Genomic DNA, 49786 nt, shown 5'->3' on the forward strand with positions numbered 1-49786 from the left:
TGAGCACCTGTCGACGGAGCTGGCTCAACGCCTGCCCCCCACCCAAATGGTCCGCCAGGCTCAGCACCAGTCGGGGGCTGGCGGGCAGCACCACACGCCCTGCCAAGGCGGAATCCAGCAACAGGGGCCAACCCTCCTGCGCCACGGCCCCGTCATCCCGCAGCAACATCACCCAGGGACTAACGGCCAGCGGCAACACCCGACCCTGCAGCGCCCCCAGCCCTCCCAGCAAAGACTTGGCCTGGCCATCCAACTGACGGAAAAGCGGTTCAGAAGCAATGGGCTGCAGCGTGTCAGGTGAGTGGGCGTCGAGCCACCCATCCCCCATCACCAGCAGATCGGCGCGCGCCCGATCCTGCGGCGTCCAGTCCTGCGGCGATGGAGCAAGCGTCAACCGCCATGGCTTGGGCAGAGCATCAGCCCACGGTTTCGGCAACACTCCAGCCGGTGCCATCAGGGTTGGAGCCTCTGTCGCCTGACGACAGCCCGCCAGCACAACTGACCACGTCGCCCCGATCATCTGGAGCACATGGCGCCGGCTCAGGGGACCCAACCGCTCACTCCAGACGTTCATGGCGTTGACGTTACGGGGCGGTTGAGCAGCTGCTCCAAAGCACGCTCACAATCCCGCACCAGGTCGGAACAAGTGCATCCGCGCAGCTGGGCAAGCAGCAACAGTGCACCGGCCCCCACACCTTCTTTCACGTATCCCCGCTCATAGTCCAGCAACGGCTGATGGGTGCTGCTGTGAAAGCGGACGCCACAGGCCAGGACGGACAGTGAAGTATCCACAAGGCCTGCGGTGGCATCCACAAGCCCCCCCAAAGGGGACTGGCTTGTGGATGCGGCCCCCTCATCAGCGAGCCAACCGGTTGTGCCGATGAGCACTTGAGACGCCAGGCGTTCCCGCTGACTTGCAGGCAAGGCCTGCATCGCAAGAGCCAGAACAGCCAGCATCTGGCAACCCCCACCCAGCAACAGCGGTTGTCCCGCCGACACGGCTCCCACCAACACCCCTGAAGCAAAGGCCTGAAAGGGGTCACCGACAGCGGCAAGAATCTGCTCGGGGGCAGGATGCGCTCCGAGCGATGCTCTTTGCAGACCTCTTGTCACCAGCGCTTGCTTGAGCTGCTGAGGGGGGTGACGTGCACTGCCGCTGATCAGATGGGCGACCTCCACGCCGAGGGCCGTCAGCACCGCTTGAGCGGTTGTGGTCCCTCCAGGAACACATTCCGCGAGCACCAGGGGGCGTTGCAACCGCCTGCCCAAGAGCTCTCCACGTCGCCAAAGGTGCTGCACCCGCGGCAACGGCATCGCCGCTCCGCTCGACAGACACGCCGATGGCCCCTGATCCAGGGCTTCAATCTCCAGGTGGGGGAAATCGGGTCTCTGCGTTAGGCCGAGAGCCGCCACCTGCGGGTTCAACTTCAATCGGCGCACCGCAACATGGCTGAGCAGGGCGGGGGAGACACCAGCGGGCAGCGGCGGCAGAGGCCAACGGCGCTGCCCAGCCGGCCCATGGATCAGGAGCTCCGCATCAGCAAGGGCCGTAAAGCGACGCGAGGCCGCTGTCGAGCCTGCGGCAGAGATTCCCTCATGCTCCGCCGTCTGCGTGGCAGCCAGCACCAGTAACAGATCCACGGATTGATCCCTGGACTTCCAGGGATGGAGGGACTCCTCATGCAGAGGGCTTGCTCCGCGACGTCCCAGCTGCTGACAGCCCTGGGGCAACACGGACGGATCAGAGGGGGTCGAGGGCAACGAGTCCATGCAGCAGCCTCGGAGGCTCCGGAATCGGTGATCGCAGGCGGGGAAAAATCCAGTACGCCAGAGCATGCAGCGAAAGGACGTAGATGACCTCCTGAACCACCACCAAGAGCAGCGCCATCAACTGAACCTGGGTGAGATCGGGGGTGATCGGAAGATGAAGCGCCACGATCACTCGGTCGAGCAGAGCAGAACCTGCACGGGTGATGACGACCCAGAGGTTTTCTCCCACCAGCAACGAGAGCACCACAACTCTGACCAGGAAGCCTGCTGTTCCAAGAACGACTCCGCCCGACCAGCTCAGCCACCAGCTGACACCCCGGCACCAGCTCCAGCCCAGCCACAGTGATAAGAGCCCGTAAGGGAACAGCAGAAGTGGGCCACGCAATGGACCCATCAGCGCTGTGAGCAGCAGCACAGAAAGCAGCAGACCCTCGGCACCGGAGCGGCTGCCACGGCGCAACTGCAGCAGGATCAGTGGAAGAGGCAGGGCCAGGCGGAAGAGAGCACCACCCACCGGGAGGTAGTAAAGAGCCAGCCAAATCAGACCCGTCGCAGCAGCGAGATAAGCCCCCTCAACCAGCCTCAGTGCCTGCTGGCGACTCAACCGGGGGGTTTCTGCGGTCATGGCTCTACCCGCTCAATCCGTTCAACCGCAAAGCCGACATCCGCCTCACGCAGAGCTCGGGTGACGGCCTCAGCAGGCGCCGCGGGATCGGCTCCGGCCAAACGGATGGTGATCCGGTAAGGCGCCTGGGGCAGACGTTGTGATGCGGTTGGCCGAGGTGTTGTCTCCGGTGTTGTCTCCGGCACTGTCTCCTGCGAATCCTGAGAAACAGGGGCAGAGATCGCTGGGGTTGGAGAGTTCGGCTCTGCAGGGGATGCAGCCTCAGGTGCCGATCCAGTGGAACGGTCCCCCGTTGGGCTGGTCTTGGACGCCTGAACTGGCGCAACCTGCATCGGCCTGTCTTCAGGCACCGCAAAGGACCGTTCCAACTGCTCGGCGACCGGTGTCCCTGCACAGGCCTGCAGAAGCCCGACGGGCAGCATCCAAAGCAGACGGGGCATCAGTTTTCAGCTGGCTTGATCACCCGCACCGCACTGGCCCTAAGACGACCAGTCTTTGTGGTGGCGGGGGGTTTTTTAGCCGCAGGCTTTTTGGCTGCTGGCTTCTTTGCCGCTGTTTTTTTGGCGGCGGTTTTGCGCGCGCCCTTTTTCGAGGCCGCCTTGGCGGCGAGCAGTTCTACCGCTTCCTCGAGGGTCACATCATCAGCACCCTTGCCTTCCGGCAGCGAAGCATTCACCTTGCCCTGCTTGACATAAAGGCCATAGGGGCCGTCATAGACCTGAATCGTTTCATCACTACCCTCCGGCTTGCCGAGGTCTTTAAGGGCGGTGCGTCCACCCCGCCCACGTTTGGGCATGGCCAGCAACTCGAGAGCACGGCTCAGTCCCACCCCCAGAACATCGTCATCGCCCTTCAAGGATCGGTAGTCCTTCTCGCCCTTGCCTTTATCCCAAACCACGTAGGGGCCAAAGCGGCCCAGCCCCGCCTGAATGCGCCCACCATCCGGGTGCTCGCCCAGAAGACGCGGCAACCGCAGTAGTCCAAGCGCATCCTCCAAGGTGAGGTCCTCAGGCTTCTGTCCCTTGGGAAGGGACGCGCGTTTGGGCTTGGGATTCTCATCACTCACCTGCCCCCGCTGCACATACGGGCCGTACTGACCGAACAGCAGGTAGACCAGGTCACCCGTTTCCGGATCCTCGCCAATGGATTCGGGGCCGTCAGCCTTCTGTTTGAGGATCAGTTCGGCCTGATCTTCATCCAAATCAGCCGGGGTGATCTCCCGGGGCAAGGTGGCCTTGATCAGCTCCTCCTCACCATCGTCGCTGACGCGTTTGGCCTCCAAATAGGCGCCAAAACGGCCGATGCGCACCACGGAGGACAAACCCTCGAGGTCGATGGTGCGGGATGCACCGGGATCGATGTCCCCTTCCCGCTGCTGAACCTGGGTTTCAAGACCCTCATCACCCTTATAAAAGCCCTCCAGATAGGGAAGCCACTGCACCTTGCCGTGGGAGATCTCATCCAGAGTGTTCTCCATCCGAGCGGTGAAACTGGTGTCGACCAGCTCGGGGAAATGCTCCTCCAGCAACGCCGTCACAGCAAAAGCGGTGAAGCTGGGGGTGAGTGCATTGCCCAGGAGCGTGGCGTAACCACGATCAACGATCGTTCCGATGATCGAGGCGTAGGTCGAGGGCCGGCCGATGCCCTCTTTTTCCAGCATCTTCACGAGGGAAGCCTCGCTAAACCGTGCCGGGGGTTGGGTCTGATGACCCAGCGGCTCAACAGCCTTCGGCTTTGGTGCATCCCCAACGCTCAGCGCCGGCAACAACACTTCCTGACCTTCAAGTGCTGCATCCGGATCATCACTTCCCTCCACGTAGGCACGGAAGAAACCGGGAAAGTCAATGCGCTTGCCGCTGGATCGGAAACTGGCTTCTCCTGAACTGAGATCCACCGACAGCATCGTCAGCCTTGCTTCGGCCATCTGGCTGGCCACGGTGCGCTTCCAGATCAGTTCGTAGACCGCCAGGTCTCTCCCATCGAGGCCGGTTTCGCCGGGGGTGCGGAAGCTTTCGCCTGAGGGACGAATCGCTTCGTGAGCCTCCTGGGCGTTGCGGGCTTTGGTGCTGAATTGCCGCGGCCCCTTGCTCAGATACTCCTTGCCGTAAAGGCTCTCAACACAGCTGCGCGATGCATTGATCGCTTGATCAGACAAATGCACCGAGTCGGTCCGCATGTAAGTGATGAAACCGCGTTCGTAGAGCCCCTGGGCACAGCGCATGGTTTCCCGGGCTGAGAGGCGTAGCTTGCGATTGGCCTCCTGTTGGAGGGTGCTGGTGGTGAAGGGAGGCACCGGCTTGCGCACGGTGGGCTTCTCCTCCACCGCATCCACCGTCCAGGCGTTCGATCGCACGGTTTCAGCCAAGGCCTTGGCCTCGCTCTCACTGAGCAGCCGAACGGCACTGCCCGCCTTCAGCCCACCGGTGCTTTCATCAAAATCATTGCCGGTGGCAATGCGCTGTCCACCCACGTGAGTGAGCTTGGCCTCAAAGGCACTGCCCGACTGCTCGAGCTTGGCCTTGAGGTCCCAGTAACTTCCGCTGCGGAAGGCCCTGCGGGCCCGCTCCCGTTGCACCAGAAGCCGAACCGCAACGGACTGCACACGTCCCGCGGAGAGCCCCCAGGCCACCTTTTTCCAGAGGAGAGGAGAAAGGGTGTAACCCACAAGGCGATCGAGGATGCGCCTGGTCTCCTGGGCGTGGACCAGCTCCATATCGAGATCGCGGGTCTGATCCAGCGCTTTGCCGATGGCTTCCTTGGTGATTTCGTGGAACACCATCCGCTTCACAGGCACCTTTGGAGCCAAAAGCTGCAGCAGGTGCCAGCTAATGCTCTCTCCTTCCCGGTCTTCGTCCGTTGCCAGCAGCAACTGATCAGCACCCTTGAGGGCGTCTTTCAACTCCCGAACCACTTTTTTCTTGTCCTTCGGGACCACATACAGCGGATCAAAATCCGCTTCCGTGTTCACGCCAAGGTTGGCCCACTTCTGCCCTTTGGCAGATGCCGGAATCTCGCTGGCGTTGTTGGGAAGGTCGCGGACATGCCCCATAGAGGCTTCAACTTTGAATCCCTTGGGAAGGAAGCCACGGATGGTCTTGGCCTTCGTGGGGCTTTCAACGATGACGAGGGTGTGCGCCACTAGCGGCAAGTGAACCGTTCCCCTTCTTTATCGCACCAAGCATCTCTCTGCATGTCCGTCTGCGCGTCAAGCGCCGCTACAGTCGCCGCAGCGCAACGGTTCCAGGCTGCCATGCCCGACATGGGTGCATTCCTTCTCGCCACCCAGGCCATGGCCGCCCCTGGTGAGCTGCTGAATCTCTCTCTCAATGCCTCCGCAGTACTGCCTGAAGGCGCAGTGCTGCTGGCGATGATTGCCACCCTCTTGGTGGACCTGGCCGGTGAAAAGGTCGCCACACGTTGGGTACCCCCGATTTGCTATCTCGGCTTGGGCAGCTCCCTTGTCCTGCTGGCCTTGCAGTGGAATGCGCCCCTAGAGCCCTCGTTCCTCGGGGCCTTTCTCGCCGACAACCTTGCGGTGGCCTTCAGGGCTGTCATCGCCCTGTCCACCCTGCTGTCGCTGCTGATCAGCTGGCGCTATGCCGAGAAGAGCGGTACTCCTGTTGGCGAATACGCAGCCATCCTTCTCGCCGCCACACTCGGGGCGATGCTGCTTTGCGGCGCAACAGATCTGGTGAGTGTGTTCATTTCACTGGAGACGCTCTCCGTGGCCAGCTACCTGCTGTCGGGCTACATGAAGCGGGATGCCCGCAGCTCCGAAGCAGCGCTCAAATATTTACTGGTGGGTTCGGCAGCTGCGGCTGTTTTTCTCTATGGCTCCTCGTTGCTGTACGGCCTAAGCGGCAGCACAAGCCTCGACACCATCGGACTCGCCCTGCAGACCAGCACCACTCCTCTCGCCGCCTTGGCATTGGTATTTGTGCTGGCCACAGTTGCCTTCAAGATCGCTGCAGTTCCCTTCCACCAGTGGACTCCAGACGTCTACGAGGGCTCTCCAACCCCTGTGGTGGCTTTCCTGTCCGTGGGCTCCAAAGCTGCGGGTTTTGCTTTAGCTCTCCGCATCCTCGTTGGCTGTTTTGGTGCCTTCGATGGCCAGTGGAAGCTGTTGTTCACAGTGCTGGCCGTTCTGAGCATGACCCTCGGAAACGTGGTGGCTCTGGCACAGACCTCAATGAAGCGAATGTTGGCCTACAGCTCCATCGGCCAGGCCGGCTTCGTGATGATCGGCATGGTCTGCGGCACCGAAGACGGTTTCGCCGCGATGGTTCTGTATATGGCGGCGTACCTGTTTATGAACCTCGGGGCCTTTGCCTGCATCATTCTCTTCTCCATCCGTACGGGCAGTGATCGGATTTCGGATTACGCCGGTCTTTACCAAAAAGATCCCCTCATCACTCTTGGCCTGAGCCTCTGTCTGCTCTCCCTGGGTGGAATCCCACCGATGCTTGGTTTCTTCGGAAAGATCTATCTGTTCTTTGCCGGTTGGGCGAACCACCAATACCTGTTGGTGGTGGTCGGCCTGGTCACTTCTGTGGTCTCGATTTACTACTACATCTCCGTCATCAAGATGATGGTGGTGAAGGAGCCCCAAGAAGCTTCCGATGTCGTCAAGGCCTACCCAGAGGTCAACTGGTCCTTGATGGGCATGCAGCCTCTGCGTGTTGCTCTGATTGGTTGTGTAGCGATCACCGCTGTTGGAGGGATCCTCTCCAACCCCCTCTTCCAGTGGGCCAACACAGCAGTTTCAGGCACACCACTGCTGCAGCAAGCCATCGCTCTGTCCAGCTTGAAAGGCCTTGGCTAAGGGATCACAAGCGGCAGTCGCTGAACTCAATGAAATCAGCAAGATCTATGGATCCGGTGATCTCGAGGTCAAAGCACTTGATCAACTGAATCTCACCGTCCGGGAGGGGGATTACCTGGCGGTTATGGGAGCCAGTGGATCCGGCAAAAGCACGGCGATGAATATTCTTGGCTGTCTCGACCGGCCCACTCGTGGGTCTTACCGGCTGAATGGAGTGGCCGTGGAACAGTTGGACGACGATGCGTTAGCGGACGTCCGTAACCGCTCGCTCGGGTTTGTCTTTCAGCAGTTCCATCTCCTTGGTCATGCCAGCGCCATGGAGAATGTGATGCTGCCGATGATCTACGCGGGAGTTCCGAAGGACGAGCGCATTGAGCGCGCCCAAGCGGCCCTAAGCCGCGTTGGCCTAGCGCAGCGTCTAGAGAACAAGCCCAACCAGCTGTCCGGAGGTCAGCAGCAACGGGTTGCCATCGCCAGGGCCATCATCAATCGCCCCAGCCTTCTGCTGGCGGACGAACCCACTGGCGCCCTTGATTCCAGCACCACCGCCGAGGTGCTGGAGCTGTTTGATGAACTTCACCAGCAGGGCATCACCTTGGTGATGGTCACCCATGAGGACGATGTTGCGGCCAGAGCGCAGCGGATTGCGCAGTTCCAGGATGGTCGGGTGCTCAAGTGATGACCACAATGGGTGCAGTGCTCCAGCAGTAATGGAAGAGACCCCTAAGGCTCTTCGTGTTGCACTCGTTGAGGATGACCCGCGCATTCAGCAACTGATCTGCGCTGAAATCACCGATGAGGGGCACGACTGCTTCAGCTTCGGTTCCGCAGAAGACTTCCTCGACGCAGCAGGCTCCGACAGGTTTGATCTGGTGCTGTTGGACCTCATGCTGCCGGGCATGGACGGCTTGACCTGTCTGAAACAGCTGCAGCTGAAGGCAGCCTCAGGAGCAGCCCGGAGGGTGGTGATCGTGACGGCTCTCAATGATGACGACAAGCGACGCGAGGCTCTCTCCAACGGAGCAGAGGCCTACGTGCTCAAGCCGGATCTGTTCGAACAACTGCCTCAACTGCTCCGGATGCCGTCGATGCCCTGAGCCTGAGAAGCAACCGCACGATCGTGGATGTTCCTTGCGATGAGGGCTGCTGGTGGAGGGTCAGCATTCCTCCACACCCACTGACCAGTTCGCGCGCCAAGGCGAGCCCCAATCCAGGGCCCTCCACCTTGTCGCCATCCCGGTCAGGCTTGCCCCGGGAAAAAGGTGACGACCACCGTTCCAGAGCCTCGGAAGGCACAGGGGCATCAAGGCTCTGACTGGTGAACTCCAGGATGCAGTGGTCCAGCCCGTCGCCCCCAGCAAAGGTGAGCTCAATCGGCATGGATCGATCGCCGTGCTGACAGGCGTTGTCGAGCAACTGATCCAACGCCAGCATCAAGGCCCTTGGATCGGTTTGGACCACCACGTCATCCCCGCATTCCAGAGCCTGCAGCTTGAGATTCGGAGCTAACTCCCGGGAGGCGTCATACCAGCGCTGAAGCAGAGGCCCCAAGGGGTGGTCGCCACAGCAGACCAGATCCGGATCCACCTCCAGGCGCGTTAGCAGCGAGAGATGACCGATCAACTTTTGAATCCTGGCCATTTCCTCTCGAGCCATCGTGAGGCGGGAGCTCACTGCGTTGGAAAGGTTCTTCAACCGAGCCATCCGTTGCAGATTTCCGCTCACGATCGCCAGGGGCGTGCGCAGCTCATGGGTCAGATCGGTCATGAAGCGCTGCTGCTGAACCAGGGCCCGTTCCTCGGGGCTGAGGTCGCGCAACGACAGCAACAGGAACGACGACTGAATCAACTCGACCGGCCGCCAACGCAACAACTGCACCTGTGATCCATCTCCATCCCGAGACAGCACATGACAACGACTCTCTCCAGAGGTTCGCGGCAAAGGCATCTGAGGATCCAACAGCTGAAGAGCTGTTTTGGCGTGAGCATCCAAGGGCCTGAGCTTCAGAACATCAGCCAGGGTTTGATTCACCACCTGAATCGGAACCCCTCCCACGAACAGTTCAGCAGAGGCTTGATTGGCCCAGTGGATCCTGCGATCCACATCGACGATCACCATGGCTTCGCTGGCCGCATCGAAAGCGACCTGCAGCATTCCAAGGGACTGCCGCAGTTGCGCGATCAGTTCACTGTCCCTCGAGGATGACGAAGAGGAGGCTGAGCTGTTCATGCCAGACGGCTCATCTCAGCACGATTCCATCAAAGGTCGCAGCGTTGCTGCAAACGACCAGCTGCCGTCATCGTGTTTCTCAGCCACGATGAAATGTTCACTCTCAATGGCATGCCCATCCGAGCAAAACGTTGCCAGTTTCAACGGGTGATTCAGCACCTTCGACACCTCCGTCAGTTTGAAACGAGCAAACCCAGCGTGATGAGAATCGCGAAAGCTTGGAGGCAGGATCAGACCGAGGGATTGACCGAGTAGAGCTGCTTCGGTCCAGCCGTAAACGGCCTTAAAAGGTTCGTTGATTTCCTGCACGATTCCGGAAGCATCAGCACGAACAAACGGGAGGTCTTCCTGCTCTCGGAGTGCTCGGATTCGATCCTCTGTCCAGGCTCCTGGTGACGACATAGCGAAAAGCAGCCGATTTCAATGTAGGGACAAAATCTTTGAAATTACTTTCTGTGCCTAGAGTGGAATCAGGTTTTGAGGCCGGATGTCACTGGAATCCCAGCCCCGTCTCCGTGTCCTTCTTGTTGACGACGAACACAAACTGACCGATCTGCTTCGTCTGGAGCTTGATGTTGAGGGGTACGACGTTGATGTCGCTTCTGATGGAGCGACCGGCCTGATCCGCAGCCGCTCCGAACCTGCTCCCGACCTGATCATCCTTGATTGGAACTTGCCGGACTTCAGCGGCATCGACATCTGTCAGCGCATCCGAGCCGGGGGAATCACCATCCCAATCCTGATGCTCACGGGGCACGACGAAATCACCGATCGGGTCAAAGCTCTGGATGCCGGGGTTGATGATTACCTGGTCAAGCCCTTTTCCATCGACGAATTGATGGCGCGGCTGCGTGCCATGCACCGCCGCGCTGAAACGTTCTCAGGGCCCGCCAATGGATCCGACGTCAACGAAGTTCTCCAGGTCGCCGACCTCTCCATGAACACCCGGACCCGGGATGTGAAACGTGGAGATCGAGCCATCAAACTGTCCGTGAAGGAATACGACCTGCTCAATTTCCTGATGCGAGGTGCCGGCAGGGTGCTGGAACGTCAGGAGATCATGCATGGGGTCTGGGGAGAAAACTTTTACGGAGACGACAACCTCCTCGATGTCTACATCCGCTATCTGCGTCAAAAAGTCGAACTGGACGATGCTCCAGCCCTGATCCATACCGTCCGCGGCGTTGGATTCATCCTCAGGGAACAATCGAGCTGAGACCTGTGTTTCGCTCAGGTTCCCCTTAGGGCTGCTGCCGTTCAAGGCTTCGCAACACCTGGCCAAGCAGCACCGAGACAGGATCATTTTCGAGACTCATCACAGAGGACAAATCCAAATCCCCTGGATCAACGGCCTGCCAACCAGCCCGCGATGGTGTGCGCAACTCGAAATGCAGATGCGGACCCGTGCTTAGTCCTGTGCTGCCAACGCGTCCAATCACCTCTCCCTGGCGCACCTGCTGACCGGGTCGTACGTAGATCTCCGAGAGGTGGCCATAGAGCGTGCGACGCAATGGATCGGCATGTTCCAGTTCGATGGCGACGCCATAGCCCCCCGCAAGACCACTGGTTAAGACCTGGCCGGAGAGAGCTGCCACGACGGGAGTCCCCTCAGGTGCCGCGAAATCCCGACCGGCATGCATCAGCCAACTCCCCAGGATCGGATGCAGACGCCAGCCAAACCCACTGCTCTTGAAGGCGTCTCCAGCAACAGGGAAGAGCAGTCGGCTATCGCCGTTTCCAGGGCTTGGCAGAGGACGCGGCGTGACCGCAAAGACGGATTCCAACCGGAATCTGCCACCATCGCGGGCGAGAAGCGCTGACACGGGAATACGCAGCGGCTGCTTGGAGGGGATCAAGCGAACACGGGCAGAGGATGGTGCCCCAGGCGAACGCCTAGCCACACCGGAGGCACACTCACGACGCGACAGAGCCCCACTGCGACAGGCGTCTTCGAAACGACTGCGGCCCATGGGAACCGCTGGAGCACCACCACGCTGGAGCATCTTGCGCTCCTGGGGAGTGATCACCCGTTGGCGCTCCAGAGCATCAAGAGACTGGTCAAAACCCTGAGCAGCCGCTGGTGGGATCAGCATCCAGATCGCCGCTAACCAGCTCAGCACTGGATGAGACATCGTCTAGGACAAATCCTATGGACGGCGGCGCAACTCAGGGCCAGCGTCGCCAGTTTTCGGTCCTTGAACCCTGACGCAACCGAAGAGCACCATCGTTTTCAAGACCAGTGATTTGCCAGATCTGACCATCCTGAGGATGAAGGAGCTGATCCGACCAGAGACGGGCCTGAACTCCATCGATGCACCAGGCACCATCGCCTCCAAGGCCGTGACAGTGATCCAAGGCAAGCAGGACCTCCGCTGTCCAACGGATCGGATCCGCAGCCTGCTGCCCTTCAAGCCTCCGCAGGGCAATGCCCTCGCCAGGAACAGAATTCCGCACATTCAGGCCCAGTCCGATGCGCAGCAAACGCAGTTGGGAACCACGCTGCACCACCCCCGGGAGAAGACCGGCCAATTTACGACCCTGAACCAACAGGTCATTGGGCCATTTGATCTGAATCGAAAGGCCCCGCCGCTCAAGCCGTTGCGTCACTGACAGTGCCAGCGCCAAGCCAAGGAGACCGGCTTGACCAGACGAATGACTCCTCCAGGGCAAAGCGGCACTGATCCAGACACCACCTTCAGGGGAAAGCCAGGTTCGACCCAACTGGCCAACTCCCCTGCGCTGGTGGGTGGCGATCACAGCGCGCGGCCCCGTCAACGAGGGCTGATCCCGCAACCAAACCGCCAGCAAGTCCTCTGTACTGCTGCACACAGGCACCCGACGAATGGTCCATGGGCGCGCTGATGCACCTGCGATACGGCGGTAGATCGCCATCAAACGACCACCACCCCGTTGAGGGCGTCGATGCTTGGTCATCCATCGATCAGCCATCCATTGCATCCGCAAGACGCGATGCGGCCTCCACCAGTTCGTTGACGGGCCGTACCAGCGCCATACGCAGCCACTGGCGGCCGCCGGCACCAAAACCCGACCCTGGGGTCAGCGCGACACCGCTGCGCTGGAGCAGTTCCCTGGCGGCATCCTCATCACTCCAGCCCTGACGACGGGCCGCAGCAGGCAAGGGGAACCACAGGTACATCGCCATCTCTGGACAGGGAACCGACCATCCACGTGCCGTGAGGGTCTCCACCACACGATCCCTGCGCTCGCGATAGATCGGATGCAACTGCTGCGGCCAATCAGGGAAGGCTTGCAACGCCTGGATCGCACCCTGCTGCAGAGCCAGGCTCTGATTGAAATCGATAACAGCCTTGGTGCGACGCAATGCGGCAATCACTGGCGCTGCACCAACCGCAAAACCCAGCCTGAACCCTCCTAGGCACCAGCCCTTCGACAGGGAGAAAAATTCAATTCCGGACGTCCTCCAGTTCGGAGCCTGCAACAGGCAGGGAGGCTGCCCATCCAGGGCAAGATCGACATAGGGATTGTCGTGAGCAATCACCACATCGTGCCGGGCACCGGTGGCCATGATTTGGTTGAGGTCTTCCTGATCCCCGACCCTGGCTGAAGGGTTGTGGGGATAGCCCAGCACGAACAACTTGAGCTGATCCCAGAGCGAGGAGGTAAGTCCCGTCAGATCCGGTCGCCAGTCCTGTTCCGGGGAAAGCGGCAAGGCCTTGGTTCTTGCTGCCGCAAGATGTAGCCCACCGGTGTGGGACGGATAACAGGGGTCCAAATGCAGGGCAGCGTCACCTGCATCGAGCACCGCCAGCGGCAGATGGGCGGTTCCTTCCTGGGATCCCACCAGGAACTGAACCTCCTGCTCGGGATCCACGACGACATCGAAGCGATGGCGACACCAGTCCGCGACGGCGGCATGCAGAGGCCTCAGACCGGTCTGAAGGCAATAGGAACCACTGCTGGGATCCATGACCGCTGAGGCCATCGTTTCGAGCAGGGCCGTGGGTGGCCGAAGATCGGACGATCCGATGGAGAGATCCACCAGATCTGGACGCGCAGATGACGACGCCTGGACCCGGTAAGCATGCTTGGCAGCATCAACGCGGGCGAAAACGGCGTTGCCCAGCGACGCGAGCCGCTTAGAGGTTGGCATCCAGGAAGGACTGCAGCTGCGCTTTGGCAATGGCACCTTCATGCCGCGCCACCACCTCACCGTCGCGGTAGAGGATCAGCGTGGGAATCCCTTGCACCTGATAGGCGTCACGGGTCTTCGGATTGGCATCAACTTCGATCTTTCCAACGCTCAGGCGATCGCCATAGGCATCAGCGACCCAATCCATAAGAGGGGCGATCAGTCGACAGGGACCACACCAGGCAGCCCAATAGTCCACAAGGACAGTGCCGGAAGCCTTAAGCACTTCACTTTCAAAACCAGCGTCGGTGAAATCGGCAACAGCTCCAGCCAAGGCACTCAAATGACTGACCCGATCCTATGGAAAACCGGATGACTTTCCCCGGATGGTCAGAGCTTGTCGATGGATCGCTTCAAATCTTCGAGCTCGGCATCCACTTCCTCCACCTGCACTGGCTTCACAGCCTCGGCCGCATCGGCCGCCGGCAGAGCGACCGCTTCAGGACCTCCCTTCAGCTGAGCGCGCAGCGCTTCGAGATCCTCATCAACGCCACCACCGCTTTCCAGGGCTGCGAACTGGCTCTCAAGATCAGATCCAGCCAGCTCAGCCGCGGCCTGACCGGTGGCCTCCATGGCCTCCACCTTTTCCTCCATCCGCTCGAAGGCAGCCATGGCTGAATCGGTGCCGATGTTGCCGACGGCGCTCTGCAGCTGCTGCTGAGCCTTGGCGGCCTGCGCTCGGGCCTTGAGCATGTCTTTTTTGGTCTTGGCCTCAGCGATTTTTCCTTCGAGGGCGACCAGACTTTTCTTGAGGGATTCCACCTGCCCGTCTTGGGCCTGCACCTGGGATGTCAGTGACGTCGCCGTCTCCTGGAAGGTCTTACGACGGGTGAGTGCTTCACGAGCGAGGGATTCCTCTCCCTTTTTAAGAGCCAGCTCTGCACGCTCGTACCAGGTCTTCGATTGGGCAGCAGCCTGTTCAGCCTGGTTGGTCAAACGCTTTTGACTTGCAATCGCGAGAGCAACGGCCTGACGCAACTTGACCAGATCCGCCTGCATGTCGGAGACGGACTGGTCGAGGATCTTGGCCGGGTCCTCCATACCGCTGACAGCAGCGTTGGCATTGGCGCGAACCAGCCTGCTCAGCCGATCAAAGAAACCCATTACTTGGCCTCAGACGCGCTGAGATTAGCGAGGTTCTCGCAACGGTTCTGCCTAGGATCAAGCCATGGCGGTTGCACCTGAATCCCAACGGCGGCGTCTGCCGGGCCTGGAACTGCTCCAATCAGCTGCGCCAGCGCCGGCGGAACCTTTGAAAACCTGTCTGGGCGCGCTTCAGAGGGAGTGGCGCAAAGACGATCATCTGGCCGCGCTGTGGCAGGACTGGCCGCGGGTGGCAGGCGCCCAACTAGCTCCTCACTGCCGCCCCTTATCACTCCAACGTGGAGTGCTCACTGTTGGAGCCAGCCATCCCCAATGGCGCCAGGCTCTCCTCTACAACCGGCCCCAACTGATCAGCGCCCTGCATCAGGCCGGCCATGCGGTGCGTGATCTGCGCATCCAGCAACACCATTCCCTACAAGCCCCTGTCTTGGAGAGTGAAGCCAGCATTTGGGCCCAGCATCCGAGCCGCACCGATGTCCATGGCATGGGGATCTGCCCCGACTGCGGCAGACCGGCACCCAACGGCGAAATGAAGCTCTGGGGGCACTGCGGGTTCTGCCACCGTCAGACGTTGTCTGAGTCATAGAGCTCTACTGCTCAGAAACGCTCAGGACGCGGTTCCCGCCAGTCGGCATCGACCCCATCGGCCTTCAGGGTTTGTGCCCGTTGCTCAAGGCGACTGCGGTCCAGACGCCACACGTCGTAAATCCCAATGCGTCCCAGCCGCTCAGGTTGCAGGTCGCTCCAGTGATCACGTTGTGCCGTCCCGCGATCGATCAGCACCAGCACGGTGCTGGATGCACCTGGGCTGCCGAGGGGGTATCCCCGCCATCCCCGCCGCTGTTCATGGGCCAGGCGATCCGCAATGTTGACCAGGGCGCCATCGGATTGCCCCTCATACAAGATCACCTGTCTTGTGTAGAAGTGCAGCGAAGGCTTCATGGCGCCAACCATGGCCATTGGTTCTCCGCTGCGCTGTTGCGACAGCATTAATGCTGCAGCGTCGCGGACCGGACGCTGACGCAGACGGTCTGCAAGTTCGGCAATCGGCACCAGAGCCGTGAGGTGAAAGCCCAGCAGGCAGGCCTGCATGGCCAGCAACGCCTGACCAGCGGAGCGTCGCTGCAGCAGCAGCAACGTCCCAAGAGTTGCTGCTGCACTGAACCAGATGGCGGCATGCCCCAAAAGACCACTGGCCAACAGATCCACCGACAACGTCGGCATCTCTGGATCGTCGATCAGCGGAACCCAGAGCGATCCCAGCCAAAAGCCACCAGCCAGGACGGCGATCAGAGCCAGGCTGGTGCCCCAGGCCAGCCGTTGCCAACGCGATGAGCCCAGCGTGGCCTGGGCCACCAGGAGGGCCGCCGCAGGGGTGGCGGGCAACCAATAACTCGGCAATTTTGTGGCTGCTGTGGTGAACAGCAGCAGAACCGCCAACAGCCAACAGGCAGCGAATTGCTGCAATGAATCCTCCGGTGCAATCCGCGATCGAGGCACCCGCGCCAGCCCCAACAACAGGTATGGCGTGAAGGGCAGCGCAGCCACGAGCATTACCGGGCCGAAAAACCACCAAGGCTGGAGGTGATCATTCACCACGGACGTGAACCGTTGAAGATTGTGGTAGCCGAAAAAGCTGTCCCAGAAAGGCTGTCCTTCCACCAGCAGCTCTAGGACGTACCAGGGAAGACTGATCAGGGCCGTCAGCAGCAACCCAGGCAACGGTCGCAGCCTCTGCCAGGGTTGAACGAGATCCCGTCGCAACGCTGCGAACATCAGCAGAGCGAGTCCTGAAAGCACAACAGCGACCGGCCCCTTGGCCAGAACCGCGAAACCGAGGATCACCCAAGCCGGCCACCACGCCACCTCTTGAGGGGCGGCAAAACGACGCCACTGCAGCAACAGGCTGAGACCCAGCAGGCCACACAGCAGGGCATCACTCACCGCGGTGCGGCTCCAGACGAGCACCAGGGGCGAGAAGGCAAATGCCAGCGATGCAATCAGAGCTGTACAGCGGGGACGCGCATCACCGGGGAACGGCCAGCGCAGCAAGGTATCGGCGATGCCAAGCATCAGCCCGACCGTGGCCAAGGCGGAAGGAAGTCGTGCCGCCCAACTTCCGAGAGGATCCCAAACTTCACGTCCGGGGAGGGCGTAACCGAACCCCATCAGCCAGTACACCAGGGGCGGTTTATCGAAACGAGGCAAGCCGTTGACCCGAGGCGTCAGCCAGTCGCCGGTGTCGGCCATGGCCCGCCCCGCTGCGGCGAATAATGGCGGTGTTTCATCCACGACGCCGGTGGATCCCAGCCCCCAGAGCGTGATCACGAGTCCCAGGGCCAGAACAAACGCCAGAACCTGGTGTCGCTGTCGTCCTGAAACATTGACCGACAAGGAACTCTCAGCGCCTGGAGGTGATGCTGACATCCGCCATCAGTCCTGTTCGAATCCAGGCTTCAACACGCTGGCTAAAGACCTCGCAGGAGGCATGGGCCTCAGCCCAGCTGCGGCAGGCGGAGCGCTCAATTCTTCCGACATGTCGCAAGGCCTCCGTAAGAGCGTCAACATCGTCGGGAGGAACCAGCCAGCCCGTGCGGCCTGAACAGATCAGTTCCCCCGGTCCGCCGCGGTCATAGGCGACAACCGGAACACCACAGGCCAGGGCCTCCACCACAACATTGCCGTAGGCCTCATTCCATTTCGGTGTGTTGACCAGAGCGCGGCAGCGCCCCAACTCCTGCTGAAGCTCTGTGGTAGATCGAAAACCGCGCCAATCGATCGTGCCTTCAGGAACACTCGCTTGCACCTGCCGGGCGTAGACCTCATCCTCTCGCAACCCCCAAACAAGAAGCTGTTCTCCCAGGGCAGCGGCCGCAGCAGCCGCATCCTCCAGCCCCTTTTCCGGAGCGATGCGCCCCGCCCAGCCCAGGGGGCCATTCGTCTGCGTCTGAAAGGTGTAGTTGGCCAAGTCAAATCCGTTGCCCACAACATTGGCGGGAGCTGGCAGCTGAAAATCAGCGGCCTGGCGTTGCGTATGGAAAGCGAGGCGGTGCGGGTCCCAGTCGGCGACGGCTTCGATCACATCGCGCATCACCGCAGCCACATCCCCCATGCTGATGAGATGAAAGAGCTTGGCGCTGACCCGTTGCGTCAGCCAGATCGGCAGCCAGTCGTAGCCACCGTTGATCACGGCATCGGCTGATTGACCTGCATCGAGGGCGGTCTCCCAAAGAGCAGGCAAAAGACCGTTGCGGGGAATCTCGACCGGTGCAAGCTCTGCGACGTGCTGCCAGCTCGGCTGATTCACACCCTCCACCTCCAGCAACTCAACACCGCTGCAATCGTCGGGAAGTGTTGAGCCTTTGGCGGCCACAACGGTAAGCCTGTGACCACGCCTTACTAGCCCCTGAACCAGCGATCGCAGGGTGAGCTCCACACCACCTCCCTCGCCACTGCCGAGGGCCCCGATAGGCGTGTTGACAACGACGAGATGGAGCGGAGCAGCCGTCATGAAGAGGCGTCCGTGATCGACAGCGGCTCCCAGATTCTTCGCCTTTGACTCACGAAGATCACCGACGCCAGCACCATCACAACACCAATCCACTGGAGCAGATCAAGGCGCTCGCCCAGCAACCAACCTCCGGTAGCCAGCGCGAAAACCGGTGTCAGGAATCCCAGGCTGCTGAAACTGGTGAGATCGCGTTGATTGGCGAACCAGAAGAACAGCCCATAGGCCAAAGCGCTTCCGAGAAGGCTCGCGTAGCCCATACGCGTCCAGTCTGTTGCCGTCCAGGCCAGACCAGCATCAGTTCGCTGCAGGGCATGGACCAAAAGCAGAGGAAGTCCCCCCAGCAACATGTGCCATGCCGTCACGGTGACCGGATCGCTGTGGCGTGAGGCAAAGCGAATCAACACCGTTCCAGCGGCCATGGCGACGGCCGCCAGCAACATCCAGCCCTCGCCGGGCTGAAACAGCTGCTGCACCAATGGCGGGTCAGCCAGCAGCCACCAGTGACCCAGCAGCTCAGCGGGCAAACCGATGCAGACGATGCCTGCCAGACCAATGGCCAGCCCCATCCAGCCGATGGGATTGATCGACTCCGTGAACAGAACGCGAGCCATCAAGGCCACCAGCAGAGGCTGGCAATCAATCAAGACAGAACCGAGACCCGCACCAGTCCCCTCCAACCCCCGCGCCAAAAGCCCTTGAAACAAGGTGGCATCCACCAAGGTGAACAGGACGAACCAAACCATGTCGCGCGAATCGATCGTCAGGCCACGACCGGTGCACTGCCCCCAGAGCAGAAGGGCCAAACCTGCTGGGACCAGTCGCAAGCCAGCGACAAGCCATGGGCCAGCGCTATCGAGCAAAGGAGCCATGGCAGTCATGGCGGTTCCCCAGAGCGCAAAGGGCAGCACCATCAGAAACCAGAGTCGCAGTGACGGCATGAATGGGCGCTTGGGTGCTCTTTTTAAGATCTGGAGTGATGCAGATGCGCAACATGTTCTGGCCCTGGCGGCGCAAATCCCGACGACGAATGGCTCGCATCGTTGTTGACGGCCCCATTACGGGTGCCACCCGGCAGCGGGTGTTGAAAGCTCTGCGGGAGGTGAAGCAGAGGGAATTTCCAGCCTTGCTGCTGCGAATTGACAGCCCAGGCGGCACGGTTGGAGACAGCCAGGAAATTCATGCGGCCCTCCTCCGGCTCAGAGAACAGGGCTGTCGCGTGGTGGCCAGCTTTGGCAACATCTCCGCCTCCGGTGGTGTCTACATCGGCGTCGCAGCGGAGAAGATCGTTGCCAATCCAGGCACGATCACCGGTTCAATCGGTGTGATCCTGCGGGGAAACGACCTCTCCAAGGTGTTCGAACGGATTGGAATTCGCTTCGACACAGTGAAGAGTGGTCCGTTCAAGGACATCCTTTCCCCTGATCGCCCGCTCAGCGATGCGGAACGCGCTCTGCTTCAGGAACTCATCGACAGCAGTTATGGCCAATTTGTGGGCGTTGTGGCGAAGGGGCGAAACCTTGAGGTGGAGACGGTGAAGCGTTTCGCCGATGGACGGGTGTTCAGCGGTGAACAGGCGCAGGCCCTGGGATTGGTTGATGAACTCGGGGACGAAGACCATGCCCGGCGCCTCGCGGCGAAGCTGGCAGAGCTCGACGAGGACGACATCCGTCCCGTCACCCTGGGCAAACAACGCCGAAAACTAAGCGGTCTGCTGCCGGGATCCCAGCTCTTGCATCAACTTCAGCAGCGCCTGTCGCTCGAGTTGATGGGAAGCGGTCAGGTGCTCTGGCTTTACCGCCCATGACCAGCTCTCCCCTCGTTCTGAGAGGCCTGCGTGGGGCCACCACCTGCACGGAGAACAGCACGGACGCCATCAAAGCCGCTGTGAGCGCGTTGATGGACGCCCTGGTGGATCGCAATGGGCTAACCCCAGACCAGTTGGTGTCAGTGACCTTCTCGGTTACGGCCGACCTGGACGCCTGCTTCCCAGCCGCCATCGCCCGGCGACGCCCCGGCTGGGACACGGTGGCCTTGCTCGACTGCCAACAAATGGCCGTCCAAGGAGATCTCCCTCGCTGCATCCGTGTTCTGGCCCACGCCTGGATCCCTCAGGACCAGACACCCATGCACCCCTATCAAGGCGACGCACAGCGGCTACGACCAGATAGATCTGGTCACAACTGACAGATCACCCTCCGGCCCCTGAATTCACCGCCCAGCGATTGGACTCAGGAGAATCCCATTTAACGAGACGTTTCCTATGGCCCGTTCCACTACAAGACGTTTGCTCGCTGGAGCCGGCACTGCAGCGGCCCTGCTGATTGGCTCAACTCTGACCGGCATTTCAGAGCAGACCGCGAGCGCACAGGGCACTCCTGGCCTGATGGAATTCCGCTGGGACACGGACCGCGACTACCGCAAGCTGTACTACTACCAGACCTCCAACATCGAGAGCGACCGCTCTGAATGGTTTCTGACCTTGCGTGAAAAGGACCGCAAGACAGCGATCCTCAAACTCACCGTCACCGTGCCGGACTACTTCGACTCCAAGCTGAAACCCCACCGCATGCGCCTGTGCCGTACCACCGTTGGCGGCATGATGAGCCGGAGCAAGTGCCTCGAAGAGATCCCAGCCGTCATCCAGGTCAACGAAGACCAGACAGCGATTGAAGTCTTCCCCGACACACCGCTGCCTTCAGACGGCGACTACTCGCTTTCCATCAAGTTGTTCAATCCCCAGGGGAAGCGCATGTATCAGTTCAACGCCCTGGTGCAGGCTCCCGGAGATGTGCCGATGTCCGGCTACCGCGGCAGCTGGCTGATTGATGTGGACTGACTGATAAAATCCCAGATTCAGATCGGCCGGTAGCCAGGAGACGTCCATGACTAAGCGCACCCTCGGAGGAACAAGCCGCAAGAGGAAGCGCGTCTCGGGTTTCCGTGTACGCATGCGCTCCCACACCGGCCGTCGCGTGATCCGTACACGTCGCAAACGCGGCCGCGCTCGTCTCGCAGCCTGATCTTTGGGGATGAATCCAGGGGGTTCATCCCGTCTTCGAGCCCACTCAACAGGATTGGTTGATGGTCCTTCCCGCCTCCATGCGATTGCGCGGGCATCGATGCTTCAACCGCTTGCACCGATCCTCAAAGCGCCAACACGGAACCTTGATGGTTCTGCGCGTTGCCGCAGGAGACTCCAATCTGCTTCGTCGAGAGCTGCGGGGCATCCAGGATCAGTCCTGCCGCTGCGCTCTGGTGATCAGCAGCAAGGTGAGCAAGCGCGCCGTCAAGCGAAACCGTCTCAGGCGACTTCTGCACACGCACCTGCGTCGACGTTTCGAACGACGTAGCGATCTGGCAGGGCGCTGGCTTTTGATCAGCCTTCGTCCGGAAGCCGCGGAAGCCGAACCCACACAGTTGCTCGAAGAATGCGACAGTCTTCTGAGAAGCGCCGGACTGGATCCATGACCAGCATTCAGGAAGATGTCCACTACGACGGTGGACCAGCCCGCGGAGACCTGATCTTCAACATTCTGCTCGGCTTCACGCTGATCGGTCTTCCCTTCACCATCGGCGCCGTTGTGCGTGCCCTGTGGCTGCGCTTCCGCATCACCAGTCGCCGGATCTCGGTGACGGGCGGCTGGATGGGAAAAGACAAAACCCAAGTGGTTTATTCCCAGATCACCGAGGTCCGCACCGTTCCCAGAGGCTTTGGCGCCTGGGGAGACATGGTGTTGGTTCTCCAGGATGGCGCCAGGCTCGAAATGCGCTCGATGCCTCGTTTCCGGGAGGTGGAGGCCTACATCCTCGAGCGAATCAGCAGCCGGGCTGCAAATGCCCAGCAGAAATCGACTGAAGGTTTCGCCGCCTGAGTGCAGCTGTTCATGCACACTGGCCTCACAACGTCCCGCCCCCCCGTTTCTTCAACGTGATCGGATACATCTCCGACAACCTGCTGATTCCAATCCTGGACTTCTTCTACGGATTGGTGCCCAGCTATGGCTTGGCCATCGTCGCCCTCACTCTCGTCATTCGGATCGCGCTCTATCCCCTGAGCGCAGGATCGATTCGCAGCGCCCGGCGCATGCGTATCGCTCAGCCCGTGATTCAGAAACGACAGGCTGAAATCAAGAGCCGGTTTGCCAACAACCCTCAGAAGCAGCAAGAGGAACTGGGCAATGTGATGAAGGAGTTCGGCAGCCCCCTGGCGGGATGTCTGCCGCTGTTGGTGCAGATGCCGATCCTGTTCGCTTTGTTTGCAACGCTGCGGGGTTCGCCGTTCGCGGACGTCCCGTACACCTTGAACATGAAGGTGATGCCGGCGGACCAGATCGCTGCGGTTGAACCCAAGCCGTTCAACAGCGCCAGCCATTCGATCTTCATTAGCGAAACCGACCACGTTCCGGTGATTGCCAGCCTGCCCCGGGGCACAAAAATCGGCGTTGGCGACAGTGCCATGGTGAACCTTCACACGAAGGATGGTCGAGCCTTCAGTGACGTTCTCACCGGCGTTGAAAACTCTGGACGCTTCGCCCCGAGGTGGGAAGTGACCAAGGGTGATGACATCGTGAGCGTCAGCGATGACGGCACGATCAAGGCAATCGCCGCCGGCGATGCCACCGTTGAAGCGAAGATTCCAGGCCTGGCAGCCCGCAGCGGCTTCCTGTTCATCAAAGCCCTGGGCCAGGTCGGCTTCTATGCCGATGGTGCGATCAATTGGGATATCGCCATTCTTGTTGCCGGCTTCGGCATCACCTTGTTCATCTCCCAACTGCTGTCGGGCATGGGGATGCCTGCCAACCCCCAGCAGTCCACAGCAAACAAAATCACCCCGGTGATGATCACGGGAATGTTCTTGTTCTTCCCCCTACCGGCCGGCGTTCTGCTCTACATGCTGATTGCCAACGTGTTCCAGGCACTGCAGACCTTCATCCTCAGCAAAGAGGCACTGCCCGACAACCTCCAGAAAATCCTGGACCAACAAATGGCTCAGAAAACGGTGACGGTTTCGGCCACTTCAGGCGGTTCACGGCTGCCGTTTGAACCGAAGGGCAAGTGATCGAGGCACTGGAGCCTGTTCCCCTCCAGGAGCTCCGGGCCTTGGGCACACCGAAGGTCTGGGAGGTTGAGGGAGAGCTCGATCAGCTCCCCTCTCTCACACCAGTGCGAGGCCATGTCTCTGCAGAGCACCGCGGCAACGTCTTGGTGGTTCAGGGGAAACTCAGCACGATCGTGACCCTCTGTTGTGATCGCTGTCTGAACCAGTTCAATCAAAACCTCAGCTGCGCCCCCTCTGAATTGATCTGGCTGGGCGCAGCCCCACCAACGGCCGACCAGCTAGAGCATTCTGGAGAGGTCGCCGAGATGGAAGGTCTGGTGGATGTTCTCGATCCACGCGGCGAATTCGATCCCCAGCAATGGGCGTTCGAGCAGCTCAATCTGATGCTGCCCGTCGTGAATCACTGCGGTGATCACTGTCCAGGACCACCTGGCTTAAACCTGAAGCCCGTGACCTCAGACTCCACATCGAAGGAGGTTGATCCGCGCTGGCAGGCCCTTGAACAGCTCCAACAGCGGCTGGAGCAGCAATGAGCAGTGCAGCCTGGGGACACCAGATCGACCTTCTGGTCCGTGCACGCACGCCACTGATCTGGGTCCGCAGCAACGAGGAAGCACGGGTTGAAAGCCTTTTGGGAGAAGCCGCTCAGCGACTTGCACGCCAGCTGGTCTGCTGGAATTTCATTGATGGCATCAGCGGGCCGGTGAATGCCGATGGCCAGGGAAGTCGTCAACCGATGGCCATGCTGCAGTGGCTCCAGCAACGGGATGTGGGCAGTCCGACCCTGCTGCTCGCCAAGGATTTTCATCGCTTTTGCGATGACCCTGGCGTCGCCCGGATGCTGCGCAATCTCGAAGGATCGCTACGCACAACACCACACACTCTGGTGCTGTGTTGTGGGCAATGGACACCCCCAGGCGATCTCGAAGAAAGCCTCACCCTTCTGGATCTCCCCCTTCCCGACAACGACGACCTGCGCCGACTGATCAGCAGCATCAGCACCAGCAGCGGCAGTCCCCTCCCAGCTCATGTGTTGGATGAACTGGCGCAGGCCTGCAGTGGGCTCAGTGAGATGCGGGTTCGCCAGGTCGCTGCCCGCTCCCTGGCCCGCCGCGGCCAGCTGGGGCCGGACGATCTTCAAGACGTGCTCGAGGAAAAACGCCAGACCATTGCCCGCAGTGAGGTGCTGGAGTTCTGCCGCAGCGACGCGGGCACGGAAGCCATTGGTGGCCTCGAGGGTCTCAAAACCTGGCTGCAACAACGGCACAGGGCATTCTCGGAAGATGCGCGGCGCTTCGGACTGCCTCTCCCCCGTGGGGTGCTGCTTGTTGGCCCCCAGGGAACAGGGAAGTCACTCACCGCCAAGGCGATCGCCTGCAGTTGGTCCATGCCCCTGCTTCGTCTGGATGTGGGGCGTCTGTTCGCAGGTCTGGTGGGGGCCAGCGAGGCACGCACCCGCGAAATGATCCAACGCGCTGAAGCGATGGCGCCCTGCGTGCTCTGGATCGATGAAATCGACAAGGGCTTCGGGGGAGATGGCCGCAGCGATGGCGGCACAACCCAGCGGGTTCTGGCCAACGTGCTCACCTGGATGGCGGAAAAACAGTCACCGGTGTTCGTCGTCGCCACGGCCAACGGCGTCGAGAAACTTCCACCAGAGCTGCTGCGCAAGGGGCGTTTCGATGAGATTTTTATGCTTGATCTGCCCAGCAGCGCTGAACGCAACAGCATCCTTCAGCTGCATCTGGAACAGAGACGACCTGGGCTGAAGCTTCCCCTAGCGACCGTGGTGAGCCGTAGTGATGGGTTCTCTGGAGCCGAGCTGGAGCAAACCGTGATCGAGGCGATGCACCTGGCCTTTGCCGACAACCGTGAATTGACGGAACCGGATCTGATTGGTGCCGCCTCCCAGCTGATCCCTCTCTCACGCACAGCCAGCGAACAGCTGGAGAAGCTGAAACAGTGGGCGGCCGGCGGCCGCGCTCGCCCCGCTTCTGTTGCTGCAGGTAACGAAGCCTGACGCGGCGTAACGAACGTGGCGCTGGATCAAGGCGACAGCCAGCGCTCTCCCTACGGTCCAACAAATTGCCTAACCCCTGTGGAGCGCCACAACGACATCGCCACCCAGCTGTGTGTGGCCTGCCTCGGCGCTGGTGTGATCACCACCATGGCCGTTGCCCAGGGTCAGAGCCCCCTTACCGCCCTTGGCATCACCCTGTTTTCAGGCATCGCAGCGGTGATGGTTGGCCAGGTCCTCTGAAACGGCCTGCCATAGGCTGCCGGCGCTGACCCCCCTGAAACCGTGCTCGATCAGCGCCTTGTGCGTGACAACCCCGAAACGATCGCCCAGCAACTGGGGCGACGAGGCAAGGCGGTTGATCTCACCAAACTGCAGCTGATCGCTCAGCAGCAGCGTGATCTGGAGCAACAACGCAGCAGCCTTCAGGCGGAAGGCAACCAGATCGGCAAAGAGGTCGGCCAGCGGATCAAGGCAGGTGCTGATCCCAAAGGCGAGGACGTCGCCGAACTTCGCCAAAAGGGCAATGCCATCAAGCAGAAGGTGGCGGTTCTTGAGGACGAGGAAAAGCAGCTGTCGAGTGAGCTCAAGCAACAGCTGCTTGGTTTCCCCAACCTGCCGGCCGAAGCCTGCCCTGACGGGCGCAGTGAGGAGGACAACATTGAGGTGCGCCGCTGGGGCAGCCCACGCGTTGAAGACAACCTGGAAGAGCACTGGCAGATCGCTGAACGCCTGCAGCTGCTCGATACCGAACGATCCGTCCGCATCGCTCAGAGCCGGTTCGTCACCTTGCTGGGCCAGGGAGCACGCCTGGAGCGTGGCCTGATCAACTTCATGCTCGACCTCCATGCGAGCAAGGGGTACCGGGAAGTGCTGCCCCCGGTGCTTGTGAACAGCGCCAGCCTCACCGGATCAGGACAACTGCCCAAGTTCGCTGAGGAGAGCTTCCGTTGCGCGGATGACGACCTCTGGCTGACACCGACCGCCGAGGTGCCGGTGACCTCCCTACACAGGGACGAAATCATCCCGGCGGATCAACTGCCGCTGCGCTACGCCGCCTACAGCCCCTGTTTCCGCCGTGAGGCCGGCAGCTACGGCCGCGACACCCGAGGCCTGATTCGCCTTCACCAGTTCAACAAGGTGGAGCTGTACTGGTTTGCACATCCGGATCACTCCGAGGAAGCCCACCAGCAGATCACCGCTGATGCAGAAGCTGTGCTGCAAGCCCTGGAGCTTCCCTATCGAGTCTTAGACCTGTGCACCGCCGACCTTGGCTTCTCAGCGCGCCGGACCTACGACCTCGAGGTCTGGCTCCCTGGGGCGGGTGCCTACCGGGAAATCTCGAGTTGCAGCGTCTGTGGCGATTTCCAGGCGCGACGTTCCTCCATCCGCACCAAAGAAGGCAAGGCAACGAAACTGGTCCACACCCTGAACGGCAGCGGTCTGGCCATTGGCAGAACCATGGCGGCCCTGCTGGAGAACGGCCAACAGGCAGACGGCAGCGTTCTGCTGCCCAAAGCCTTGGTGCCTTACGTCGGCCGCGAGCGACTCCAGCCAGAATGATCCGATCAGAATCCTGACGGGAATATGAACGTATTGGCGGCCCTCCTGGTCCTTGCTCTGCTGATCGTGGTGCATGAAGCAGGACATTTCCTTGCAGCCACACTCCAGGGCATCCGCGTCAGCGGCTTCTCGATCGGCTTCGGTCCTGCACTGCTCAAGAGGCAACGTCGCGGTGTGACCTACGCCCTGCGGCTGTTTCCCCTTGGTGGCTTCGTTGCCTTCCCTGACGACGACGAAGACAGCATGATCCCGGCGGATGATCCGGATCTGCTGCGCAACCGGCCGATCCCCCATCAAGCCCTGGTGGTTGCAGCGGGGGTGATGGCCAATCTGGCGTTGGCTCTTGTGGTGTTACTGGGTCAAGCAGCTTTTGTCGGTGTCCCTGCTGCGCCGGAACCGGGGGTCCTGGTGGTTCAAGTGCAACCCGGTGGGGCCGCCGCCCGCTCCGGCCTCCGTGCCGGCGACCAGATCCTCAGTCTGAACACCAAACCCCTCACTGCAGGTCAACGCGGCGTCGAGGCAATGGTGCGGGATGTGAAAGCAGCACCGCAACAATCCATCCGTGTGGAGCGAAAACGGGGGGACGAGACGACCACCGTTCAACTGATCCCCGACGATCAGCAGGGCATGGGGAAAATCGGTGCCCAACTGCAGGCCAACATCAGCGGAGCGATGCGCCCAGTGCATCATCCCGGGGAACTCCTTCTCACCACCGGCTCGCAGTTCAGCCAACTGCTGCAGCAAACCGTGCGTGGCTACGCCGGTCTGTTCACCAACTTCAGAGCCACCGCAGGCCAGGTGAGTGGTCCGGTGAAGATCGTTGAAATGGGGGCTCAGCTCAGCCAGCAGGGGGGATCGGGGTTGGTGCTCTTCTCAGCACTCATTTCGATCAATCTGGCGGTGCTCAATTCGCTCCCGCTGCCACTGCTCGATGGCTGGCAGATGATGATGCTTGCGATCCAATCCGTTCGCGGTCGTCCTGTTTCGGAACGGATTCAAATGGCCTTTGCACAATCTGGTTTTCTTCTTCTGGTGGGTCTCACCCTTGTGCTGATCGTGCGTGACACCAGTCAGCTGCCCGTGGTTCAGCAATTGATGGGTCGCTGAGGCAGAGAGGGCGCCCGTGTATCGTTGACGATTCAATCGCTCGCTGCCCCCGCTGCATGGCCAAGAAGTCGATGATCGCTCGCGATGTGAAGCGCAAGAAAATGGTTGAGCGCTATGCGGCGAAGCGCGCAGCACTGATGGCAGCGTTTAATGCAGCCGAAGATCCGATGGATCGTTTGGAGATCCACCGCAAGATTCAGGCTCTCCCCCGCAACAGTGCACGCATCCGTGTTCGCAACCGCTGCTGGGCCACAGGCAAGCCCCGCGGTGTTTACAGGGATTTCGGCCTTTGCCGCAACCAGCTTCGTGAGCGCGCCCACAAAGGAGAACTGCCCGGCGTGGTTAAGTCCAGCTGGTGATCCATTCCTCGCCATGGCGTTGCCACGGGGAGGTTTGACCTCCCCTTTCTTGTGAAGAGCAGCCATGAAATGTCAGACTTGGGATTGACAAAAGGACATAAGACGTCGTGCAAGGACAAACCCAGTCGATCTCCTTTGACGGACGTGAGATTCGACTGACCACCGGGCGCTTTGCCCCTCAGGCGGGAGGATCCGTCTTGGTGGAGTGTGGCGACACCGCCGTGCTTGTCACAGCAACCCGTTCCGGGGGCCGTGAGGGCATTGATTTCCTGCCACTGATCTGCGACTACGAAGAGCGCCTCTATGCGGCTGGGCGCATTCCCGGCAGCTACATGCGTCGTGAAAGCCGCCCACCAGAACGGGCCACCCTCACGGCTCGGCTGATTGACCGCCCCATGCGGCCCTTGTTCCCCAGCTGGATGCGTGATGACCTGCAGGTGGTGGCCACTTGCTTGTCTCTCGATGAAAGGGTCCCCGCCGATGTTCTGGCGGTAACGGGCGCTTCCATTGCCACCCTTCTGGCAGGCATCCCTTTCAACGGCCCCATGGCGGCGGTGCGCGTGGGTCTGCTGGGGGACGATTTCGTCCTCAATCCGAGTTACCGGGAAATTGAACGGGGTGATCTGGACCTCGTGGTCGCCGGAACCCCTGACGGCGTGGTAATGGTCGAGGCCGGTGCCAACCAGCTGCCGGAACAGGACGTGATCGAAGCGATTGATTTCGGCTACGAAGCGATCTGCGAACTCATCAAGGCTCAGGAACAACTCCTCAAGGATCTGGGCATCACCCAGGTGAAGCCGGAGCCCCCCGAACAGGACAGCACAGTTCCCGCCTATCTGGCCAAGCAGTGCACCAAAGCCATCAGCGCTGTCCTCAGCAAATTTGATCAGAGCAAGGAGGAACGGGATACAGCCCTTGAGAAAGTGAAGGGCGAGGTTTCAGAAGCCATCGCAGCCCTCAAGGACGACCATGCCGTCCGCCAGGCTCTGGCCAGCAGCTCGAAGTTGCTCGGCAACAGCTTCAAGGCGCTGACCAAGACGTTGATGCGTCAACAGATCCTCAAGGACGGCAAGCGCGTCGATGGACGTGGCCTCGACGAGGTGCGTCAGATCAGTGCCATGGCCGGAGTCCTGCCGCGCCGAGTGCACGGCTCAGGTCTGTTCCAGCGCGGACTGACCCAGGTGCTGTCCACCGCAACGCTGGGCACTCCCAGCGATGCCCAGGAGATGGACGACCTCCATCCCAATACCGAGAAGCTGTATCTGCACCATTACAACTTCCCTCCCTACTCCGTCGGTGAGACCCGGCCGATGCGTTCACCCGGACGTCGTGAAATCGGCCACGGAGCGTTGGCCGAGCGGGCCATTCTTCCGGTTCTCCCTGAGAAGGACACCTTCCCCTATGTGGTGCGTGTGGTTAGCGAAGTGCTCAGCTCGAATGGCTCCACCTCCATGGGTTCTGTTTGCGGCAGCACCCTGTCCCTGATGGATGCTGGTGTGCCGTTGAAAGCCCCCGTGAGTGGCGCTGCCATGGGCCTGATCAAGGAGGGCGATGAGGTGCGGATCCTCACCGACATCCAGGGAATCGAGGATTTCCTCGGCGACATGGACTTCAAGGTGGCCGGAAGCGAAAAGGGCATCACAGCCCTGCAGATGGACATGAAGATCACCGGCCTGCCAGTGAAGACGGTGGCCGAAGCCGTCAATCAGGCGCGCCCGGCGCGACTCCACATCCTCGAGAAAATGCTCGAGGCGATCGACACACCGCGGGACAACCTCTCTCCTCACGCCCCACGCCTGCTCAGCTTCAGGATTGATCCTGAGCTGATCGGCACCGTGATCGGTCCCGGCGGACGCACCATCAAGGGCATCACCGAACGCACGAACACCAAGATCGACATCGAGGACGGCGGCATCGTGACCATCGCGTCCCACGATGGTGCTGCAGCTGAAGAAGCCCAGAAGATCATCGAAGGCCTGACCCGCAAGGTCAACGAAGGCGAGGTGTTCTCCGGGTCGATCACCCGCATCATCCCCATTGGTGCCTTTGTGGAGATCCTTCCTGGCAAGGAAGGCATGATCCACATCTCGCAGCTGTCCGAAGCGCGGGTGGAAAAGGTCGAGGATGTCGTGAAGGTGGGCGACGAAGTCACCGTGCGGGTACGAGAAATCGACAACCGCGGACGCATCAACCTCACCCTGCGCGGTGTGCCCCAGGCCGGTGAGACCTCCGAGGTGGAGCCTCAGCCCACCCCGGTAGCACCGCTCAGCTGATCAGGTCTCAGACCTGAAAGCCGGGATCGATCTCGGCCATGGCCCGCGTCGCACGCTCTCCGAGCTCGGCGTGGGCTTTTCCATGGCTGGCGATCAGACAGCCGGCCTGACGAACATCGCCGGTGTTGTAGGTGAGGTCGGCCTGATCCGAATGGGTGAAGCGACCACCGGCTGCCAGCAGCACCGCTTCCGGAGCCGCCATGTCCCAATCCTTGGGAGCGCTCTTGCCGGATAGGGAGACGTAGAGGTCGGTTTCGCCTCTCAGGATCGTGGCCACCTTGAAGCCAACGCTGCCCACTGCTTTGGAACCGCCGAGATTGAGGGCATCAATCAGCTTCACCAGACGGTCGTCGCGGTGGCTGCGGCTGGCCACCAGGATTAGATCCGAAACCGCGGTTCTGTCGCTGAAGCGAACCGGCGACCGCTCACCTTGACGGTCTTCACACCATGCTCCTTCGCCGACGATGCCGATCCAGAGTTCATCGGCTTCCGGCAGCAGCACCACCCCAAGAACGGGGCGCCGCCCCCGCACCAGAGCCAGATGAACGGCGTATTCGCCTGTGCCCTGCAGGAAATCCTTGGTGCCGTCCAGGGGGTCGAGGATCCAGAGCCACTCTGCAGGCAGTGGTTGGCCTTCAGTGAGCTGCTCCTTAGCAGTCTCCTCACTTAACAGCGTCCAGTCGGCATCCGCAAAGGAGCTGGACAGACCATCCAGCAACCACTTGTTCACGGCCAGGTCAGCCGCAGACACCGGCCCCTCTCCGCCGTCATCAACACTCAAAGCTTTGGGAAAACCGTGAGGGGGTTGCTCACCGCGGGCATAGGCCCGCAAGATGTCGGCTGCTCCCCAGCTGAGGCGACGAAGTTCCGTCAGCAGAGCCTCCTGGTTGACGCCGGAGGGGAGAACGGCAGAGCTGGGCATCATGATCAATGCAGGCGCTCGCCATTGTGATGCAGCGGGATGAACCAAGCGGCGGCAGCCTCTATCTGGTGGGCACCCCCATTGGTCATCTGGGGGATCTATCCCCGCGAGCCCGCGACGTGCTCAAGAACGTCGATGTGATCGCCTGTGAAGACACCCGCCACAGCGGACAGCTGCTGAGCAACCTTGGCGCCAGGGCCCGCAAGGTGTCCTTTCATCAGCACAACACCCGCACACGCGTGCCCCAACTTCTGGATGTTCTGGCTGAAGGGCAAAGCCTCGCCGTGATCAGTGATGCAGGCCTGCCTGGCATCAGCGACCCCGGCGAAGAACTGGTGGCCGCTGCGCACCAGGCCGGCCATCCGGTGATCTGTATTCCAGGCCCCTGCGCAGCCACCACTGCTCTTGTGAGCAGTGGATTGCCCAGCGGACGCTTTTGCTTCGAAGGATTTCTGCCTGCCAAGGGGAAGGAGCGACGGGCCCGCCTCGAAGCCATCAGCAACGAAAGTCGAACCACCGTGCTGTACGAAGCACCACACCGACTGATCACGCTGCTCGAGGAACTTCAGCAACACTGCGGAGGAAGCCGTGCCCTTCAGGTGGCACGAGAACTGACCAAACGCCACGAAGAGCAGGTAGGGCCGACGGTGGAACAAGCCCTGCAGCACTTTCAGCATCACCCCCCGCAGGGTGAATGCACTGTTGTGCTGGGAGGAGCACAACCGGCAGAGCCGGAGGAACCCGACGACAGTGACCTGCTCAAGCAACTGCAGGCGTTGCAGGATGCCGGCGCAACCGCCAGTGACGCGGCACGGCAACTGGCCCAGGCCACAGGTCTGTCAAGACGACGGCTGTATTCCCTCCTGCACCAGGGCACGTCAAACTGAGCCTGTCGACGGTTGTGCTGTGTTGATTCGCCTGCGTCTTCTGCTGATCAGCCTGGGGAGTGGTCTGCTGCTCCTGCTGCTGCTCTGCCTTGGAGCGCAGAACCTTCAGGATCGCCAAGCGCTCAAGCTTGGGGGGCAGCGCTCCGTTCCTCTTCCCACCGGTTTTCTCGTGGGGATAGCGCTGGTGATTGGCGTGATCAGTGGCGGAACAAGCACCGCTGTCTTGCTTCCCGATCAACGCGATCGATTCGATTAGTGGTGTTCAGCTGGATCGCTCAGGCGTCAAGCGCGATCAGCGTTCCATCCAACACCAGCCTTGTGATGCCTCGGGCAAGCAGATAGCTGCTGGTGCGCTGAAAGACAGCGGTATCGGGGACCTTGATCACTCTTTGGCTGCGACCGCACTGGCGTTTGGCCTCTCGAGGACTCGCAAACAGACACAGCCCCTGGCGTGTCTGCTCGGCGTCATCCAGGAAGCCCAACTCTGGAAACTCCTTGAGGGGCCGGGCATCCAGCTCGACCACCTTGTCGACGAGCATGTAGGCGCTGTCAGGGAGCAAATCGACACTGAACGGTTGCGCCTGATTCAGCGGTCGATCACTGAGGTCGCCAACACCGACGAGGGGCACGAGCTCTGTGAAAGTCTCAGTGATGCCGATGTCGTCGTCTTCGTTGAGCTCTTCTTCAGCGTCCTCGCCGAAATCATCAGCGTCATCGAGGGCCAGACTGCTTTCATCACCTGTGAGGGAGTCATCCTCGGGCTCCTTCTGTGGGGATGCAACAGCAGGGGGCTCCGGTTCAGCCTGAATGACGGGATTGACCGGGGGAGAGGCCGTCGATCCCTTGAGGCGAGTGGCTTTCAGCGCGGCATAAGCATCAGCTGGCAGCAGTGACTTCACCGTGCGGCTGACGGTATTGGGGCTGCAGCCGAAGGCCTCAGCCAAAGCAGCTGTTGACTCGCCGGCCTTGTAGCGACCGACCAGATCCTGCTTCTCGCTGTCGCTGAGACGACGCGGCGCCATTGATGCCGACCAACAGCCCATCACCTTAGGAGGCACAAGGCATGGAAATCCAGCCCGCCTGAAGCAGCCTGCCAAAATGAGATCGCTTGCTCCCTTAGCTCAGCTGGATAGAGCAACTGCCTTCTAAGCAGTCGGTCGATGGTTCGAATCCATCAGGGGGCGTCACCAAAAACATAGCCACAGCAGGGGGCCGGTCCCTGAATCCGTGATCCAGTGGAGATCTCCTGCAGAGGAGGGCACCTCTTTCGAGCGGGTGCCCTCCTCACCCCTAATGGGTGATAAAACCCGCTGAATAAATCACTCAATTAGAGGAGTTGATTCCCAGCTGAAATGGAGATGGTGAAGAGATCCAGGAGGCATGACCTCCGCAACACTTCAAACCAATGACCAACAACACCAAAGCCGCCAAGACTTCCTTAGTTAAGTAAGCCGCAACTGGAGTCGTATTCGCACTGGCTCCTTTCGCAGTCGTCACTGGCATTGCTGCAGTCAGTGCCCCTCTGCTGATACATACGGCACACGTTGCACCACTCAGTGCTTCAACTACAGATGTGAAACCCGCTGCTATTGATCAGATAAAACCCTTGTCGGGAAGCCTGAAGTCTTCGAACTGAAAGCTATACAAAACCCTTCGGGGAAAAGCAGGGGGCGTTGTGATTGTCGCTATCCATCTCCCGACAAAACCTCACACACCATTCACCCCGTCAGCGATGGCGGGGTTTTTATATATCCACCGCTCAGGCCAGCCTGTAGTCAGTCACCTCACTTGATTTCATTTGGTCGGCACCAACAACTCAATTTCAACTGCACTGGCTTTGCATAAACGCCATGGTGTTATCGGAGTTTCCCCTCCATCCAATGGTCCCTGCATGACTATTGGGCGCTGAGTGTCAGCGTTTAATCCGTCGCCGACACAGCAAGCAACGGCCTGACTCCTTGCAACGAAGGCGGGGAGTCAGATCAGCTCATCTCTCAAAAACAAGCCTGCTGATCAGAAGCCCCGTCAGTAATGGCGGGGTTTTTATTTGCTTGATCGATCACGGCTCAACCTCGGCACCCCAAGCAGGGTCATTGGCTGACCAGCCCAATGCAGAAGCTCTTTCCAGCGTTGTTCTGCAGCATCGCGGAATAAGAGACAAGTCCCTCACCTTCAACCAAGTCGGTGCCTAGAGCTTGCAGCGCTTCTTTAGATACTGTCCCTGCTGGAGCTGCTTCTGCCTGAGGTTGCAGCCCACCATCGTGTGGCAGTGCTGATCGACGCCATAGGTGAAGTGCTGGAAAGTCATGCAGACCACACCGCCTTTCCAGTTCTGCAGATCTCGCTCATCAACGAAGTCCCACTCCTCCATCACGACCCTGGCCAGCACAGATGCACTAGCCAGGGTGGCGATGGGCGATCAAGTGGCGGAACCAACTGCTCGCAGGCATCCAGGCACGCCACCCCAACATTCGATGGCTCAGGCCATCAAGGCAATGCGCCTTAATGCCGATGACTTTGTGCCCTCAAGGCACAAAACTGAGTGCATCGAAATCGGAGGAGCCCATGACGGCCGAAACTCCACCCCAGCAGATCAAAGAAGCAGACTGACTCTCTGGCCCCTGCTCCAACAGTCTCAAAAATGACCTGGGTTGGTCGTTTGGTTAGGTACACATCAGATACGTCACGCCAATCGACGCTCCACTTGCATCGTCTCAGGTGCCCTCGGAGAAAACGACCCAACACCTAGAGCAAATGGCCCCAGGGCGCCTCTAGCCAGAAGCTTCGACCCTCTCTCTTCAGCAGTGATGGGTTGAACCATGCACAAACGAGCGAGCTAGGCCGTCTCTCCACCGGGAGGGGCGGCCTTCCTCTTTGGACATTAGATCTTGCGCCTGATGACAGGCCGAACAGCAGAGGAAAGTAACAAGCAATACATAATTTGAGAGTATCTGTAACCGCACAAACACGTTCCTCCGGTTACAAAAAGACGGCCATTGGCTCTTCTGTCATGTTCGAAAAGCTTGTTGTTATTCAGCTTGGCGCTCTCCTCTTCGCCAACACTCATGATCACGACACGGAGTGGGTGAAGTGGGGAGGGATCGTCGTTTCTATTGCAACGATCGTTGTGGGCGTAGCGACTTGAGGCCCATCGCCCTAACAATCGACTAACCCTGCATGAGCGAGCTAGGCCGTCTTTCCACCGGGAAGGGCGGCCTTCCTCTTTGAGCCCTCACTCAGACAAACCATCTTTCGCTCGGATATCGACAACCCCAAAAAGCTCGCTCCCACCGACCGGCATATGCCAGTCAGAGCCCCGGGATTTAGGCAACGAGAAAAGTCGCATAATTCTCGCCAGCACTGACGACAGAGGAGCAATCACTGGTCTTCAGGCATGGCTAAACGCTTTTAGCCACCGATTACAGACTGGCGCTTTCGATACCGCTCAGCCGTCAGCCAACCACCGACAAAGGGGCAACTGCCTTCTAAGCAGTCGGTCGATGGTTCGAATCCATCAGGGGGCGTTCAGTTCCAGCCTCAGGTGCCCAACCCATTTCCTTCTGCTAGGTGGGTGCCCAGAGCTTGCATCGCTTCTTGAGGTGTTGGCGGTAGCTGCTTTCCACCAACTGGTTGATTTGTGAGGGCCGTCGCTATACAGCGACTAACTGCCGTCAAATGCTGATGAGCTGGCGTCTGAATGGTCTTGCTCCGTGGAAACCGGTCCGCGCTGTCGTCTTCGCAGACAAGAAGGTCTTCTTCTGGATCAAGGGAAAGCTCGGTCTCTCTGAGTACCAGATGGCTGCGCTGGTCTGGCTGAAAGGTCTGGTGATCGGCGTGCTGTTGGGGACCTGGTTGTTCTGACCAGACCGCGAAGAGATCGATCAGTTCAGTAACAAGTCACGCGCTGAGCCGATCAAGCCCAGGGTTACGACGTCATTGCCCGAGGAACGACATGGTCAATTGACCGGTGGTTCCACCTGAGAGGAATCTCCGGAACGACTAACCAATGGACTCTTCTACCGATGGGATAGGAGCCGTTGCATAGCGACCATCAGCTCATCCCTTCGAGGAGGGGCGAATAGGTCACCAGAGGTGGGAATAGGGAGCCTCCTTTTTCGTGGGTTCCTGACCTCAGTACTCTTTTGGTCGTCATGGCAACCACTAATAGGTATTTCTTACGTCAATGTGTAATCGCTCCCTTTTGGCGAGGGGGTGATGCGTCGTGCAGGGAGAGGGTGGGACCTCTCCTTTTTTTGGCAGTTCGCAAAAGTCGCCCTTACCTCTTAAGGAAGGTGGTTGTGCTGTCTAAAAGTGACTTGGGGACCCGTAGCTGACTGACGCTGTCATCGCGGAAGCAGCAACACCCACGTATTGCCTTCCAGAAAAAAAACGCGACCCTTTAAGGAGTCATTAGTCGCTGCGCGATGTTCATCACTGTTTTTGGCCAGAAAGGTGGTGTTGCCAAGACGTGTAGCAGCGTTCACATAGCAGCAACCTGGAGCCATCAACAAAAACGGGTAGTCCTGGTTGATGCCGACCGCAATAGATCGGCCACTGCTTATGGCGCCAGAGGACTCTTGCCCTGCCCAGTCGTGCCGATTGAAGCGGCAGCCAAAGCCACTCGATTGGCAGAGATTATTGTCACAGATGGACAAGCAAGCAGCAACGAAGAAGAAATGAAAAACTTAGTAGAGGGAGCCGATTTCATTCTGCTGCCCACTACTACGCAGAGCAGATCCATCGAATTAACTGTTGAAATGTCACAGATGCTGAAGCAATACAAGATCCCCTACGCTGCACTACTTGTGAAAGTTGATTCACGCAAAGAAGCTGCAGCAGAAAAAGCCAAAGAATTGCTGCAAGGATTCGACATAAAGGTTCTAGATGCACAAATTCCATTGCTTAGCGCATTTGAACAAGCGGAAACAGAAGGAGTCACCGTTGATCAAGCGATTGACAAGCGTGGGCGAGCAAATCCACGAAGAATGATTGGTTGGGCGGCATACTGCACAGCCTGCAGGGAAATTGAAGATCTATTCGAAGAGCACCGAAAGCTGAATCAAATTCAGTCACCGATTGGATGGGACTTCACACCCATTGAACAGCGTATAGCCGCTTAAATATGGCTGCAAATTGACTGCAAAACCGACTGACCGCCTGGCCAGTAACGCCTTAGGAAAACACTATCAACATGCCACTGGCATGAACCCTGAAGCGTCTTCATGAATTCATCAAAGTCGAGCATTCGCTGCAAAGCTTTTGTTGGCATCACATCGATAGCATCTTCTTAAGGTGATCTTCCACAGCATCCCTCCAGGGGGAGTCAATTCTGTGTCACTTGATGCAAGTCGCATTGTTCAGAGTTTTTAACTTGATAGCCATACCTATCGAATAGTCATGGCCTTTGACGAACTCGACCGGACGACGCGATACATCCGGGATGCCAAGTCTCGTGCCCTCGAAGTGCTCAATGAAACCTGTCCAAAACTCACGGCTCTTGAAAAGGCGATGTGGGTGAAGTTGAAGCGGGGTGAAAGCCCTTGCAAGCAGAGCAATGGCTAATGGTGCGGGCGCTTCAACCCAATTTTTTTTTTGGGGGGGGATAAGGCTGCAGCACATGCGACAGCATTTGGTTGACGTGGATGGGCTACGGGTGAAGCTGGAGTGCATCTGCCAATGGCGAGCCGACAGTGTCTTCATGAGGAGCTGCCCCCCTCCTATGCACTTAAGGGCGTGATGGGTGCCTCTGCGCTGGTTGGCAAGTGGCTGACAAAGCTTTTCCAGGTAAGAACCTGCTCTTAACCCGCACGGGGTTAACGATCTGAGATTCTCTGAGCATGACAAGTACACAGCGAAAGCAAGCTCCCAAATGGTTGGGTTGGGAGTCAGCTCAACGGAAGCGTTACCTCCGTTCTGTTGAGCAGGATCTGGCCACAGAGCTGGGGCCTGATTGGCGCGACAAGATCGCAGATAGCACTGAGAGTTAATTCGTCGGCCACCAGTAGTGAGCTTCGCGGCCTTCGTCAAACAGAAAGAACAGCTCACCGTGATCGACATTTGTGAGCAGTTGGGAGTTCTCCCACTTATGGGTCGGCAGGCATCTCGTTAGTTGCCAGCGATAGCAATGGACTGACTCTCAGCAGATTTTCCGGATACCGAAAACTGCCTGAAAAGTCGCTGCAAATTCCGTCGCTCCCCCCAACGAACTAGGGGCTCATAGCGAGTAACTCTCTTAGGCGACCTCGTCGCACCGGGATCGTGCAAGCGCCCCCCCCCCTGACCAGCACCCGACCAAGGCCAACAGACGGAGGCCAACAGACCGACGCAAGTGTCGATAGCGTCATCCCACGCGGTTGGGCCGGAACGCCACCACGCGAGATCTGAATAACGACCAACGACAAATGAGCCGAAGAGGAATTCACCCCCTACTGATGGGGCTCGACAAACCTGCGCAGCAGGACGAGAAGAGCAGCACCAACACACCTAATCGCGAAACAGCAGAGACATCCGGCCTGGAATCGGCTCAACGCAAGAGATTTCTGCGATCAGAGGAAGAGGAGGCCGACCAGCAGGGCTGATGGCCTGGACGAGTCAGCAGCTGTCCACTTTTGTTGTCACAGTGCCAGCAGCTTTGCCAGCTTGAAGTTGTGAGGAGGATCGCCTCACGGGAGTGGAAACAAGGTGACACTCCTGAAACGCGTTCCGTGGCCCCTGCCTTTGGCGGGGGCTTCTCATTGGAATGTGGTCCTGAATGGAAGATCTAGCTAGGGGTTGAGTACGAGCAGCCGATCTAGATGAACGCTGGATTTCCAGAAGTGACAGAGCAGGACCCTTCGCTGCCGGAGCAGCCAGGGAAGCGACAGGAACGGCTCGCCAAGTTCGTGATGGAGTTGTGGGCGCAACATCGCCACGTTGCAGAAACTCGCCGCCACATCAATAAGAGGCTGGCCGACGAGACGGAACTCCTCAACTAATCGACCATCAGGCTGAGGGAGAAGACACGAACCAGCAGAGCGTCGGATGTCAGCCGATCAACAGGTTCATCTGCGCATGAGCCGGGGTGTGACAACCCGGTTTTTTTGTGCCGATCGGACTGGGGGTGAAAACCAACGCCACAACGTCGTTGCCGCTCATTTGGTCGCTGCCATCGCCTCATTCGAACGGCACCTAAACCATGACCGGGGTGATGGTGACTTTGGAGCTTCGAGCTCTCCATCCAATGGTTCCTCCAATAACCATTGGGCGCTGAGTGTCAGCTGACTCTTCTTCTCAACCGGAGGAGTCAGAGCAGCGTCCTAAACGCCGACACAGCAATGCACAGCCTGACTCCTCTTATGAAGGGGAGGAGTCAGATCAGCGCAATCTCACTTCGCAACCTTGCCGTTGCTCATTTGAACCGCGTCTCCGCGTCATCTGAAGCCAACGCCCCCTTGCTTCAACCCAAGCTGCTAAGGGAAGTTCCCGCCGCAGGAAACCTCCATCCAATGGCCTAACCCTTGCCATTGGGCGCCGAAGCAAAAGCTGACTCCTCTTCTGAACGGGGGGAGTCAGGTTGGCGTTATCGCACGTTGTAGTGAGTACTCAGTAGTGAGCGCTGTGTAGTGAGCACTTGCGCCAGGTTCAATCCTCGGGATCGTGCAGCTGTTCCCATCGGCCGAGGATGGGCTCCAACAAAGGCTCTGGATAGCCCTGGTCGTTAAGACGCCAGAACTCATCGTTGAACCTGTAGCCGTGGATCGCCGCCATGACGGGTTCATGCAGAGGGTTACCTCCCATTGGCTGACGCAGGCCCTCATGCCATGAATGCAGATCGTTGGTCTTGCCCATGCCGCCATTCTGACGCCGTGGAACAGCTTTATCTCACTGGTGGTGAACACCGTCGCCAGCCTGTTCAACATCTTGTTCAACGCCTCAATGGCGTGGCGCTGCATCCACTCGACGCCTAATTAGGCGTTAATGCTTGGTACGCATGAGCACAAAAAAAACCTAGGTTGGCCCTAGGTCTGTTCAGCGCTTCGTTGTGAAGCTGGCCTGATCTGTTGGGGGCCGCCGCCAAGCTCGCCCCCTCCCAACCTCAGGCTTTAGAAGGCTTGCTGGTTAAAGCTGCGGACATTGCAGTGGCTAAGAGCATGCAGCCTGCAACAGCGAGGAATCCCATCGGTTTGAGGTGACTGAGGGAATCATTCCCGTTCCCCGCCCCTACCGCCTGTCGCGGTTGCAACAGAACTGAAAGGAAGTCCTGCCACCCCGACGACGCCTCTCATTAGTGAGCGGCGCGATCACCTTCTTCAAGGATCGAAAGCGAGACATTGCTGTGGGGTTGACGAAGCTGGAGCATCTCTTGATATTCGGGCGCCTCATAGGCAGCTTTCGCTGCAGCCAGTGATTCGAACTCGAGGATCACGGTCAGATCTCCGGCATTGCCTTCGCGAACATCCGTCTGGAGATCTCTGCAGAGAAATCGCGCTCAGCACTTAGCCAGATAGGGCTCGGCAGCTGAGATGTACGCCCCCATTCCTTCAGGGTTGGTGATTGCGCCAGAAACGCTCCAGTAGCCCTTGACCATTTCGCTCAACAAGAGATGTCCGCAGCAATGCATGACTCAGGTCCGGCATCCCAGTGCTGTGCCACGGCGTCAACATCGATGCAAGCTTGCTTACCCAGCTTCATGAAGGCAAGTCTCTCTCGCTGAACTTTTATACATTGATCAGTGTTAATTCGAGAAACCGCATAGCTTTGTTTTGGTCTATCGGGATCCATAGGGGACCTGCCATCACAGCTCCTTTTATTAATCATGACTGACTCAAAAAACAACCCCAATCAATTACAAGTTGAGCAGTCAATAGTCCGACCTGCTCCAGCAGGATGGGGGTTAAAACTATTGAAAGCGCTGAAGCTAGAAAAGCTTTTAAAACTGGGTAGTCGATGAGTTAAATGAAGATTTCACGGCATCAGCACTTGCCCACTCCAGGGTTTCCTCAGGGGTCGTGACGGCGTGTTTGCAGAGTGCGAAGCGACGAAGACCTGAAAACGTTGCATTCACTACCCCAAGACGAGAGCCACCGAGGCCATGACACAAGAGCGCCTTAAGCAAGTCCGATGCCCCCAGCAGATCTGATTGTGCAGACACCACGAGGCTCATCCATCCAAAAAACTGAAGAAGGCCAATTCCTGGTGTGCGATGCCGAAAATCAGTGCCACTTGACGCACAGCCTTTACCTGGCGGAGGAGAAACTCAAGGGGATGGAATGTGGATATGTCTTCCCCTACGCAACCAACTACCGCAAAAGCTTCACCTGACGCGAAGAAGCTCATGGGAGCAGGGCCACCACTGCCACACCAGCGACAAAACAAGAGCTGATCGATCTTGAATCGACAAATCAACGGTTTCGAGTCCGAAACATGACAGCGCAAGATGACTTGTAAGCAGGTCATCTTGCGTCAAGCGTGAAGCACGGTTACATGAGAACCATTCAGCAACTTGGCGCGATGCCGGAGCTTCTCAAGCGTCAGATTGACCGCCTGGAAACCGCCATTGACCTTTCGACAGACTGGCTGGAAATTCAATATCTGATGGTTGAGCTCGACCAACTCAAAGCGTTGTATGACGACACAACATCAGAAGCTGCATGAGCGGCGGCTCTTGACGTAGACCACCGGCCTGAAAATCTGTAGAGATCAGCAACACATCAAGCCAATGCACAGAGACGGCTTGAGCAATCTCTGTCAGGTTGAGGATCGGGCTCATTAGCCAATCATGAACGACGAGCAGCAGAGCGAACTGGAACGCCTAAACCGTGTGCTTGCGGTGGCCAAGAAGAACGGAAACCAGCTCTTCATCCAGAACATTGAACGTGAGATTGCAGCCATTCAGCGTGGCGATTGCTCGCCCCTCATTGAGGAGTACCTCACAGAATCAGAACAGGCATCGATACAACGCTGAGAGGCCTGGCAGCTCAACAGGTCGAGCCCAGTGATGTGTCGAAGTCCAGACCGAGGTCTGTCGACAGCTTGTGCTCCATTGACAGTTTCCTAGCGTTTAAAGGACTCCAGCCCTGTAGGCCCACTCCAGGCAGCCAGCTGCTCCGCGCACGCTGCCTGGAACGCCAATCGATGACTGACCACACCCTCGACATCTCAGCTGCATTGCGCGAAGCCCACCTGCAGCACCTCGAGGCCTCTCTGGCAGTCAAAGCTGCAACGAAACCCGGCAGCACGAACGCAACGACAAGAAAACCAGGATTAAACAAAAACAAGAGAACTGCCTTAAGCGACTGATCGCTCGTCGATACCCAGTCCCTTGATCAATCAACCCTGGCCATGGCAGCTCAAGCTTGCTTGGAGTCTCGCGACAGAGCTGGAGGCGTCCCTGCCCATGTTGAACACCTAGGAAAAGCCTGCTTTAGGCAAGCCACCCCAACAATCGATGGCGCAGGCCATCAAGGCAATGCGCCTTAATGCCGATGACTTTGTGCCTTCAAGGCACAAAACTGAGTTCATTGAGATCGGAGGCGTTCATGAAAGACGACGGTCCAACCAAGCAGTTTCCAGAAGCAGACTGACTTTCTGGCCCCTGCTCCAACAGTCTCAAAAATGACCTGGGTTGGTCCTTTGGTAGGCGCGCAATGGTCCGCCACACCAATCGACGCTCCACTTGCACCGCCTTAGGTGCCCTCGGAGAAAACGACCCAACACCTAGAGCACATAGCCCCAGGGCGCCTCGAGCCAGAAGCTTCGCTCCTCTCTCTTTACTGAAGTGATGGGTTGAACCATGCACAAACGAGCGAGCTAGGCCGTCTTTCTATCGGGAAGGGCGGCCTTCCTCTTTGGAGACTTGAACCCTGGCTTTGACTTGAGAAGCCTGCAAGAAACGTGAGTCACCAGCTTTAGCTTTCATTCAGAGCCCTCAAACAACATCGAAAATCAATCAGTTTCCATATTCACCTTTAAAGCAAGTTCACTGCGATCCAATCGCAGAAAGCATCAAGATTCAGCATCTTCAACGTCAGCCCCTGAGCCAACACCCTCAGCGACAGGATCTTGTCCTGGACGCCAGCCGCTTCTCCAGATCTCTCGTGTCTTGATGTTTAGATCTTCGCGAGAAAGCCCCCAAAGCGTGAGGCATTTCTGCAAGTCATCGCGGATGTCATCTGCTCCAGGAAAATCCGCATATCGAGAAAACAATGCGGCGATCGTTGTCAGCTGCTGAGGGCCTGGCTCGCCATCGTGGCCCAACACAGCATCGACCTGATCGCGATCAATGGCGTAGAGCGGATGCGTCTGTTGGGTGTCGTCGGTCATGCAAAGATCATGCCCGATCAGGGCGATCAAAGCAGCACATCAAATCGAAGTACTAATGACACCTAACAGCACCCGACAGCCTGAGGACGACGTCAGTCGAGCTCCCAGCACTCGGAACCGCGGCTGGTGAGCAGGCAAACAACATGCTTCTCCTCGCTGATCAATCGATACGTGTGCCCATCAGCATCACTACGGGCACGTGCATGCCAAAACGCATTGTCTTTGGAGGCATGCTCCGCACGATTCGACCAGCCATCCACTGTCAACTCCTGAACCGCAAACATGACATTCATTCGAACTGCACAAAGGTTCGAGGGCCATGCCGATCATGAGTAGGATCAACAGAAACTCGTTGGGATCGCTTGATCAGCTGTTGTAATCATCGCAAAGCAGAGATTTTGTCAACGCTTGAGCCAATCTCTTCGATGGAGAGCCGTTCAGTAGCAGCATCATTGTGAAGGCGAAAAAGAAAACCATTGACCCACGCCGTCTCTTTGTTGTTCACCTCATGGCCACGATCAACAAAACCGGGCTGTTGATGGAAAAGATGAAGAAGAATGGTCAGAACATCTTGAGGGGAGAGATTTTCGGGGTCAATCGATGGCAATTGATCTCTGACATCCAGATAGGACATTGATCCTGTGGTCGCGACATCAAATGGCACTGTCAACTTGAATTCGAAGTCTGACCATCCAAACAAAAAGCCCCGCCTAGGCGGGGCATCATCCCTTGAATGAAACAGGGATCAAAGCCAATTGGCACGCATCGCTTCGTAAGACACCCCTCTGTATTTCAACTGGGTTGAGAAGACTTTCTCTTGAGCCAGCTTGACCGGAGAGAGGTGAGCGGAGGTGTAATCACTTGATTCAGATCCGCGGGCCACTGCCTTCTTGGAGTTGTTGCGGAGCTGCGCGCGCAGCTCACGCTCTTTCAGGAGCTGAAGAGCATTCATGGTGTTCCTCGTAGAAAGCTCAGGCCCCGTTCCATGCCCTGAGTCGAACTGCGCTTCGCTATGTAGCGAAGTGAACGCTTGTAGCTGTTGCTACAAATAAATACTAGGCCATGCAGGTTCTTTTCTGCTGTTCAGCCTGTTACAGCTCTGGGCAATCCATCGCGAACCAACTGTGGTGTCCTGGCCATGGGCCATCAAATCAACTTCAAATGCAACGACTTCCCCAACGACAGAGAATTGTGATCGTCTTCGTTGGTCGTTCTTAATTCGAGGTTGAAAAACAAAGCCGATCGGTCATGAATAAAGGGTCCGGCATGCCAAGTTCCCGGATGAAGCTTGAACGCTTCACCAGGTTGGAACTTGATCAGGGCAATGGAGGTCGCAGAAGGCGGACAGCCAGGATCCGTTGAGGGGGCCATCGCCAGCCACCAGGGTTGTGCATCTGCAGACCCCAAACACTGACTCACGCGATGATGTCGCGTCATCGCCTTGAGAACAGGCGGACGGCGGCGGATCCGCATCACATAAAAACGCGGCCGACCTGCGGGATCGAAATACAGGTCAGCATCTACTGAGCCAAACAATGCTGGATCGTCCTGCGGACACAAGAGAGTTCCACAGCGTTCCAACCAGGACGTATGCGATGGGATCGGCGTCAGGCTCGAAATTTCATCGTGATCCATCCCGTCAGGATATGAAAATCAGGTCCTTTCCCAGGACAAGAAATGGTGTCTTGGGCCACTGAAGCCAAGAACGGAACTCCCTATCACCTGAGAAAGGTGAACTGATCATGCTGACCACATCAACACGATTAAAACTTCAAGACATCTGCAGTCGATTGGCCCAGGGACAATTTGTGTCGCTCCAGGAACGTGTTTACCTTCAAAAATTTGCCGAACGCGATCGCAGCGTGAGCACATGGGTGAACAGAGCGCAACGTTTTCAACGGGAAGGCGCACAACACGGGCTCGACGGTTTGATCGCCGACCTCGACCTGGGGCGACGCCATCCAGAGGATCCCGAGCACCCAGAAGATGATCTCGGAGACTGGTTCAGCAATGCTTCCCCTTGGCTGCGTCGCGACTGACGACCATCAACAGGAATCGTCCAGCGGGCCGAAATGATGGATAGCAACCTCCTGCAGAGTCTTCAACGATTGAAGAGCAGCAAGTCGTTGCCTGGCCTGAGCAAGCATCGGCTTGCCATGGGGAACGCAAGATTCGATCAGGGATGCTGCCTCTGATGCTTCAGCTTTGACCCAGCCTGTGCATCGCTCGAGTCGGGTCGTGAGATCGCCATCGCGCAAAGCACCGGAGTAGTTCGGCCCTGCGAAAACCTCGAGAAGTGTCGCCAGTGCGTCCCTGGCCTGCTCACGGTTCACCGTCATGGGGCTTGTGGAATACAGGCCCAGACTGACAGGGCAGACACAAAAAAGCCGCCTCGAACGGGCGGCCGGGTGATGGGGATATCCACAGCTTACCTGAAAGACCTAGTGATTGCAGGCCATTTGAAGAAACGGCGACAACAAAGTTCTACGGACTTTTCCACCGCCCTGTGGATAAGCCTCCAAGAAGTGGCGCGCCGTGAAGTTGATCCCACTAGGTGTGGTGGATCAGCTGCAGAAACTTGACGAGAAGCACTACACTTATGGAAACGCCAGGTGATGGGGATTACTTGGCATATTCCTCCGTTCAACGGAGGTTTTTTTTATGGCTTGTTCAACGACAAACCAACACAGTGTTAATGGCCTTCAAGACCAAGAAGCTTGTCCTGGCCAGCATGCAGGGCGTTGAGATGATCACCGTGTTTGGTGATCTGAGCTCAATGAGCCGACTACCGCTTCAGCAGTGAAGCAATCCAGTGACATCCTGAGACAACTCCACCAGAAAGGAGTTAGATCAATCCATCTACACCCCATAGGCTCCATCCAGCCAAAACAACATTCAGGCAAAATGCGTGCGCTCGTCGGATTGCTGCTGCTGTCGATTGCCCTAAGTGCTCTCTCGTCTGCCTCCCGCGCTCAGGAGCTCGGTCGTTGTGAACCCACCAAGGCGGTGAAGGTCATCGATGGTGCGCTCAGAGAAGGAAAAACACTCCAGCAAGCCATGCAGATGATGATCAAAGCAAAAGTCTTTGACGGATCAAAGGCATGCATCACATTCATCCGTGAAACCTCCATGACCATGCGCGATGCACATCCAAGCGCCTTCAAATCACTCTGGATGAACTAAGAAGCAGTCAGACACCAGGCCAATACTCGAGACAAATGGACTAAATCAGGCATTAAGTGCACCGCCATCAGAGGCGGCAAACTCAATTTCATCAAAGATACTGATCACACAGAGTGTTAATTGCACCATCAGAACCAGCACCAATATCAACAATCTCGAGTGTTTTCATCCTCTCCAAATTTCTCCAGTCTTGGGAAGGTTGCTGATTCCATGAATCCTGAAAGTCAGTTCCAGACGGTGTCGATTCAGTGGAAAACCAGGCACTGAGACAACGGTGCACGCCCAAACCCGACATCATCAGCACAAGTACATGCCTAAGGATGCAAAGCCCTAGACGGATCAACGACCCCGCCAACAGCCTCGCCGTGCTGGTCGCCGTCGTTCTCAGCACATTGTTGTTGTTGGGACAGGCCCTGTTCATCGTTCCGGCCGGCAAAGTTGCCGTGGTCACCACCTTGGGCAAGGTGAGCGGAGGATCGCGTCTGCCTGGCCTCAATCTCAAGGTCCCGTTTGTTCAAGCGGTGTACCCCTTTGATGTGCGCACCCAGGTCAAACCAGAAGAATTCGCCACCCTCACCAAGGACCTTCAAGTCATTGAGGCCACCGCGACCGTTAAATATGCCGTCCGTCCCAATGAGGCCGGACGGATTTACCGGACAATCGCCGGTAACGACCGTGAGATCTACCCCCGCATTATCCAGCCGTCATTGCTGAAAGCACTGAAGTCAGTGTTCTCCCAATACGAGCTCGTCACCATTGCCACTGAATGGAATGACATCTCCGCATTGGTGGAGCGAACTGTGGCAGAAGAGCTCGACAAATTTGATTACGTGGAAGTCCGCGGTCTGGACCTCACAGGCCTGCAGATCGCCGAGGAATATCGCGCCGCCATTGAGCAGAAGCAGATTGCTGAGCAGCAACTGCTCCGCGCCCAGACCGAAGTCAAGATCGCGGAACAGGAAGCCCTCCGTTACGACACGCTCAATCGCAGCCTTGACGACCAAGTGCTCTACAAACTGTTCCTCGACAAATGGGATGGGCAAACGGAAGTGGTACCGGCACTTCCGGGCAGCAACGGCAGCACGCCTCCAGTAATTGTGGGGCGTCGCAGCTGATGGAACGACAGCCGTGGTGGTTGATCAACAATCGCTTCTCGAAGAAGAAGATCGTCTTGACGCACTGCACCGCAGTTACGACGGCGAAGCACGGCTGAACGAATCCTTCATCGTTCTAACCATTGGTGCCAGCCTGATTGCCACCTTGGGGGTGCTTGCCAACAATGCCGCCGTGGTCATCGGGGCCATGGTCGTTGCCCCCTGGATTCTGCCGCTGCGAGTGGCGGTGTTTGCTGTTCTGATCGGACAAGCCAGGCTGCTGTCCCGGTCCCTGATCACCCTTGCAGCTGGTGCAGGTATCACCCTGTTCCTGTCGATGGGATTGGGCCTCATCGCACGAAGCCAAGGCTTGCTTTTAGGGGAGGCCCTGCCTGAACAGGTCACAGCTCGACTGGAACCCAATATTCTCGATTTGGGGATCGCGCTGGCAGCGGGTGCTGTCGCCACTTACGCCAAGGTGAATCCTGGTGCTGTGAGCTCCATGGCGGGCACAGCCATCGCCGTAGCTCTGGTTCCACCGGTGTGCGTGATGGGATTGATGCTCTCCGCCCAGGATCTGAGCGGCGCTCAAGGGGCTGCACTTCTCTATGCCGCCAACCTGCTGGGAATTCTGATTGGTGGAATCAGCGTGCTGGCGATTCGAGAGCCGTATTTCCGCGAGAAACTCAGACGCCGGCGACGCTCACGCCTGCCAGTGCTATTAGCTGTGGGCTTGGCCGTTCTGGTGGGTCAAAAACTCTATGAGAGGTATGAGCGACACCTGTTCAAACTCAAGCAGGAGGCCGCCAAAGAACAGATTGAATCAGACATCCGCTACTACCTCAAGAATGAGACGTTGACCTTTGGTGCGAATGAAGCACTAGAACTCGAAAAAATCGTCTTCGACTGGCCTAATTATTGGGAACAAAATCGGGCCCCAACCCTTCAGGTGGTTGTGCGTGTGACCGATCCGACGACGCCCAGCTACAAACAGGTTCAGGAAATTCAAGACAACATCAACTCCAAGCTTTCATGGCAATTCCAAGGTCTTGAATTGCAGATGCAGGTGCAACGCATCAATGTGAGTGTGGTGCAAGGCAATGAGGTGGACGAAAGCTTATTTGACCTGGAGCAGATTTTCAACGAAGCCGACACCGCACTAGCACCAATGCAAGTGGATGAAGAGGAACTGGAAGATCCCAGCGAAGCAGAGATCTGTTCAGAGCCAAACTGCTAACGCCCTATTCACTTGCGGGTCAGGATCACAAACAAGGCATGGATCACAGCGGCTGGCCACATGCCGAACAAGACTGGGAAACCAAGGCCGCCCACAGCAAAGAGATAGATCACAAGGTTGATCCAGAAGGCCCGTGAAAGACCCACCTGGGTAAACACCCCCAGAGGTGGGATGAACAGCGCAATGATGATCCGAAAGATATCGCCGCAGGTCATGGGGAGGATCATGCAAGTTCTCTTGTCTTAGCAATCACCACCGAGAGCGGAGCAGCTCGCGCCCCTCCCTGGCTGGACACGCATGCCACACCAGGCACTGACAAAGACAACACAATGTGGAGCCTCAGGCTCCACTGCACAAGGAGTCCTGACTAGAACACCGAGCGATCCACAAAAATCATCCTTCAAAACATCCTGTATCGCCAAACGCTCTAGCAATGGTGGGAGTGATCGTGCCGTGCTTTAAGGCTGTTGGCCTGATCCTTTGACCGGTTCAATACCCAACAAAAAGCCCCCTCGAGAGAGGGGGCTTTCCGATTCAGTTGATCTGAATCGT

Annotated in this window: 59 protein-coding genes, 2 tRNA genes and 1 pseudogene (1 of these 62 cut by a window edge); 35 read left to right on the forward strand and 27 right to left on the reverse strand. The window is 58.6% G+C overall.

From position 1 onward, the window contains the following. The 5 genes in view from DXY29_RS07330 to topA are tightly spaced (each overlapping or abutting the next) and all read right to left on the reverse strand, a layout consistent with a single transcriptional unit that may run on beyond the window. Positions 1 to 574, reverse strand: the 5' portion of a protein-coding gene (locus DXY29_RS07330; RefSeq protein ID WP_115024082.1) for an ABC transporter substrate-binding protein. 437 nt of this gene lie to the left of the window's left edge; 574 of the gene's 1011 nt are visible here — the first part of the coding sequence; it begins with the start codon at positions 572 to 574; its stop codon lies beyond the left edge, outside the window. Beyond that, positions 571 to 1770, reverse strand: a complete 1200-nt coding sequence (locus DXY29_RS07335) for a nicotinate-nucleotide--dimethylbenzimidazole phosphoribosyltransferase (RefSeq protein WP_115024084.1) — start codon at positions 1768 to 1770, stop codon at positions 571 to 573. Before DXY29_RS07335 ends, DXY29_RS07330 begins: the two co-directional genes overlap by 4 nt. Further along, the gene (locus DXY29_RS07340; protein ID WP_115024085.1) at positions 1742 to 2395 is read right to left on the reverse strand and encodes a DUF2232 domain-containing protein; all 654 of its coding nucleotides are present in this window, start codon (positions 2393 to 2395) and stop codon (positions 1742 to 1744) included. The genes DXY29_RS07335 and DXY29_RS07340 overlap by 29 nt, the downstream gene beginning before the upstream one ends. Next, complete coding sequence (locus DXY29_RS07345; RefSeq protein WP_115024087.1) at positions 2392 to 2835, reverse strand: hypothetical protein; 444 nt, start codon at positions 2833 to 2835, stop codon at positions 2392 to 2394. Before DXY29_RS07345 ends, DXY29_RS07340 begins: the two co-directional genes overlap by 4 nt. Next, positions 2835 to 5534 carry a type I DNA topoisomerase gene (gene topA, locus DXY29_RS07350; RefSeq protein ID WP_115024088.1) on the reverse strand — a complete coding sequence of 900 codons (2700 nt, stop codon included), beginning with the start codon at positions 5532 to 5534 and terminating at the stop codon, positions 2835 to 2837. Before topA ends, DXY29_RS07345 begins: the two co-directional genes overlap by 1 nt. Before the next feature lie 111 nt (positions 5535 to 5645). On the opposite strand from topA, the gene DXY29_RS07355 reads away from it, so the two are divergent. The 3 genes from DXY29_RS07355 to DXY29_RS07365 are packed head-to-tail and all read left to right on the forward strand — an operon-like array spanning position 5646 to position 8314. Continuing rightward, positions 5646 to 7217 (forward strand): NAD(P)H-quinone oxidoreductase subunit N, encoded by a 1572-nt coding sequence (locus DXY29_RS07355; RefSeq protein ID WP_115024090.1) that lies wholly within the window; start codon positions 5646 to 5648, stop codon positions 7215 to 7217. Continuing rightward, on the forward strand, positions 7210 to 7896 hold the full coding sequence (locus DXY29_RS07360) for an ABC transporter ATP-binding protein (RefSeq protein WP_115024092.1): 687 nt from the start codon (positions 7210 to 7212) through the stop codon (positions 7894 to 7896). The genes DXY29_RS07355 and DXY29_RS07360 overlap by 8 nt, the downstream gene beginning before the upstream one ends. 31 nt (positions 7897 to 7927) lie before the next feature. Next, positions 7928 to 8314, forward strand: a complete 387-nt coding sequence (locus tag DXY29_RS07365) for a response regulator transcription factor (RefSeq protein ID WP_115024093.1) — start codon at positions 7928 to 7930, stop codon at positions 8312 to 8314. Here DXY29_RS07365 and DXY29_RS07370 read toward each other — a convergent pair. After that, entirely contained in the window at positions 8256 to 9446 is a 1191-nt protein-coding gene (locus DXY29_RS07370; RefSeq protein ID WP_115024095.1) for a PAS domain-containing sensor histidine kinase, read from the reverse strand. The genes DXY29_RS07365 and DXY29_RS07370 overlap by 59 nt on opposite strands. 15 nt (positions 9447 to 9461) lie before the next feature. After that, positions 9462 to 9848, reverse strand: a complete 387-nt coding sequence (locus DXY29_RS07375) for a PAS domain-containing protein (RefSeq protein WP_115024097.1) — start codon at positions 9846 to 9848, stop codon at positions 9462 to 9464. A gap of 85 nt (positions 9849 to 9933) precedes the next feature. On the opposite strand from DXY29_RS07375, the gene DXY29_RS07380 reads away from it, so the two are divergent. After that, entirely contained in the window at positions 9934 to 10662 is a 729-nt protein-coding gene (locus tag DXY29_RS07380; RefSeq protein ID WP_115024099.1) for a response regulator transcription factor, read from the forward strand. Between the two features lie 25 nt (positions 10663 to 10687). Here the strand turns inward: DXY29_RS07380 and DXY29_RS07385 are convergent, their stop codons facing one another. Genes DXY29_RS07385 through DXY29_RS07405 form a run of 5 tightly spaced genes read right to left on the reverse strand, consistent with a single transcriptional unit; the run spans position 10688 to position 14721 of the window. After that, positions 10688 to 11578 (reverse strand): M23 family metallopeptidase, encoded by an 891-nt coding sequence (locus tag DXY29_RS07385; RefSeq protein ID WP_371411070.1) that lies wholly within the window; start codon positions 11576 to 11578, stop codon positions 10688 to 10690. 34 nt (positions 11579 to 11612) lie between these two features. Further along, positions 11613 to 12380 carry a biotin--[acetyl-CoA-carboxylase] ligase gene (locus DXY29_RS07390; RefSeq protein ID WP_115024370.1) on the reverse strand — a complete coding sequence of 256 codons (768 nt, stop codon included), beginning with the start codon at positions 12378 to 12380 and terminating at the stop codon, positions 11613 to 11615. Between the two features lie 7 nt (positions 12381 to 12387). After that, entirely contained in the window at positions 12388 to 13578 is a 1191-nt protein-coding gene (locus DXY29_RS07395) for an aminotransferase class I/II-fold pyridoxal phosphate-dependent enzyme (RefSeq protein ID WP_115024100.1), read from the reverse strand. Next, positions 13565 to 13891: a thioredoxin gene (trxA, locus tag DXY29_RS07400; RefSeq protein ID WP_170952152.1), complete on the reverse strand. Its 327-nt coding sequence runs from the start codon at positions 13889 to 13891 to the stop codon at positions 13565 to 13567. Before trxA ends, DXY29_RS07395 begins: the two co-directional genes overlap by 14 nt. Positions 13892 to 13947: 56 nt before the next feature. After that, positions 13948 to 14721, reverse strand: a complete 774-nt coding sequence (locus DXY29_RS07405) for a PspA/IM30 family protein (RefSeq protein ID WP_115024103.1) — start codon at positions 14719 to 14721, stop codon at positions 13948 to 13950. 64 nt (positions 14722 to 14785) lie between these two features. On the opposite strand from DXY29_RS07405, the gene DXY29_RS07410 reads away from it, so the two are divergent. Next, positions 14786 to 15307: a DUF721 domain-containing protein gene (locus tag DXY29_RS07410; protein ID WP_115024105.1), complete on the forward strand. Its 522-nt coding sequence runs from the start codon at positions 14786 to 14788 to the stop codon at positions 15305 to 15307. 11 nt (positions 15308 to 15318) lie between these two features. On the opposite strand, the gene DXY29_RS07415 is transcribed toward DXY29_RS07410, so the two are convergent. The 3 genes from DXY29_RS07415 to DXY29_RS07425 are packed head-to-tail and all read right to left on the reverse strand — an operon-like array spanning position 15319 to position 19170. Then, positions 15319 to 17148 (reverse strand): glycosyltransferase family 39 protein, encoded by a 1830-nt coding sequence (locus tag DXY29_RS07415; RefSeq protein ID WP_115024106.1) that lies wholly within the window; start codon positions 17146 to 17148, stop codon positions 15319 to 15321. Further along, positions 17123 to 18232: a glycosyltransferase gene (locus DXY29_RS07420; protein ID WP_115024108.1), complete on the reverse strand. Its 1110-nt coding sequence runs from the start codon at positions 18230 to 18232 to the stop codon at positions 17123 to 17125. The genes DXY29_RS07415 and DXY29_RS07420 overlap by 26 nt, the downstream gene beginning before the upstream one ends. Beyond that, positions 18229 to 19170, reverse strand: a complete 942-nt coding sequence (locus DXY29_RS07425; protein WP_115024110.1) for a DMT family transporter — start codon at positions 19168 to 19170, stop codon at positions 18229 to 18231. Before DXY29_RS07425 ends, DXY29_RS07420 begins: the two co-directional genes overlap by 4 nt. Positions 19171 to 19223: 53 nt before the next feature. On the opposite strand from DXY29_RS07425, the gene sppA reads away from it, so the two are divergent. The 14 genes from sppA to DXY29_RS07495 all read left to right on the forward strand — a co-directional run bounded on the left by sppA (position 19224) and on the right by DXY29_RS07495 (position 30610). Then, entirely contained in the window at positions 19224 to 20036 is an 813-nt protein-coding gene (sppA, locus tag DXY29_RS07430; RefSeq protein WP_115024373.1) for a signal peptide peptidase SppA, read from the forward strand. Further along, positions 20033 to 20416 carry a chorismate mutase gene (aroH, locus tag DXY29_RS07435; protein ID WP_115024111.1) on the forward strand — a complete coding sequence of 128 codons (384 nt, stop codon included), beginning with the start codon at positions 20033 to 20035 and terminating at the stop codon, positions 20414 to 20416. Before sppA ends, aroH begins: the two co-directional genes overlap by 4 nt. Positions 20417 to 20492: 76 nt before the next feature. Then, the gene (locus DXY29_RS07440; protein ID WP_115024113.1) at positions 20493 to 21068 is read left to right on the forward strand and encodes a DUF2808 domain-containing protein; all 576 of its coding nucleotides are present in this window, start codon (positions 20493 to 20495) and stop codon (positions 21066 to 21068) included. A 46-nt stretch (positions 21069 to 21114) separates the two neighbouring features. Continuing rightward, on the forward strand, positions 21115 to 21252 hold the full coding sequence (rpmH, locus tag DXY29_RS07445; RefSeq protein ID WP_115024114.1) for a 50S ribosomal protein L34: 138 nt from the start codon (positions 21115 to 21117) through the stop codon (positions 21250 to 21252). 61 nt (positions 21253 to 21313) lie between these two features. Next, entirely contained in the window at positions 21314 to 21700 is a 387-nt protein-coding gene (locus tag DXY29_RS07450) for a ribonuclease P protein component (protein ID WP_115024116.1), read from the forward strand. Further along, on the forward strand, positions 21697 to 22104 hold the full coding sequence (locus DXY29_RS07455) for a PH domain-containing protein (protein WP_115024118.1): 408 nt from the start codon (positions 21697 to 21699) through the stop codon (positions 22102 to 22104). Before DXY29_RS07450 ends, DXY29_RS07455 begins: the two co-directional genes overlap by 4 nt. 56 nt (positions 22105 to 22160) lie before the next feature. Beyond that, complete coding sequence (gene yidC / locus DXY29_RS07460) at positions 22161 to 23291, forward strand: membrane protein insertase YidC (protein WP_115024119.1); 1131 nt, start codon at positions 22161 to 22163, stop codon at positions 23289 to 23291. Beyond that, positions 23288 to 23824, forward strand: coding sequence for a DUF177 domain-containing protein (locus DXY29_RS07465; protein ID WP_115024121.1), 537 nt, complete (start codon positions 23288 to 23290; stop codon positions 23822 to 23824). Before yidC ends, DXY29_RS07465 begins: the two co-directional genes overlap by 4 nt. Continuing rightward, positions 23821 to 25311, forward strand: coding sequence for an AAA family ATPase (locus DXY29_RS07470; protein WP_115024123.1), 1491 nt, complete (start codon positions 23821 to 23823; stop codon positions 25309 to 25311). Before DXY29_RS07465 ends, DXY29_RS07470 begins: the two co-directional genes overlap by 4 nt. Positions 25312 to 25326: 15 nt before the next feature. Next, positions 25327 to 25551: a hypothetical protein gene (locus DXY29_RS07475; protein ID WP_115024124.1), complete on the forward strand. Its 225-nt coding sequence runs from the start codon at positions 25327 to 25329 to the stop codon at positions 25549 to 25551. A 42-nt stretch (positions 25552 to 25593) separates the two neighbouring features. Next, positions 25594 to 26871, forward strand: a complete 1278-nt coding sequence (serS, locus tag DXY29_RS07480; protein ID WP_115024126.1) for a serine--tRNA ligase — start codon at positions 25594 to 25596, stop codon at positions 26869 to 26871. Positions 26872 to 26895: 24 nt separating this feature from the next. After that, entirely contained in the window at positions 26896 to 27978 is a 1083-nt protein-coding gene (locus DXY29_RS07485) for an RIP metalloprotease (protein ID WP_115024127.1), read from the forward strand. 56 nt (positions 27979 to 28034) lie between these two features. Continuing rightward, positions 28035 to 28337, forward strand: a complete 303-nt coding sequence (gene rpsN, locus DXY29_RS07490) for a 30S ribosomal protein S14 (protein WP_115024129.1) — start codon at positions 28035 to 28037, stop codon at positions 28335 to 28337. Between the two features lie 107 nt (positions 28338 to 28444). Next, on the forward strand, positions 28445 to 30610 hold the full coding sequence (locus tag DXY29_RS07495) for a polyribonucleotide nucleotidyltransferase (RefSeq protein WP_115024131.1): 2166 nt from the start codon (positions 28445 to 28447) through the stop codon (positions 30608 to 30610). A gap of 7 nt (positions 30611 to 30617) precedes the next feature. Here the strand turns inward: DXY29_RS07495 and DXY29_RS07500 are convergent, their stop codons facing one another. Then, a complete protein-coding gene (locus DXY29_RS07500; RefSeq protein WP_115024377.1) occupies positions 30618 to 31535 on the reverse strand; it encodes a 3'(2'),5'-bisphosphate nucleotidase CysQ in 918 nt (305 codons plus the stop codon). 26 nt (positions 31536 to 31561) lie between these two features. Here DXY29_RS07500 and rsmI point away from each other — a divergent pair, with 26 nt between their 5' ends. Together rsmI and DXY29_RS07510 are read left to right on the forward strand one after the other, a co-directional pair. Beyond that, a complete protein-coding gene (rsmI, locus tag DXY29_RS07505; RefSeq protein WP_115024375.1) occupies positions 31562 to 32419 on the forward strand; it encodes a 16S rRNA (cytidine(1402)-2'-O)-methyltransferase in 858 nt (285 codons plus the stop codon). Between the two features lie 19 nt (positions 32420 to 32438). Then, entirely contained in the window at positions 32439 to 32675 is a 237-nt protein-coding gene (locus tag DXY29_RS07510; RefSeq protein WP_115024133.1) for a hypothetical protein, read from the forward strand. 19 nt (positions 32676 to 32694) lie between these two features. Here the strand turns inward: DXY29_RS07510 and DXY29_RS07515 are convergent, their stop codons facing one another. Then, the gene (locus tag DXY29_RS07515; RefSeq protein WP_115024135.1) at positions 32695 to 33441 is read right to left on the reverse strand and encodes a helix-turn-helix domain-containing protein; all 747 of its coding nucleotides are present in this window, start codon (positions 33439 to 33441) and stop codon (positions 32695 to 32697) included. An 88-nt stretch (positions 33442 to 33529) separates the two neighbouring features. On the opposite strand from DXY29_RS07515, the gene DXY29_RS07520 reads away from it, so the two are divergent. Next, positions 33530 to 33603 (forward strand) — tRNA-Arg (locus tag DXY29_RS07520). 1004 nt (positions 33604 to 34607) lie between these two features. On the opposite strand, the gene DXY29_RS07525 is transcribed toward DXY29_RS07520, so the two are convergent. Further along, positions 34608 to 34808 (reverse strand): hypothetical protein, encoded by a 201-nt coding sequence (locus DXY29_RS07525; protein WP_371411071.1) that lies wholly within the window; start codon positions 34806 to 34808, stop codon positions 34608 to 34610. A 1053-nt stretch (positions 34809 to 35861) separates the two neighbouring features. Here DXY29_RS07525 and DXY29_RS07530 point away from each other — a divergent pair. The 6 genes from DXY29_RS07530 to DXY29_RS07545 all read left to right on the forward strand — a co-directional run bounded on the left by DXY29_RS07530 (position 35862) and on the right by DXY29_RS07545 (position 39393). After that, a tRNA-Arg gene (locus DXY29_RS07530) sits at positions 35862 to 35940 on the forward strand. 160 nt (positions 35941 to 36100) lie between these two features. Continuing rightward, a complete protein-coding gene (locus DXY29_RS07535) occupies positions 36101 to 36280 on the forward strand; it encodes a hypothetical protein (protein ID WP_115024381.1) in 180 nt (59 codons plus the stop codon). 563 nt (positions 36281 to 36843) lie between these two features. After that, complete coding sequence (locus DXY29_RS07540) at positions 36844 to 37539, forward strand: ParA family protein (protein ID WP_115024137.1); 696 nt, start codon at positions 36844 to 36846, stop codon at positions 37537 to 37539. Positions 37540 to 37816: 277 nt separating this feature from the next. Beyond that, positions 37817 to 37981, forward strand: coding sequence for a hypothetical protein (locus DXY29_RS13490; protein WP_170952153.1), 165 nt, complete (start codon positions 37817 to 37819; stop codon positions 37979 to 37981). An 839-nt stretch (positions 37982 to 38820) separates the two neighbouring features. Further along, the gene (locus DXY29_RS13495) at positions 38821 to 38997 is read left to right on the forward strand and encodes a hypothetical protein (protein ID WP_170952154.1); all 177 of its coding nucleotides are present in this window, start codon (positions 38821 to 38823) and stop codon (positions 38995 to 38997) included. Positions 38998 to 39213: 216 nt separating this feature from the next. After that, the gene (locus DXY29_RS07545) at positions 39214 to 39393 is read left to right on the forward strand and encodes a hypothetical protein (RefSeq protein ID WP_115024138.1); all 180 of its coding nucleotides are present in this window, start codon (positions 39214 to 39216) and stop codon (positions 39391 to 39393) included. Positions 39394 to 40039: 646 nt separating this feature from the next. On the opposite strand, the gene DXY29_RS07555 is transcribed toward DXY29_RS07545, so the two are convergent. After that, the gene (locus tag DXY29_RS07555; RefSeq protein ID WP_115024142.1) at positions 40040 to 40246 is read right to left on the reverse strand and encodes a hypothetical protein; all 207 of its coding nucleotides are present in this window, start codon (positions 40244 to 40246) and stop codon (positions 40040 to 40042) included. Between the two features lie 436 nt (positions 40247 to 40682). Then, a pseudogene (locus DXY29_RS13715) lies at positions 40683 to 40874 on the reverse strand (DUF1330 domain-containing protein); the annotation flags it as partial. Positions 40875 to 41518: 644 nt separating this feature from the next. On the opposite strand from DXY29_RS13715, the gene DXY29_RS07565 reads away from it, so the two are divergent. The 3 genes from DXY29_RS07565 to DXY29_RS07570 all read left to right on the forward strand — a co-directional run bounded on the left by DXY29_RS07565 (position 41519) and on the right by DXY29_RS07570 (position 42362). Continuing rightward, positions 41519 to 41719 carry a hypothetical protein gene (locus tag DXY29_RS07565; RefSeq protein WP_115024144.1) on the forward strand — a complete coding sequence of 67 codons (201 nt, stop codon included), beginning with the start codon at positions 41519 to 41521 and terminating at the stop codon, positions 41717 to 41719. 189 nt (positions 41720 to 41908) lie between these two features. Continuing rightward, positions 41909 to 42052 carry a hypothetical protein gene (locus tag DXY29_RS13500; protein WP_170952155.1) on the forward strand — a complete coding sequence of 48 codons (144 nt, stop codon included), beginning with the start codon at positions 41909 to 41911 and terminating at the stop codon, positions 42050 to 42052. Between the two features lie 124 nt (positions 42053 to 42176). Next, entirely contained in the window at positions 42177 to 42362 is a 186-nt protein-coding gene (locus DXY29_RS07570) for a hypothetical protein (RefSeq protein WP_115024146.1), read from the forward strand. A 1040-nt stretch (positions 42363 to 43402) separates the two neighbouring features. Here the strand turns inward: DXY29_RS07570 and DXY29_RS07580 are convergent. From DXY29_RS07580 to DXY29_RS07600, 5 genes are all read right to left on the reverse strand, one after another. Then, a complete protein-coding gene (locus tag DXY29_RS07580; RefSeq protein WP_115024383.1) occupies positions 43403 to 43720 on the reverse strand; it encodes a DUF3288 family protein in 318 nt (105 codons plus the stop codon). A gap of 92 nt (positions 43721 to 43812) precedes the next feature. Next, complete coding sequence (locus tag DXY29_RS07585; RefSeq protein ID WP_244279343.1) at positions 43813 to 44013, reverse strand: hypothetical protein; 201 nt, start codon at positions 44011 to 44013, stop codon at positions 43813 to 43815. An 86-nt stretch (positions 44014 to 44099) separates the two neighbouring features. Next, the gene (locus DXY29_RS07590) at positions 44100 to 44354 is read right to left on the reverse strand and encodes a hypothetical protein (protein WP_170952156.1); all 255 of its coding nucleotides are present in this window, start codon (positions 44352 to 44354) and stop codon (positions 44100 to 44102) included. A gap of 111 nt (positions 44355 to 44465) precedes the next feature. Beyond that, positions 44466 to 44672: a hypothetical protein gene (locus DXY29_RS07595; RefSeq protein WP_115024147.1), complete on the reverse strand. Its 207-nt coding sequence runs from the start codon at positions 44670 to 44672 to the stop codon at positions 44466 to 44468. 194 nt (positions 44673 to 44866) lie between these two features. Beyond that, positions 44867 to 45355, reverse strand: coding sequence for a hypothetical protein (locus DXY29_RS07600; RefSeq protein WP_115024149.1), 489 nt, complete (start codon positions 45353 to 45355; stop codon positions 44867 to 44869). A 239-nt stretch (positions 45356 to 45594) separates the two neighbouring features. Here DXY29_RS07600 and DXY29_RS13720 point away from each other — a divergent pair, with 239 nt between their 5' ends. Further along, a complete protein-coding gene (locus DXY29_RS13720) occupies positions 45595 to 45759 on the forward strand; it encodes a hypothetical protein (RefSeq protein WP_226398334.1) in 165 nt (54 codons plus the stop codon). A gap of 6 nt (positions 45760 to 45765) precedes the next feature. Here the strand turns inward: DXY29_RS13720 and DXY29_RS07610 are convergent, their stop codons facing one another. Next, a complete protein-coding gene (locus DXY29_RS07610) occupies positions 45766 to 46059 on the reverse strand; it encodes a hypothetical protein (protein ID WP_115024152.1) in 294 nt (97 codons plus the stop codon). Between the two features lie 460 nt (positions 46060 to 46519). On the opposite strand from DXY29_RS07610, the gene DXY29_RS07615 reads away from it, so the two are divergent. The 3 genes from DXY29_RS07615 (at position 46520) to DXY29_RS07625 (ending at position 49234) form a co-directional block, all read left to right on the forward strand. Beyond that, positions 46520 to 46903: a hypothetical protein gene (locus tag DXY29_RS07615; protein ID WP_244279344.1), complete on the forward strand. Its 384-nt coding sequence runs from the start codon at positions 46520 to 46522 to the stop codon at positions 46901 to 46903. 320 nt (positions 46904 to 47223) lie between these two features. Further along, entirely contained in the window at positions 47224 to 48018 is a 795-nt protein-coding gene (locus DXY29_RS07620) for a prohibitin family protein (protein ID WP_115024155.1), read from the forward strand. Positions 48019 to 48034: 16 nt separating this feature from the next. Next, positions 48035 to 49234, forward strand: coding sequence for a DUF389 domain-containing protein (locus tag DXY29_RS07625; RefSeq protein WP_244279345.1), 1200 nt, complete (start codon positions 48035 to 48037; stop codon positions 49232 to 49234). Between the two features lie 8 nt (positions 49235 to 49242). On the opposite strand, the gene DXY29_RS07630 is transcribed toward DXY29_RS07625, so the two are convergent. Next, positions 49243 to 49449 (reverse strand): YqaE/Pmp3 family membrane protein, encoded by a 207-nt coding sequence (locus tag DXY29_RS07630; RefSeq protein ID WP_115024159.1) that lies wholly within the window; start codon positions 49447 to 49449, stop codon positions 49243 to 49245. Positions 49450 to 49786 lie beyond the last annotated feature (337 nt).

Origin of the sequence: Synechococcus sp. UW69 (assembly GCF_900474185.1) — a bacterium.
Taxonomy (GTDB): domain Bacteria; phylum Cyanobacteriota; class Cyanobacteriia; order PCC-6307; family Cyanobiaceae; genus Parasynechococcus.

Excerpts from the sequence above, each read along its gene's own strand:
- DXY29_RS07335 (WP_115024084.1), bottom strand. The coding sequence starts at position 1,770 with ATGGACTCGTTGCCCTCGACCCCCTCTGATCCGTCCGTGTTGCCCCAG.
- DXY29_RS07340 (WP_115024085.1), bottom strand. The coding sequence starts at position 2,395 with ATGACCGCAGAAACCCCCCGGTTGAGTCGCCAGCAGGCACTGAGGCTG.
- DXY29_RS07345 (WP_115024087.1), bottom strand. The coding sequence starts at position 2,835 with ATGCCCCGTCTGCTTTGGATGCTGCCCGTCGGGCTTCTGCAGGCCTGT.
- DXY29_RS07355 (WP_115024090.1), top strand. The coding sequence starts at position 5,646 with ATGCCCGACATGGGTGCATTCCTTCTCGCCACCCAGGCCATGGCCGCC.
- DXY29_RS07365 (WP_115024093.1), top strand. The coding sequence starts at position 7,928 with ATGGAAGAGACCCCTAAGGCTCTTCGTGTTGCACTCGTTGAGGATGAC.
- DXY29_RS07370 (WP_115024095.1), bottom strand. The coding sequence starts at position 9,446 with ATGAACAGCTCAGCCTCCTCTTCGTCATCCTCGAGGGACAGTGAACTG.
- DXY29_RS07375 (WP_115024097.1), bottom strand. The coding sequence starts at position 9,848 with ATGTCGTCACCAGGAGCCTGGACAGAGGATCGAATCCGAGCACTCCGA.
- DXY29_RS07380 (WP_115024099.1), top strand. The coding sequence starts at position 9,934 with ATGTCACTGGAATCCCAGCCCCGTCTCCGTGTCCTTCTTGTTGACGAC.
- DXY29_RS07385 (WP_371411070.1), bottom strand. The coding sequence starts at position 11,578 with ATGTCTCATCCAGTGCTGAGCTGGTTAGCGGCGATCTGGATGCTGATC.
- DXY29_RS07390 (WP_115024370.1), bottom strand. The coding sequence starts at position 12,380 with ATGACCAAGCATCGACGCCCTCAACGGGGTGGTGGTCGTTTGATGGCG.
- DXY29_RS07395 (WP_115024100.1), bottom strand. The coding sequence starts at position 13,578 with ATGCCAACCTCTAAGCGGCTCGCGTCGCTGGGCAACGCCGTTTTCGCC.
- DXY29_RS07405 (WP_115024103.1), bottom strand. The coding sequence starts at position 14,721 with ATGGGTTTCTTTGATCGGCTGAGCAGGCTGGTTCGCGCCAATGCCAAC.
- DXY29_RS07410 (WP_115024105.1), top strand. The coding sequence starts at position 14,786 with ATGGCGGTTGCACCTGAATCCCAACGGCGGCGTCTGCCGGGCCTGGAA.
- DXY29_RS07415 (WP_115024106.1), bottom strand. The coding sequence starts at position 17,148 with ATGTCAGCATCACCTCCAGGCGCTGAGAGTTCCTTGTCGGTCAATGTT.
- DXY29_RS07420 (WP_115024108.1), bottom strand. The coding sequence starts at position 18,232 with ATGACGGCTGCTCCGCTCCATCTCGTCGTTGTCAACACGCCTATCGGG.
- DXY29_RS07425 (WP_115024110.1), bottom strand. The coding sequence starts at position 19,170 with ATGCCGTCACTGCGACTCTGGTTTCTGATGGTGCTGCCCTTTGCGCTC.
- sppA (WP_115024373.1), top strand. The coding sequence starts at position 19,224 with ATGTTCTGGCCCTGGCGGCGCAAATCCCGACGACGAATGGCTCGCATC.
- aroH (WP_115024111.1), top strand. The coding sequence starts at position 20,033 with ATGACCAGCTCTCCCCTCGTTCTGAGAGGCCTGCGTGGGGCCACCACC.
- DXY29_RS07440 (WP_115024113.1), top strand. The coding sequence starts at position 20,493 with ATGGCCCGTTCCACTACAAGACGTTTGCTCGCTGGAGCCGGCACTGCA.
- rpmH (WP_115024114.1), top strand. The coding sequence starts at position 21,115 with ATGACTAAGCGCACCCTCGGAGGAACAAGCCGCAAGAGGAAGCGCGTC.
- DXY29_RS07450 (WP_115024116.1), top strand. The coding sequence starts at position 21,314 with ATGGTCCTTCCCGCCTCCATGCGATTGCGCGGGCATCGATGCTTCAAC.
- DXY29_RS07455 (WP_115024118.1), top strand. The coding sequence starts at position 21,697 with ATGACCAGCATTCAGGAAGATGTCCACTACGACGGTGGACCAGCCCGC.
- DXY29_RS07470 (WP_115024123.1), top strand. The coding sequence starts at position 23,821 with ATGAGCAGTGCAGCCTGGGGACACCAGATCGACCTTCTGGTCCGTGCA.
- DXY29_RS07485 (WP_115024127.1), top strand. The coding sequence starts at position 26,896 with ATGAACGTATTGGCGGCCCTCCTGGTCCTTGCTCTGCTGATCGTGGTG.
- rpsN (WP_115024129.1), top strand. The coding sequence starts at position 28,035 with ATGGCCAAGAAGTCGATGATCGCTCGCGATGTGAAGCGCAAGAAAATG.
- DXY29_RS07500 (WP_115024377.1), bottom strand. The coding sequence starts at position 31,535 with ATGATGCCCAGCTCTGCCGTTCTCCCCTCCGGCGTCAACCAGGAGGCT.
- rsmI (WP_115024375.1), top strand. The coding sequence starts at position 31,562 with ATGCAGCGGGATGAACCAAGCGGCGGCAGCCTCTATCTGGTGGGCACC.
- DXY29_RS07515 (WP_115024135.1), bottom strand. The coding sequence starts at position 33,441 with ATGGCGCCGCGTCGTCTCAGCGACAGCGAGAAGCAGGATCTGGTCGGT.
- DXY29_RS07535 (WP_115024381.1), top strand. The coding sequence starts at position 36,101 with ATGAGCTGGCGTCTGAATGGTCTTGCTCCGTGGAAACCGGTCCGCGCT.
- DXY29_RS07540 (WP_115024137.1), top strand. The coding sequence starts at position 36,844 with ATGTTCATCACTGTTTTTGGCCAGAAAGGTGGTGTTGCCAAGACGTGT.
- DXY29_RS13490 (WP_170952153.1), top strand. The coding sequence starts at position 37,817 with ATGGCCTTTGACGAACTCGACCGGACGACGCGATACATCCGGGATGCC.
- DXY29_RS13495 (WP_170952154.1), top strand. The coding sequence starts at position 38,821 with ATGAGCCGAAGAGGAATTCACCCCCTACTGATGGGGCTCGACAAACCT.
- DXY29_RS07545 (WP_115024138.1), top strand. The coding sequence starts at position 39,214 with ATGAACGCTGGATTTCCAGAAGTGACAGAGCAGGACCCTTCGCTGCCG.
- DXY29_RS07555 (WP_115024142.1), bottom strand. The coding sequence starts at position 40,246 with ATGGGCAAGACCAACGATCTGCATTCATGGCATGAGGGCCTGCGTCAG.
- DXY29_RS07565 (WP_115024144.1), top strand. The coding sequence starts at position 41,519 with ATGCCCCCAGCAGATCTGATTGTGCAGACACCACGAGGCTCATCCATC.
- DXY29_RS13500 (WP_170952155.1), top strand. The coding sequence starts at position 41,909 with ATGCCGGAGCTTCTCAAGCGTCAGATTGACCGCCTGGAAACCGCCATT.
- DXY29_RS07570 (WP_115024146.1), top strand. The coding sequence starts at position 42,177 with ATGAACGACGAGCAGCAGAGCGAACTGGAACGCCTAAACCGTGTGCTT.
- DXY29_RS07580 (WP_115024383.1), bottom strand. The coding sequence starts at position 43,720 with ATGACCGACGACACCCAACAGACGCATCCGCTCTACGCCATTGATCGC.
- DXY29_RS07585 (WP_244279343.1), bottom strand. The coding sequence starts at position 44,013 with ATGAATGTCATGTTTGCGGTTCAGGAGTTGACAGTGGATGGCTGGTCG.
- DXY29_RS07590 (WP_170952156.1), bottom strand. The coding sequence starts at position 44,354 with ATGTCCTATCTGGATGTCAGAGATCAATTGCCATCGATTGACCCCGAA.
- DXY29_RS07595 (WP_115024147.1), bottom strand. The coding sequence starts at position 44,672 with ATGAATGCTCTTCAGCTCCTGAAAGAGCGTGAGCTGCGCGCGCAGCTC.
- DXY29_RS07600 (WP_115024149.1), bottom strand. The coding sequence starts at position 45,355 with ATGGATCACGATGAAATTTCGAGCCTGACGCCGATCCCATCGCATACG.
- DXY29_RS07610 (WP_115024152.1), bottom strand. The coding sequence starts at position 46,059 with ATGACGGTGAACCGTGAGCAGGCCAGGGACGCACTGGCGACACTTCTC.
- DXY29_RS07620 (WP_115024155.1), top strand. The coding sequence starts at position 47,224 with ATGCAAAGCCCTAGACGGATCAACGACCCCGCCAACAGCCTCGCCGTG.
- DXY29_RS07630 (WP_115024159.1), bottom strand. The coding sequence starts at position 49,449 with ATGACCTGCGGCGATATCTTTCGGATCATCATTGCGCTGTTCATCCCA.